The organism is Streptomyces sp. NPDC086777 (assembly GCF_040702065.1).
In the GTDB taxonomy this organism is placed as follows: Bacteria; Actinomycetota; Actinomycetes; order Streptomycetales; family Streptomycetaceae; genus Streptomyces.
Genome location: NZ_JBFBJI010000010.1, coordinates 57,672 through 112,731, shown reverse-complemented (window position 1 = coordinate 112,731; position 55,060 = coordinate 57,672). Strand labels below are relative to the sequence as shown.

Sequence of the window (55,060 nt, the reverse complement as noted above, 5' to 3'; positions counted from 1 at the left end):
CGTCGGCACGTCGAAGAACCTGGTGAGGATCGCGCCGAAGCCGAAGGTGATCGCGTTGTAGAGGAACGCCTGGCCGATGAAGAGGGAGAAGCCGAGGACGGCGCGGCGCCGGTAGTCGTGGAAGACCGTGCGGGCGATCTCGGCAAAGGTGACGCTCCCGCGCTGGTGGATCACCAGCTCGCTCTCCGGCGCCGGGAGCCGCTTCCCGGTCTCGTCCTCGACCCTCCGCTCGATCGAGGAGACGATCTCCTCGGCCTCCCGTTCCCTGCCGTGGATCAGCAGCCAGCGCGGGCTCTCCGGGACGTTGCGCCGTACCAGCAGGATGACCAGGCCGAGGACGACGCCCAGGGCGAAGGTCAGCCGCCAGCCGAGGTCCTTCGCCAGGAAGTCCGTGTTCAGCGCGAGGATCGAGAGCAGCGAGCCGCCCACCGCGCCCACCCAGAAGCTGCCGTTGATGATCAGGTCGACGCGGCCGCGGTGGTACGCCGGGATCAGCTCGTCGATCGCGGAGTTGATCGCCGCGTACTCGCCGCCGATGCCGAAGCCGGTCAGGAAGCGGAAGGTGAAGAACCACCAGGGGGCGAAGGAGATCGAGGTCAGGGCGGTGGCGGCCAGATAGACCGCCAGGGTGATCATGAAGAGCTTCTTGCGGCCGTGGCGGTCGGTCAGGCGGCCCCAGAACAGGGCGCCCGTGCAGGCGCCGGCCACGTAGAGGGCCGCGGCGGTGCCGGTGACCTGGGAGGAGGAGATCGCGAGGCCGCTGCCCGGTTCGGAGAGGCGGCTCGCGATGTTGCCGACGACGGTGACCTCCAGGCCGTCCAGGATCCAGACGGTGCCGAGGCCGATGACGATCGTCCAGTGCCAGCGGGACCAGGGGAGCCGGTCCAGGCGGGCCGGGATGCGGGTGGTGATCGTCCGGCCGCCGCCCGCGCCGCCACCGCCGTCGTCCGGCCCCGGCTCGATCCCGCCCGAGCCCACACCCGTAGCCGCCGTACCCATCGCGCCTCCTCGACCGGGACAAGTACCGAAACCCGCGGCCGAGTGCCCCGCTCCGGGCGCCTTACGCGCCCAGCGCCCGCGACACGGTGAAGATCAGGACGCCGGCCAGCGACCCCACCACCGTGCCATTGATCCGGATGAACTGCAGGTCGCGGCCGATGTGGGCCTCGATCTTCCGGGTGGTGTGCTCGGCGTCCCAGCCGGCCACCGTGTCGGTGATCAGGGAGGTGATCTCCTTGCGGTACGTCGACACGACGTGCACGGCGGCGCCCTCGACCCAGCTGTCGACCTTGTCCTGGACCTTGGGCTCCTCGGCCATCCGGGCGCCCAGGGAGATCAGGGAGGCGCGGACGCGCAACCGCAGTTCGCTGCGCTCGTCCTCGGCCGCCGCCACGATCATGGAGCGTACGGCCGTCCAGGCGGACGCGATCAGGTCCTGCACCTCGCCGCGGCCCAGGACCTCGCCCTTGAGCCGCTCGACGCGGGCGCGGGTGTCGGTGTCGGACTGGAGGTCGTTCGCGAAGTCCGTGAGGAAGCGGTCGAGGGCGCCGCGGGCCGGGTGGGAGGGCATGTCCCGCATCTCGGAGCAGAAGCGGAGCAGCTCCTTGTAGACGCGCTCGCCGACGCGCCGGTCGACGAAGCGGGGGGTCCAGCCGGGGGCGCCGCCCTGGACGGCGTCCATCACGGAGTCGCCGTGCAGCACCAGCCAGTCGTAGGCCCGGGTGACGACGAGGTCCACGACGCGTTTGTGGCCGCCGTCGGCGACGACCCGCTCCAGCATCTTGCCGATGCCGGGGGCGATCTCCTGGGCGTCGGCGCGGCGGGTGACGGCCTCGCCGACGACCGCCTGGACGTCGGAGTCCCGCAGCACGGTGAGCGCGCCGCGGAGCGCCGTGGCGAGCTCGGCGGTGACCCGGTCGGCGTTCTTCGGCTCGGCCAGCCAGGCGCCGAGGCGGCTGCCGATGCCGACGGCGCGCAGCCGTTGCCGTACGACGTCCCGGGAGAGGAAGTTCTCGCCGACGAACTCGCCGAGCGAGACGCCGAGCTGGTCCTTCTTCGTCGGGATGATCGCGGTGTGCGGGATGGGCAGGCCGAGGGGGTGCCGGAAGAGGGCGGTCACCGCGAACCAGTCGGCGAGCGCGCCGACCATGCCGGCCTCGGCGGCCGCGGCGACGTAGTCCGCCCAGGCGCCGGCGCCGGCGCCGGACGCCCACTTGGCCAGGGCGTACACGAGGGCGACGAGCAGCAGCAGGCCGGTGGCCGTGGTCTTCATCCGCCGTACGCCGCGCTGGCGCTCCTCGTCGGCGGGTGTGAAGGCGTTCATGGACTTGTACGACGGCTCGGCGGCCGCCCGGCCGTCAGCCCGGCCGTCCGTCGTCTCCGTAGGTTCCGCCATCTGCTCCACCCGTTCGCAGCCGGTCCACTCTCACGGTGATCCCGCACATATTGTCCCTTGCTGACCTACGCCCGGAACGGAACAAGAGTTCCCACCGTCTGTAATGTTCGCGGATCTCCGGCAAGCCCTGTACGTCAGAGGCCGCTCGAGGCGACCCTGATGCCGTTCCAGGGGCACGCCGGGTGGACCCGGCCAGGAAACGGGTCCGCCGGCAGATCAACGAACGGAACCCGTCGGGCCGGGTGTACGACGCGGTCACCGGCTTCGGCAAGGCACTCCGCGCCCCCTACGCCCCGAACCGCCTCCGCCCCCTCCTACGACTTCGGAGACCACCTCCACCCGAACGACACGGGCTTCGCGAAGATGGCCGAGGAGATCGCCTTGACCGACAGCCACGGCGACGATGTTCGGCGGTGCCGGGCCGGGCGGTGCGCACCTGCGGGCCGGTGGGGGCTGATCGCGCAGTTCCCCGAGCCCCGTGAGTTGGCCGGCCCGGCGTCCGTCGACAGCCACCGCGCCCCTTGGCCGGCTGCCCCGGCGTTGCTCAGTAGTTGCGGTGTCTGCGGTCGTGGCGGTTCTCTCGGCGGTTCTCTCGTTGTTCCCGGCGTTCCTGGCGCCACTCGTGGCGGGCCTCGTGGAGTTCGTGGCGGGCCTGGCGGCGTTCCTCTTTCAGGCGTCGGCGTTCCGCCTTCGTCACCTTGTGTTCCACCTCGACGCCGCCCCAGAACGCCAGGCCCGTCACGATCACCCTGGGGGCGCCCGGGTCCGGCAGCGTCTCCTCCTCGTAGTGGTCGAAGCCGCCCATGATGCCGATGCCGCGCATCACCACCTCGACGCCCGGCGGCACGATCACGCTCACCCCGCCCATCACCGCGACGCAGTTGATCTCCACCTCGCGGTCCGCGAAGTTCGCCTCGCGCAGGTCGATCTCGCCACCGCCCATGAACGCCAGGCAGCTGAAACGCCTCGGCACCGTCCAGCGGCCCTTGCGCTGGAAGCCGGACATGACGGCCACCGCCCAGGTGGAGGTGCCCTCACCGCCGACGAACCGCCCAGCCCAACTTCCGTCGTCCGCCGGGGGCTTGGTAAGCGACACCGTGGGGGAGCCGGCCGCCGGCAGATCCCTGGTGATCGGCGTCAGCTCACCGTACGTGCGGGCCTGGTACGTCGCCTCCAGCCGCTCCTCGAACTCCGCCATGTCGAGCCGCCCCTCCGCGAGGGCGTCCCTGAGGATCTCGGCGACTCGTTCACGATCGGCGTCGGAGGCGCGCAGCTCCGGGGCATCGTCGGTCATAGGAGCAGACTACGAGTTGACGGCGGCCGGGACTACGCGGTCGTACGCTCCGCATAAATCGTAGCGATCACCGTCTCGATGTCCGGCTCCCGGACGGACAGATCCACCAGCGGGTACTCCGCCGCGATCCTCGCCACCAGCGGCGCCGCCGACTGGGAGGCAGGGAACGCCAGCCACTGCCGCGGCCCCTCCACCCGCACCACCCGCGCCGACCCGCCCGCCTCGATCGGCGGGAGCTCCCGCTCCAGGTCGACCACCAGGGTCCGTTCGCTCTCGCCCACCTCGTGCAACCCGGCGAGCGGACCGTCGTACATCAGCCGCCCGTGGTCGATGACCATCACCCGGGAGCACAACTGCTCGATGTCCTGGAGGTCGTGGGTGGTGAGCAGGACCGTGGTGCCGCGCTCCGTGTTCAGCTCCCGCAGGAAGTCGCGGACCCTGGCCTTGGAGATGACGTCCAGGCCGATCGTCGGCTCGTCCAGGTAGAGGACGTCCGGGTCGTGCAGGAGCGCGGCCACGATGTCGCCGCGCATCCGCTGACCGAGGGAGAGTTGCCGTACCGGGACGTCCAGCAGCGTTTCCAGGGACAGGAGCTCGACCAGGCGATCCAGGTTCTCCTGGTAACGGGCGTCCGGGATGCGGTACATGCGGTGCATCAGCCGGTAGGAGTCGACGAGCGGGAGGTCCCACCACAGGGTGGTGCGCTGTCCGAAGACGACGCCGATGCGGTGGGCCAGCTTCGTGCGCTCGCGGGACGGGTCGATGCCGGCCACCCTCAGCCGCCCGGCGCTCGGGGTCAGGATGCCCGTCAGCATCTTGATCGTCGTCGACTTCCCGGCGCCGTTCGGGCCGATGTACCCCACCATCTCGCCCCGCGTCACCGTGAACGAGAGCGAGTCCACCGCACGTACCTGCCGGCGCTCCCGCTTCAGGAAACCCGCCTTCTTGCGGACCTCGAAGACCTTCTCGACCCCGTCGACCTCGATGAACATCGTCAACTCCCCGTACTCCGGTACGACCTGAGACCCGCCCGCCACGCCAGCCCCGCCAGCGCGCAGCACCCCGCCGCCACCAGCGGCGGCGACCACACCGTCCACTCCGGCAGCCGCAGCGGGTACGGCCGCCCCAGTACGTACGCCGCCGGCACCCAGTTGACGAAGGCCAGCGGCAGCATGAACGTCACCCCGCGCACGAAGTCCTTCCCGAACACCGTCGGCGGATACTGGAGCAGCGTCGTACCGCCGTAGGTGAACGCGTTCTGCACCTCGGCCGCGTCCTGCGCCAGGAACTGGAAGGCCGCGCCCGCCACGAACAGCGCGCAGAAGATCACCGCACCGCTGCCCAGCATCAGCGGCAGCAGGAACAGCTTCGCCGCCGTCCAGTGGACGTCCACCGCCACCGTCGCCCAGCCGAGGACCACCGCGCCCTGGGTGATCCGGCCGAGCCGGCGCAGCGCGAAGCGGTCCGCGCCCACCTGGGCGAGCACCGGGGCCGGCCGCACCAGCAGCGTGTCGAAGGAACCGTCCCTGATGCGGGAGCCCAGCACGTCCATCGAACCGAGCACCAGGTCGGCCACCCCGAACGCGGTCGCCGACAGGCCGTACAGGAAGGCGACCTCGGGCAGCGACCAGCCGCCCAGCGAGTCGACCCGGGTGAACATCAGCAGGATGGTCGCGAAGTCCAGGCCGGTCACCAGCAGGTTTCCGGCCACCGTGAGGAGGAAGGAGGTCCGGTAGATCATCGTCGAGCGGACCCACATCCCGGCGATCAGCCGGTACGTCCGCAGCCCCTCCAGGGCACGCTCACCCACCCTGCACCACCACCCGTCGGGTCGCCGCCGACTGCACCAGCCGGCCCGCCGCCAGCAGCACCAACGCCCACCCGGCCTGGAAGGCGAAAGCCTCCGGCGCGCCGGTCTCCCCCATCAGCACGTCGGCCGGCATCTGGATCAGCGCCGCCCACGGCAGGGCCCGCGCGATCTCGCCGAGCGCGCCCGGGAACACGTTCAGCGGCAGGGTCATCCCCGAGAAGAACACCCCCGTGATCATCATGACCTGGTTGGCACCCATGCCGTCCATCAGCCAGAACGCGCTCAGCGCGACCAGGTAGCGGATACCGAAGCTGACGACCATCGCGAGCAGCAGCGCGACCAGGAAGGCGGCCCAGGTGCCGGCGTCCGCGGGCAGCGCCATCGGGAAGAACACCGCGCCGACCAGGAAGGGGATCACCCCGCGACCCAGCAGCTGGAACAGCGAGCGGCCCAGGTCGGTCGCCAGCCACCACATCTGAAGATCGGCCGGTCGGTAGAGGTCGATCGCGATCGCACCGGTGCGGATACGCTCCATCAGGTCTTTTTCCACGCCCCCGCCCTGGATCGCGAGCGTCGCGTACAGGCACTGCCCGAGCCACACATAGGTCACCGCCTGTGCCTGGTCATAGCCTCCAAGGTGCGGTTTCTCGTCCCACAGCGCCACGTACGTGTAGACGAGGATGATCCCGAAGGCCGTATTGGTGAAGACCCCGGCGGCGGTGGCCGCCCGATACGTCGCGTACCGTCGGAAACCCCCCGCAGCGACGGCCGTGTACAAGCGTCCCGCGCCCACACCAACCGACCTCCCGGACCGCCCGACACCGAAGCGCAGGAGCCTACTGCGCCGGCGACGCCGCAGGCCACGCAATTTCCGTGACCGAAGCGTGCCGGAATCCGGGAACGGAACGCGCGGTGCGAGAGTCTTCACCAGGGGGCGCAGAAGCGTACGAGGTCGTACGGGAACGAATGTGCGACGCGAAACAGGAGTCCGTGCACGACATGAGCGACGAGCCGCAGCCGCAACAGCCGAACCAGGGCGGCGGAGGCCCGACGGAGCCGCCGGCTGCGGCCGAGGAGAAGAAGACCCCGGCGCAGCCGACGGCCGGGACGAAGCAGCCGGAGCCGCCCGCGGCGGCCGACGAGAGGACGCCGGAGGCACCCGGCACGGAACCGGGCGGCAAGAAGCCGTCCGGCACGGAGCCGCCGGGCGCGGAGCCGTCCGCGGCGGCCGGGCGGGCGAGAACGGAGCGGCGGCCGGCCGCCGAGGACACGCAGACCCGGCAGCTCGCCGCGGTCAGGGTGCCGAAGGCGCGACCGCCGGTGGCGGCCGAGGACGGACGGAACGCACAGACCACACAGGACAGGCAGAACGCACAGAACCGGCAGAACGCTCGGACCGCGCAGGACGCGCGGGACGGGCAGGACACGCAGACCCGGCAGCTCACCGCGGTCAGGCCGCCCAAGGCGGCGGCACCCACCGCTGCCGCCCCGGCCGGGGCGGCGCCGCCCGGCGCCGAGCCGCCCGCGGCCGGCGTGCAGACGACGGGGGGCGGGAAGAAGATGAAGCGGCCCAAGCGGACCGGATGGCGGCGGATCATCCCGACGTGGCGGATGCTGCTCGGCACCTTCGTCATCGGGGTGCTGCTGCTGATCGGCCTGTTCTTCCTCGGCTACTCGATGGTGAAGATCCCGGCGGCCAACACGTTCGCCACCAAGCAGTCCAACGTGTACCTGTACGCCGACGGCTCCCAGCTCGCCCGCGACGGCGACGTCAACCGGGAGAACGTGGACCTCTCCCAGGTGTCCAAGGACGCGCAGCACGCCGTGCTCGCCGCCGAGGACCGCGACTTCTACACCGAGTCAGCCGTCGACCCCAAGGCGATGCTGCGCGCCGCCTGGAACACCGCGACCGGCAAGGGCACCCAGTCCGGCTCCACGATCACCCAGCAGTACGTGAAGAACTACTACCTGGCCCAGGAGCAGACCGTCACCCGCAAGGTGAAGGAGTTCTTCATCTCGGTCAAGCTGGACCGCAGCGAGTCCAAGGACCAGATCCTCGAGGGCTACCTCAACACCAGCTACTTCGGCCGCAACGCCTACGGCATCCAGGCCGCCGCCCAGGCCTACTACGGCAAGGACGCCATCGACCTCGACCCGGCCCGCGCCGCCTACCTCGCCGCGCTCGTCAACGCGCCGAGCGAGTACGACGTCGTCGCCCACCCCGAGAACAAGGCGGCCGCGATCGCCCGCTGGAACTACGTCCTGGACGGCATGGTCAAGAAGGGCTGGCTCAGCGCGTCCGACAGGGCCGGCATGAAGTTCCCGATGCCCAGGCAGCAGACCGTCTCCACCGGCATGTCCGGGCAGCGCGGCTACATCGTCAACGCGGTCAACGACTACCTGATCAAGAACAAGATCGTCGACTCGGACGCCCTGGAGGCCGGCGGCTACCGCATCACCACGACCCTGCAGAAGAGCCGGCAGAACGCCTTCGTCAAGGCGGTCGACGACAAGCTGATGTCGAAGCTGAGCAAGAACAACAAGGTCGACAGCTACGTGCGGGCCGGCGGCGCCTCCGTCGACCCGAAGACCGGCAAGGTCGTCGCCATGTACGGCGGCATCGACTACGTGAAGCAGTACACCAACGGCGCGACCCGCGGTGACTTCCAGGTCGGCTCCACCTTCAAGCCGTTCGTCTTCGCCTCCGCCGTCGACAACGGCTCCACCACCCAGTCCGGGCAGACCATCACCCCGAACACCTACTACGACGGCACCAACAAGCGCACCGTCCAGGGCTGGCCCGGCGGCGCCTACGCACCGGAGAACGAGGACGAGAAGTCCTACGGACAGATCACCGTCCGCAAGGCCACCGACCTCTCCGTGAACTCGGTGTACGCACAGATGGCCGTCGACGTCGGCCCGTCCAAGGTCAAGCAGACCGCTGTCGGCCTGGGCATCCCCGCCGACACCAAGGACCTCCAGCCGTACCCGTCCATCGCCCTCGGCACCGCCACCGCCAGCGTCCTCGACATGGCGGAGGCGTACGCCACGCTCGCCAACCACGGCAGGCACGGCACGTACAGCATGGTCGACAAGATCACCAAGGACGGTACCGAGGAGGTCAGGCTGCCGGAGTCGACGACCAAGCAGACCGTCAGCCGGCAGGCCGCCGACACCACCACCTCGATCCTGCAGAGCGTGGTCGACAACGGCACCGCCACCGCCGCCCTGGCCGCGGGCCGCCCGGCCGCCGGCAAGACCGGCACGGCCGAGGAGGACACCGCCGCCTGGTTCGCGGGCTACACCCCCGACCTGTCCACCGTCGTCTCCGTGATGGGCCAGGACCCGGTCACGGCCGCCCACAAGTCGCTCTACGGCGCGCTCGGCCTGGAGCGCATCAACGGCGGCGGGGCCCCGACCGAGATCTGGGCGCAGTACACCAAGGCCGCCCTCAAGGGCACCACGGCCTCCGACTTCGACCTGGACCTCCAGGCCGGCGCCGACACCGTGGCCCCGCCCACCCAGAGCACGGCCACCCCGGGCACCGGCGGCCAGGACAACGGCGGCACCACCGACCAGGGCCAGGACAACGGCGGCACCACCGGCGCCGGCCAGGACAACGGCGGCACGACGGACGGTTCCACCACCGCCGGCACCACCGACGGCGGCACCACCGACGGCTCCTCGACCGCCGGCACCACCACCTCCGGTACGACGACCTCCGGCACCGACTCAGGTACGACCACCTCGGGCACCGACTCCGGCACCTCGACCGGGACCACGACCGACGGCACGAGTACCGGCACGACGGCGGGCACCGACGGCGGCACCAGTACCGGCACGACAGCGGGCGACGGAGGCGGGTTCGGGTTCGTCCAATGACGGCCGGCCCGTGACGGCCGGTCAGTGACCGCTGGTCGCCTTGAGCCCCACCACGGCGACCAGCAGCAGGCACACGAAGAAGATCCGGGCGGCGGTGGCCGGCTCCCCCAGCACCACCATCCCGAACACCGCCGCCCCCGCCGCCCCGATCCCCACCCACACGCCGTAGGCGGTACCGATGGGGAGCGTCTTCGCGGCGTACGACAGCAGCACCATGCTGGCGACGATCCCGCCGCCGGTGAGCAGACTGGGCACGAGCCGGGTGAACCCGTCGGTGTATTTCATCCCCACGGACCACCCGACTTCGAGCAGACCCGCGACGACCAGCAGAACCCAGGCCACGACGGCACCTCCGAGACGTATCGCTGACGCATCGCTGACAACGGCGGTGCGTCGTCTTTGCCTCACGGTCCCGGTACGGCGCGTCTCGTCGGGCTGGCTCCTTCGAAGGTAGCAAAGAGATGACAAAAGGGCCTGGTGACCACAGTCACCAGGCCCTTTGAGCCTATGAATCCGAGATTCATCCGAGATTCAGAGGTACAGGCCGGTCGAGTCCTCCGAGCCCTCGAACCGGTCGGCGGCCACCGCGTGCAGGTCTCGCTCCCGCATCAGCACGTACGCCACCCCCTGCACCTCCACCTCGGCACGGTCCTCCGGGTCGTACAGCACCCGGTCACCGGGCTCCACCGTCCGCACGTTCTGCCCGACCGCGACCACCTCGGCCCAGGCCAGCCGGCGCCCGACGGCCGCCGTGGCGGGGATCAGGATGCCCCCGCCCGACCGCCGCTCGCCCTCCCCGGTGTCCTGCTTGACCAGGACCCGGTCGTGCAGCATCCGGATGGGCAGCTTGTCGTGCTGGCTGCTCTGCTCGTCTCTCTTGGCGCTCACGCCTGTGAACCTACCTGCCTCTGATCAGCTCTTACGCCGCCGGGTACCGCTGAAGACCAGCAGCCCGACCACGCCGACGGCGACCAGCGCGACCGGCACCACCCGCTCCAGGCGCGGCGCGCCCTCTTCGTCCACGAACTGCGCCCGCACCTCACTCACGACCCGGTTGACCTGGACGTAGGCCCTCCCGAGCGTGTGATCGACGTTGGCCGCGACCTTGGCCTTCGCATCGCCGACGATGGTCTTCGGATGCACCCGCACCCCGATCTCGTCCAGCGTCTCGGCCAGCACCTCGCGGCGGCGCTTGATGTCCGCCTCGATCTGCGCCGGGGTTCTGGTGTCCGACGTCTCCGCCACCGTGGGCCCTCCGAAGTCTGCCGTACTGCCGTACTGCCTGTTCTGGACAGTCTGTCAGCTCTCGCCGCCGCCGCACGGCCAGGACCCCCCGTTACGCTAGACCGATGAGCGAGCGACTCCAGCCCGGGGACGTAGCCCCCGACTTCACCCTCCCCGACGCCGACGGCAACGAGGTGTCCCTCTCCGCCCACAAGGGCCGCAAGGTCATCGTCTACTTCTACCCCGCGGCCCTCACCCCAGGCTGCACGAAGCAGGCGTGCGACTTCACGGACAACCTCTCCCTCCTCGCCGACGCCGGCTACGACGTCCTCGGCATCTCCCCCGACGCCCCGGAGAAACTCGGCAAGTTCCGCGAGAAGGAGAACCTGAAGGTCACCCTCCTCGCCGACCCCGACAAGAAGGTCCTCGACGCGTACGGCGCCTTCGGCGAGAAGACGAACTACGGCAAGACCTACCTGGGCGTCATCCGCTCCACGATCATCGTGGACGAGCAGGGCAAGGTCGAGAAGGCCCTCTACAACGTCCGCGCCACCGGCCACGTCGCCAAGATCATCAAGGACCTGGGCATCTGAGCACCACCTGATCCACCGACACCGACGGCTCGCACCGGGACACCCCCGGCGCGAGCCGTCTCCCCTGTCCGGGCGTGACTGTCCGACAACCGGTTCGTCGCTCCGTACGGGCCGCGGAGCGACTGGAGGAGGCGGCCCTGAGGACGTCCTGGTCCGGCACGACCGCTCGCGCCGGACGAGGACCGTGCCGTCACGCCGGGCGCTTCGGGACATCGGCGTGCCGACGGTGTGCGCCGAACGCGGAGTGGGTTCCGAGCGGCTCGGCAGGCCCATGACCCTGGAGGTCGGTCACATCAACGGAGACCGGAGCGGCGACCGGCAGGAGAACCTGCAACTGCCGTGCCCGAACTGCCATGCGGTCACGAGCACCTGGTGCCGAGGAGGCTCACGAAGAAAGGCACAGCCCCGTACACTGGGCCAAGCAAAACGGCAGCTCCAAAGATGTCCGTTTTGGGGCGGTCGTGGCGAAATAGGCGATACGCGCGGGTTTTAGGTGCCCGTGGGAGAAATCCCGTGTGGGTTCGAGTCCCACCGACCGCACATACGAGGGGCCACCTTCGCGGGCGGCCCCTCTCCCGTTCTCAGCCCAGCAGCTCCCGCACCACCGGCACCAGCGCCCGGAACGCCTTCCCCCGGTGGCTGATCGCGTTCTTCTCGGCGGGGGTCAGCTCGGCGCAGGTCCGGGTTTCGCCGTCCGGCTGGAGGATCGGGTCGTAGCCGAAGCCGTTGGTGCCGGTGGGGGTGTGGCGCAGGACGCCCCGGAGCCGGCCCTCGACCACCCGCTCGCGCCCGTCGGGCAGCGCGAGGGCCGCCGCGCAGGCGAAGTGGGCGCCGCGGTGTTCCTCGGCGATGTCGGAGAGCTGGGCGAGGAGGAGGTCGAGGTTGGCCCTGTCGTCGCCGTGGCGGCCTGCCCAGCGCGCGGAGAAGATGCCGGGGGCGCCGTTCAGGACGTCGACGCAGAGGCCGGAGTCGTCGGCGACGGCGGGGAGGCCGGTGGCCCGGGCGAGGGCGTGGGCCTTCAGCAACGCGTTCTCGGCGAAGGTGACGCCTGTTTCCTTGACGTCGGGGATGTCGGGGTACGCGTCCGCGCCCACCAGTTCGTGGGGCAGTCCCGCCTCCGCGAGGATCGAGTGGAGCTCGGTGATCTTTCCGGCGTTGCGGGTGGCGAGGATCAGGCGGGTCGTCATGCGCAGCAGTATCGCAAGGGGCGGCGCGGTGGCTTACGGCGTGCAGACCTTGGTGAGTTCCCCGGCGGCGGCGGTGACCGGGGTGACGTCGGGGGTGGAATCGCCGTTCCTGACGGCGGTGCGGACGTTGTCCACGGCCTGCTGGAGGTGGTCGACGGCCTTGTTGACGTCGGCGTCGTCGGTCTTGTCGCCGATCTTCTTGAGGTTCTGCTGGATGGAGTCGAGGGCGGCGTCGGTGCGGGTGGGGTCGTTCGCGGCGTTCTCCACGGCCTGCTGGAGTGCGGTGACGCTGTCGGCGATGGAGTCGGCGGTGCGGACGCAGTCCAGTGCCGTGTCGACGGAGGCGCAGCCGGCGAGGAGGGCGGCGCCGAGTGCGGTGGCCGCGGCCACGGCGGCGATGGTGGTGCGGCGACGGCGCTCTCGGCGTCGGCTGGCGGCCATGGTGGTGTTCCCTCCCCGTGGTACGGCTGGCCGGGCGCACGGTTGTACGTGCCGTGCGCCCGTATGGATAGGGACGCGGGCTCGGCCCCCGGGGTTGCCGCGCCGCACCTAGGGTTTTTCCCTTCCCTTTACTTCGCCCGTTATTTCTCGAGTGCCTCTTCGAGTGCCGCCCGCTGGATCGTGGCCAGGTCGGTGCAGCCGGCGACGGCGAGGTCGAGGAGGGCGTTGAGTTCGTCGCGGGCGAAGGGTTCGGCCTCGGCGGTGCCCTGGACCTCGACGAAGCGGCCGTCGCCGGTGCAGACGACGTTCATGTCGGTCTCGGCCCGGACGTCTTCCTCGTAACAGAGGTCGAGCAGCGGGACTCCGCCGACGATGCCGACGGAGACGGCGGAGACGGTATCGGTGAGGGGCTGGCGGCCGGCCTTGACGAGCTTGCGTTCCCTGGCCCAGGTGACGGCGTCGGCGAGGGCGACGTAGGCGCCGGTGATGGCGGCGGTGCGGGTGCCGCCGTCGGCCTGGAGGACGTCGCAGTCGAGGACGATCGTGTTCTCGCCGAGGGCCTTGTAGTCGATGACGGCGCGCAGGGAGCGGCCGATCAGGCGGGAGATCTCGTGGGTGCGGCCGCCGATCTTGCCCTTGACGGACTCGCGGTCGCCGCGGGTGTTGGTGGCGCGGGGGAGCATGGCGTACTCCGCGGTGACCCAGCCCTCGCCGCTGCCCTTGCGCCAGCGGGGGACGCCTTCGGTGACGGAGGCGGTGCAGAAGACCTTGGTGTCGCCGAAGGAGACGAGGACGGAGCCCTCGGCGTGCTTGCTCCAGCCGCGTTCGATGGTGACCGGGCGGAGTTGTTCGGGGGTGCGGCCGTCGATTCGAGACATGGCGACGAGCCTATCCGGAGCGTGGGAAGGGGCTCTTCCCGCGGTGGGAAGAGCCCCTTCTCCGGTGAGCCGGTGGCTCACATCATGTCTTCGATCTCCGCGGCGATCGGGTCGGCGTCGGTGCCGATGACGACCTGGATGGCGGTGCCCATCTTGACGACGCCGTGGGCGCCGGCGGCCTTGAGGGCGGCATCGTCGACCAGCGAGGCGTCGTGGACCTCGGTGCGCAGCCGGGTGATGCAGCCTTCGATCTCGTCGATGTTCTCGATTCCGCCGAGGCCGGCGACGATCTTCTCAGCCTTGCTGGCCATGTTCCTTCTCCCTGATCCGAACCGCTTTGTCGCAGTAACCCACAGTTGGCCCATCTTTGCGAGCGGTCGTACCGCGTGTGCCGAATGATGGCGAGCAGCGCGGCGGAACCGTCTGCCGACTGGTCTACACCAGCTGGTGGGCGGTCGACAAACCCCGGAGGAGGCGCCCGTGAGTGCCGAGAGCGCCGGCAGTGCGGTCGGTCCCGGGCGGGAGCGGTGGCACGGCCTCTTCCAGGGGCTGCAGAAGATGGGCCGCAGTCTCCAGCTGCCGATCGCGGTGCTGCCGGCCGCGGGGATCCTGAACCGGCTGGGCCAGCCGGACGTGTTCGGCGAGCAGGGGCTGGGCTGGACGGCGGTCTCCCAGGTGATGAAGGGGGCGGGCGGGGCGCTGCTGGACGGTTCGGTCGGGCTGCCGTTGCTGTTCTGCGTCGGGGTCGCGATCGGGATGGCGAAGAAGGCGGACGGTTCGACGGCGCTGGCGGCGGTGGCGGGCTTTCTCGTCTACTACGGGGTGCTGCACCAGTTCCCGGAGGACTGTCCGGGCGGGTCGAGGACGCTGCCGGGGATCGGGTGCCAGGTGCGGGACGGGTCGGTGTCGGCGTTCACGTTCCAGAATCCGGGGGTGTTCGGCGGGATCGCGCTGGGGCTGCTGACCGCGTTCTTCTGGGTCCGGTACCACCGGACGAGGCTGGTGGACTGGCTGGGGTTCTTCAACGGCCGGCGGCTGGTGCCGATCATCATGTCGTTCGTGGCCATCGCGTTCGCCGCGCTGTGCCTGTGGGTGTGGCCGCCGGTCGGTGGCGGTCTGGAGAGCTTCGGTCACTGGCTGCGGGAGGCGGGGGTGTGGGGCGCGGGGGTGTTCGGGCTTGCGAACCGGGCGTTGCTGGTGGTGGGGCTGCACCAGTTCCTGAACGTGCCCATCTGGTTCCAGTTCGGCAGTTACACCACGCCCGAGGGCCGGACGGTGCACGGTGACATCAACATGTTCCTGGCGGGCGATCCCGACGCGGGCCAGTTCACGTCGGGGTTCTTCCCGATCATGATGTTCGCGCTGCCGGCCGCCGCGCTGGCCATCACGCACTGCGCGCGGCCGCACCGGCGCAAGGAGATCGGCGGTCTGATGCTGTCGGTGGCACTGACGTCGTTCGTGACGGGCATCACGGAGCCGCTGGAGTACTCGTTCATGTTCGTCGCGCCGTTGCTGTACGGGGTGCACGCGGTGCTGACGGGGGTGTCGATGGCGGTGACGTGGGGTCTCGGGGTGCACGACGGGTTCAGCTTCTCGGCGGGGCTCATCGACTACGTCATCAACTGGAAGCTGGCGACGCGGCCTTGGGCGATCGTTCCGATCGGGCTGTGCTTCGCGGCGGTCTACTACGTGGTCTTCCGGTTCGTGATCACGCGGTTCGATCTGAGGACCCCGGGCAGGGAGCCGGAGGAGGAGGTCCTGGACGTCACGGAGGCCTGAGCGGGCTGTGGCCGAATGACATACAGCGCGTAGTGCTCCGGTTGCGGAATTGACGGGTTCCTTATAACGCCCCCATCGTGTACAACAGGTCTACACCACTGAGTGGTGTAGACCACCACCGATGGAGGAAGTATGACAACCGCCACCGCGACGGCGGCCCCCACAAAGAAGTGGGGATCCGGTCTTTTCCAGGGCCTGCAGAAGATCGGCCGCAGCCTTCAGCTCCCCATCGCCGTGCTGCCGGCGGCCGGCCTGCTGCTCCGCTTCGGCCAGCAGGACATCCATGACAAGCTGCACCTGCCGGACAAGGTCACGGCGGTGTTCGCCACGGCGGGTGGCGCGATCTTCGACAACCTCCCGCTGCTGTTCTGCGTCGGTGTCGCGATCGGCTTCGCCAAGAAGGCGGACGGCTCCACCGCGCTGGCCGCGCTGGTCGGCTTCCTGGTCTACAAGAACGTCCTCACCGCGTTCCCCGTCACCGACGCGAAGGTCCAGGCGGGTGCGGACATCGCGGCGACCTACAACAACCCCGGTGTGCTCGGCGGCCTGGTGATGGGTCTGCTCGGCGCGGTGGTCTGGCAGCGCTTCCACCGGACCAGGCTGGTGGACTGGCTCGGCTTCTTCAACGGCCGCCGGCTCGTCCCGATCATCATGGCCTTCGTGGGCACGGTCATGGGTGTCTTCTTCGGCCTGGTCTGGAAGCCCATCGGTGACGGCATCTCCGACTTCGGCAAGTGGATCACCGGCCTCGGCGCCCTGGGTGCCGGTCTGTTCGGCCTGATCAACCGTGCGCTGATCCCCGTCGGCATGCACCAGTTCGTGAACACGGTCTCCTGGTTCCAGATCGGTGACTACAAGACCGCCTCCGGCACGATCGTCCACGGTGACCTCACCCGCTTCTTCGCCGGTGACCCGACGGCCGGTCAGTTCATGTCCGGCTTCTTCCCCATCATGATGTTCGGCCTCCCGGCCGCCGCCCTGGCCATCGCGCACACCGCCCGCCCGGAGCGCCGCGCCGCCGTGATGGGCATGATGATGTCGATGGCGCTGACCTCCTTCGTGACCGGTGTGACCGAGCCGATCGAGTTCACGTTCATGTTCATCGCGCCGCTGCTGTACGTGATCCACGCGGTGCTCACCGCCCTGTCCATGGCGATCACCTGGGCGCTCGGGGTGCACGCGGGCTTCACCTTCTCCGCGGGTGTCATCGACTACATACTCAACTGGAACCTGGCGACCAAGCCCTGGCTGATCATCCCGATCGGCCTGGTGTTCGGAGCGATCTACTACTTCGTCTTCCGCTTCGCCATCGTCCGCTTCAACCTCCCCACCCCGGGCCGCGAGCCCGAGGAGGAGATCGAGGACCTCACGAAGGCGTGAGTCCCCTCCGGCAGCACTCATGACGAAGGCCCCCGCCGCGGCGGGGGCCTTCTTCGTCGTACGGCCCTGAACGCCGTACGCGCGTCAGATCTCGTACACCGCCCGCGGTGCCGCGAGATCCACCGGGCCGTCGAAGACCTCGCGGGCGTGGGCGAGGTTGACGGCGGGGTCGGTCCACGGCGGGATGTGGGTGAGGACCAGGCGGTGGGCGCCGGCGCGGGCGGCGGCCTCGCCGGCCTCCCGGCCGTTGAGGTGCAGGTCCGGGATGCTCTCCTTGCCGTGCGTGAAGGCGGCCTCGCACAGGAAAAGGTCGGTGTCCCGGGCCAGGTCCTCCAGCGCCGGGGAGACGCCGGTGTCGCCGGAGTAGGTCAGGGACGTCCCGGCGTGCTCGACGCGGATGCCGTACGCCTCCACGGGGTGCCGGACCCGCTCGGTGTGGACCGTGAAGGGGCCGACGTCGAACGTGGACGGCTTGACCGTGTGGAAGTCGAAGACCTCGCTCATCGAGGAGGCGGTGGGGGTGTCGGCGTAGGCGGTGGTGAGACGGTGCTCGGTGCCCTCGGGGCCGTAGACCGGGATCGGGGGGCACGGGCCGCCGTCGTGGCGGTAGTAGCGCGCCACGAAGTAGGCGCACATGTCGATGCAGTGGTCGGCGTGCAGATGGCTCAGGAAGATCGCGTCGAGGTCGTAGAGACCGCAGTGGCGCTGCAGCTCGCCCAGGGCGCCGTTGCCCATGTCGAGGAGCAGCCGGAAGCCGTCGGCCTCTACGAGGTAGCTCGAGCAGGCCGATTCCGCGGACGGGAACGACCCCGAGCAGCCGACGACGGTGAGCTTCATGAAGCAGAAACCTCCGTTGGCGGAAACCCAGATGCGCTGGGGAACCGGAGTCGGGAAAAAGGGCATGACGGGGGTCGTGCGGTTTGTCGAGCGTAAGGCGCAAAAGAGCCGGTCGCTCCTCCGCCAGGGGCCGTTGTGGGCGAACTCACCTGTGGTGTCACCGGTTCGGCTGGACCGAGGGCGCATGAGGATCGCGCAAGGGCGCGCATTGATTATCTCGCGCCGGTAACGTCGTCGTATGGACACGTCATGGTGGCTCGCGCTCGCGGCAGTCGTCCTGCTGGCGCTGGTCGCCACGCTCGTCGACGGCTGGGGCAGGGGCCACCGCCCACGCGGGCACCGCACCCGTCCCCCGGGGCACCCGCGCGCCACGCGCACGCAGACCGGACGGCCCCACCCCGGGGACATCTGGTGGGCCAACGTGCCCTACGAGGACGGTCCCGGCGCCAAGGACCGGCCCTGCCTGGTGCTGGCCGTGCACGGCAACCGGGCGACGGTCGCGAAGATCACCAGCAAGTACCACGACGAGCGTGCCGGGGTGATCCCGCTGCCGCCGGGCTCGGTCGGCGACGCCCAGGGCCGGCCGAGCTTCCTGGAGACGGACGAGCTGCGCGAGATCGCGGTGTGGGAGTTCCGGCGCCGGGTGGGTGTGGTCGACCCGGTGCTGTGGGACCAGGTGCGCCACCTCGCGTAGCGCGGGCTCAGTTCACCCTTACGGTGACCCGCCACTCCTGGATGGCCTTGCAGGAGACCCCGCCGGGCGCGGTGGGCTGGGCGCACACGGGGCGGGTGGAGGAGAGGGTGACGGTGCCGGGGGCTACCGCCTCGTAGGCGGCGGAGGCATCGCCCGGCTGGAGCACGATCCCGGCGTTGGCGGCGCGCAGCGCCGAACCACTGGCGGTGACCGCCTTCCAGGGGCGCTGCCGGGTGCCGTCGAGGTTGAGCCGGAGCCGGCCGCCGACCGCCATGCAGTAGGTGCTGCCGTTGTCCTGGGCGGTGAGATCGCCGACGCTGACGCAGCGGGTGGCGTCGCTCGGCGAGGCGGCGCTCGGCGAGGTGGACACCGTGCCGCTGCCGCTGCCCGCGTGGTTGTCGTTGCTGTCGTTCCCGCTCTGCGAGCCGCAGGCCGCCAGCAGGAGCAGGCTCGCCGCGGCGAGCGACGTGCGGTGGAACGTCGTACGGCGCATGAGGTGTCCGCCTTTCCGTCGGGGAACGGACCCTGGGTGCCGATATGACGTATCCGCCCCTCGTGCGGATCCCGCACCCGGACGGCTTCCGGGTGCGGGATCCGGTCAGTTCACGGACGGGGTCAGCCGGTCGTGACGGCGGTGTCGTCGACGACGAAGCTGGTCTGGAGCGAGGAGTCCTCGACACCGCTGAACTTCAGGGTGACGGTCGAGCCCGCGTACGACCCGAGGCTGAAGGACTTCTGCACGTACCCGGAGGCCTTGTTGAGGTTGGAGTACGTGGCCAGGGTGGTCGAACCGGCGGTGACCGTCAGCTTGTCGTACTGGGTGCTGGTGGTGGTCTCGGCCGTGTCGATGTGCAGGTAGAAGGTGAAGGTGGTGTTGGTGCAGGCGGCCGGGATCGTCACCGACTGGGACACTGTGTCGGTGTGCGCGGAGCCGTAACCGTCGAGCCACGCCTTGTACGAGCCCGCGTGGGCGGCCTCGCCGCTGTCGTTGGTGATGACACCGCTGGACGCGGTCCAGGTGGTGTTGCCCGACTCGAAGCCCGGGTTGCCCAGCAGCTGGGTCGAGGTGCAGGTGCCCCCGCCGCCGGTGCTGACGGTCCAGGTGAAGGAGGCCGAGCCGGAGGCGCCGGTGGAGTCGGTCGCGGTGACGGTGGTGCTGTAGGTGCCCGCGGTGGACGCCGTGCCGGAGATCAGGCCGGTCGAGCTGGAGATGGACAGGCCGGTGGGCAGGCCGGAGGCGCTGTAGGTGAGGGTCGCGCCCGCGCTGTCGGAGGCCGAGATCTGGAGGCTGACCGAGGAGCCGGTGGCGGTGGACTGACTGCCGGGGTTGGTGACGGTCACCGTGTTGCCGGTGCTGGTGCCGGAGGTGAAGGCGGCGGTGCCGTTCGGGGTGCCCCAGCCGGTCGGACCGTCGTAGCCGGTGCCGGCGGTGCAGAAGTACGAGGTGGAGCAGGAGCCGTTGTTCCCGCTGGTGACGTCGTACAGGTTGCCGGTGTGGCTGTACGGGTACTTCGCCGGGTAGTCGCCGGAGCCCGGGGTGCCCGCGAGGGCGTAGACGCCGGCGATGATCGGCGAGGAGGCGCTGGTGCCGCCGTAGACCGCCCAGCCGGAGCCGCCGTAGGTGTCGTAGACGGCCACGCCGGTGGCCGGGTCGGCGACCGCGGAGACGTCGGACTCCATGCGCTTGGTGCAGCCGGTGTCGGTCTGCCAGCTCGGCTTGGCGTCGTAGGCGGAGCAGCCGGAGCCGGTGCCCTCGGTGGAGCTGGTCTTCCACACGGACTCGGTCCAGCCGCGGGAGTTGGACGAGGTGGACAGGGCGGTGCCGCCGACGGCGGTCACGTACTGGGAGGTCGCCGGGTACTCGGCGCCGTAGTCCTCGTCACCGGCGGAGACGGTGATCGCCACGCCCGGGTGCTTGAAGTAGGAGGTGTCCTCGCTGGTCTGGGAGGAGGACTCGGAGCCGCCCCAGCTGTTGGAGACGAACTTGGCGCCGAGCGCGACGGCCTCGTTCTCGGCGGCGCCGAGGTCGGCGTCGGTCGCGGAGTTGGCCTCCACCAGGATGATGTTGCAGTTGGGGCAGACGGCGCTGACCATGTCGATGTCGAGCGCTTCCTCGCCGGCCCAGCCGGAGTCGTTCGTGGGCAGCGAGGTCGTCGAACCGGTCTGGCTGACCTGCTTGAAGCAGCCGTTGGCGACGGTGCACGCCGACAGCCCGTACTGCGAGCGGTAGGTGGCGAGGTCCGAGGCCGCGTTCGGGTCGTTGTACGCGTCGACCACGGCGACGGTCAGGCCGGAGCCGCCCGTCGAGGGCAGGTTGTAGGCGCTGTGCAGGTTGGACGGGCTCAGGCCGGAGGGGGCGGCGGCGAGCGCGGAGGCCAGCTGCTGCTTGATGTCGGTACGGCGCTGCGCGAAGCAGTTGGCCTCACCGGGCTTGGCGGCGGTGGCGCACAGGTGCTGGGTGGGCACCTTCTGCCCGGCCTTGCCGGTGCTGTGCACGGCCCGCCGGGCGGGGTCGGTCAGGGCCTTGGCGTTCTGGGCGGCCCGGGAGGTCTGGGCGGTGGCCCGGGGGGCGGTGGTGTGTGCCTGTGCCTGTGCGGCCGGCGCCGCGACGAATCCGGAGACGGCGAGGGCGAGGGCGGGGAACGCGAAGGCCAGAAGTCTTCGCAGGCTCCGTCGTGATTCACGCATGGGGGTACTGCCTCCATCGGTGGGGTTACAAGGCAGGCCCGTGACGCGCGTAGCGGCGGCAGAGTGCGGCGTCATGAGCATGACACTTCGAACACCCTGGGATGCCGATGAGCGTGGCATGACAGGACGGAGAGGAACCTAGCGGGGTTCGCCGGGGACCGGTTCCCTCCGGCGAAGATCTTTGCTCCGCCATAGGCAGCGCTTAGCCCCCTCATAGAGGGGGTTGGCGCGTACATGATGAGCGCTATGCCCAGAGCTGACCCTGGAGGGTCTCGATGGCTTCCTCGGTCGTGGCGGCGGTGTACACGCCGGTCGACAGGTACTTCCAGCCGCCGTCGGCGACGACGAACACGATGTCCGCGCTCTCGCCGGCCTGTACGGCCTTCTTCCCGACCCCGATCGCGGCGTGCAGCGCGGCGCCGGTGGAGATGCCCGCGAAGATGCCCTCCTGCTGGAGGAGGTCCCGGGTCCGGGTCACGGCGTCCGCGGAGCCGACGGAATACCGGGTGGTGAGCACCGAGGCGTCGTACAGCTCGGGTACGAAGCCCTCGTCGAGGTTCCTGAGCCCGTAGACGAGGTCGTCGTACCGCGGTTCGGCGGCGACGATCCGCACGTCGGGCTTGTGCTCCCGCAGGTACCGGCCGACGCCCATCAGCGTGCCGGTCGTCCCGAGCCCCGCGACGAAGTGCGTCACGGACGGCAGGTCGGCGAGGATCTCCGGACCGGTCGTCGCGTAGTGCGCACCCGCGTTGTCCGGGTTGCCGTACTGGTAGAGCATCACCCAGTCGGGATGCTCGGCGGACAGTTCCTTCGCCACCCGTACGGCGGTGTTGGAGCCGCCCGCGGCCGGGCTGGGGATGATCTCCGCGCCCCACATGCCCAGCAGGTCTCGCCGCTCCTGCGAGGTGTTCTCGGGCATCACGCAGACCATGCGGTAGCCCTTGAGCTTGGCGGCCATCGCCAGCGAGATGCCGGTGTTGCCGGACGTCGGCTCCAGGATGGTGCAGCCGGGGGTGAGCCGGCCGTCCTTCTCCGCCTGCTCGATCATGTGCAGGGCGGGGCGGTCCTTGACCGAGCCGGTCGGGTTGCGGTCCTCCAGCTTGGCCCAGAGCCGGACCTCGGGGGACGGCGAGAGCCGCGGCAGGCACACCAGGGGGGTGTTGCCGACCGCGGCCAACGGGGAGTCGTAGCGCATGCCGATCTCAGGCCATGCCGCCGGCGACCGCCGGCAGGATGGTCACGGTGTCGCCGTCGGCGAGCTTGGTGTTGATGCCGTCGACGAAGCGGACGTCCTCGTCGTTCAGGTACACGTTCACGAAGCGGCGCAGCTTGCCGTCGTCGACGATGCGGGCGTGGATGCCCGCGTGCCGGGTCTCGAGGTCGTTGAAGAGGTCGGCGAGGGTGTCACCGCTGCCCTCCACCGCCTTCTGACCGTCGGTGTACTGGCGGAGGATGGTCGGGATGCGGACCTCGATGGCCATGGCTCAGGGCTCCTGTCGGAAAGTCTGGGTGGGTGGGCGCGCAGCGGCACGCCGCGGCTCACGGCCGTACGGCGGCAGGGAACGTCAACAGATGGCGCTGTTCAGCCTGCACAGGTCGACGTGCAGCCGCGCCACGAGCAGCATGCCCGGCGCCTTGTCGCTCACGTCGTTCAGAACCATGCGGTCATCGTATCGATTCCCGCCCCCGGTTCCGGAGTGTGATTCCACATCCCGGACACTTTCCGGCCGAAGCGTGAGACGCCCCACCGAGCGACGGATCACCAGTCACACGGGAACCCGCGCGCCCAGCCCGCACCGCCCGGTCCGGCACGCGGAAGAGAGAACGAACCGACGCCGGACGCAGCACCCCACCCAGGGGCGCTGGGGGTACCCCGGCCGAAGGCTGGGGGAGGAACTGCGCGACCGGCCCCCACCGGCCCGCAGACACCCACCGGCCGGTCCGGCACCGCCGGGATCCGGCGTCGCGGCTGGGCGCGGCTGCGGCGGAGAAGGTGCGGGGTGAGCGGTGGTGGTAGGGCGGTGGGGGTCAGTAGGTCTCGACGATGGTCACCTCTTCCTCCGTGACCTCGCCCTCGATGATGCGGTAGGAGCGGAACTGGAAGTCGCCGAGGCCGTCGGTGTCGGCGGTGGAGACGAGGACGTAGTGGGCGCCGGGCTCGTTGGCGTAGCTGATGTCGGTGCGGGAGGGGTACGCCTCCGTCGCCGTGTGGGAGTGGTAGACGACCACCGGCTCCTCGTCGCGGTCGTCCATCTCGCGGTAGAGCCTCAGAAGGTCACCGGAGTCGAACTCGTAGAACGTCGGGGACATCGCCGCGTTCAGCATGGGGATGAAGCGTTCGGGGCGGTCGGAGCCGGCCGGCCCGGCGACGACACCGCACGCCTCGTCCGGGTGGTCCTTGCGCGCGTGGGCGACGATCTGGTCGACGAGGGCCTGGGTGATGGTCAGCATGGTCGCCAGGATAAGCAAGGGGCCGCCCCGTACCGAAGGCTGGTACGGGACGGCCCGGATGCCGGACGCCCTGAGCGGCTGCCGCAGGGGGCGCCACGAGTGCTCCCCGCGGCGGGCGTCCCGGAGGGGTTGGTCTTGGGTCAGTTCACCTTCTCCAGCGGTGCCGGCTCGCGGCGCTCGGCGACCTCGGGGTTGCGGCTCTTCAGCACCAGCCAGCCGACGCCGAGCGCGGCGGCCCAGCCGGCCATCACGTACAGGCAGACGCGGGAGTCGCCGTCGTACGCGATCAGGCAGGTGACGAAGAGGAGGAAGGCGATGGCGATCCAGCTGCACTTCGCGCCGCCGGGGGCCGGGAAGGCGGAGGCCGGCAGGCGGCCCGCGTCGACCGCTCGGCGGTAGAGGACGTGGCTGATCAGGATCATCAGCCAGGTCCAGATGCCGGCCGCGGTGGCGACGGAGGTGACGTAGCCGAACGCCTTCTCCGGCACGACGTAGTTGAGGACCACGCCGATGCCCATGAAGAGGACCGAGACGGTGATGCCGAACGCCGGGGTCCTCGACGCGGACAGCTTGCGGAACGCGGCCGGGGCCTCGCCGCTGTCGGCCAGGTTCCGCAGCATCCGGCCCGTCGAGTACATCCCGGAGTTGCAGGAGGACAGCGCGGCGGTGAGGACGACGAAGTTGACGATGCCGGCGCCGGCCGGGATGCCGATCTTCGCGAAGGCGGCCACGAACGGGGAGACGCCCGGGGCGAACTCCGTCCACTTCACGACGCAGAGGATGACGGTGAGCGCGCCGACGTAGAAGAGGGCGATGCGCCAGGGGAGGGTGTTGATCGCCTTGGGGAGGGTCTTCTCCGGGTTCTCGGACTCGCCGGCGGTGACGCCGACCAGCTCGACCGCGAGGTAGGCGAACATGACACCCTGAAGGGTCATCAGGGAGGAGCCGACGCCCTTGGGGAAGAAGCCGTCGAACTGGTAGAGGTTCGCGACCGACGCGGTGTCACCGGCGGAGCTGAAGCCGAAGGTGAGGACGCCGAGGCCGATCACGATCATGCCGATCAGGGCGGTGACCTTGACCATGGAGAACCAGAACTCCAGCTCTCCGAAGACCTTCACGGAGATCAGGTTGACCCCGAAGAGGACCACCAGGAAGACCAGGGCCGTCACCCACTGCGGGACCTGTGGGAACCAGTAGTTCACGTAGATCGCGGCGGCCGTCAGCTCGGCCATGCCGGTGACGACCCACATCAGCCAGTAGGTCCAGCCGGTGAAGTAGCCGAAGAACGGGCCGAGGAACTCCCGGGAGTACTCGGCGAAGGAGCCGGAGACCGGGCGGTAGAGCAGGAGTTCGCCGAGGGCCCGCATGATGAAGAAGATGATGCCGCCGGCGAGGGCGTACATCAGGATGAGGCTGGGGCCCGCCTTGGCGATGTTCGCCCCGGCGCCCAGGAAGAGCCCGACGCCGATGGCGCCGCCGATGGCGATCATCTGGACCTGGCGGCTGCCGAGCCCGCGCTCGTACCCCTCTTCGGAGCCTTCGGTGGAATGCGCGGCATTCCCCGACGTGTCGACCTGAGCGGAGGTCATGTGTGGTGTGCGCCTTTCTCCATGCCGACCCGGGCCTCTCGTCGGCCTCGGATCGGGTTTCGATCCCCCCCGGATTGCTGGAGCGGTGCCTGACCGGTGGTGCCGGTTCGGTGGCGCACCCGGCGTACACGTGGGTGGTGTTCGCCGGGCGGTCGTGAAGATCTATCACGGCCGCAACGCTGATCACCGGGTTCCGTCGAGAGGGATTGTGGCGCACACCACTGGAAGAAGTGGACAAAACGCGACCGAAACGGCCTTAACCGGCCGCAACGGTGACGGGATCGTTATCCGGATTTGAGCGTCCCCTGAGCGAACGCGAAGCCGTGGAGCAATCGGGACGGACTACGGCATAAGGGTCGCGACCAGGGTCTCCTGGAGGCCGCCGAGCCACAGGTACGCCATCACCATCGGCTTGCGCGGGTCCTCGTCCGGCAGCCGGTAGAGGAGGTCGGTGTCGTCCTCGTCGGTGATGTCGAGGCGGCAGCCGATCGCGAGGCGCAGGTCGGTGAGGGCGCCGAGCCACTGCCGGGACTCCCCTGGCGCCAGCTTGAGGAGCGCGTCGCCCTTCTCGCCCGGAGCGAGGGCGTCGAGGCAGCGGATCACCGCGAGGGCGTTCTCCCGCTTGCCGGCCCTGAGGTCGTTCTCGGTGTAGCGGCGGAACTCGGCGGAGTGCGCCTGCTGCTCCTCGGCCTCCCGCGGGGACTGCGGGACCCGCTCAGGGTCCCCGTAGGCGTCCGGGAAGAGCCGGCGCAGCACCGGGTCGGCGGGCGCCTCGCTCGGACCCTCGGCGAACAGCTCGGCGAGCGGGTCGTCGGGGGCGTCCTCGGCCGGGCCGGGGCCGATGAGCTCCAGGAGCTGGACGGCCAGCGACCGGATGATGGAGATCTCGACGTCGTCGAGGGCGACGGCCGCGCCGCCGCCGGGGAGCGGTTCGAAGATTCCTGGCATGGAGGGGATTCGCTGCTTCCGGAGCTGATCGGGGCCGGTCGGGTGGGTGACTACTTCCGGTCCTGCTGGAGGGTGGCCCACAGGCCGTAGCCGTGCATCGCCTGCACGTCGCGTTCCATCTCCTCGCGGGTGCCGCTGGAGACGACCGCCCGGCCCTTGTGGTGGACGTCGAGCATGAGCTTGGTGGCCTTGTCCTTGGGATAGCCGAAGTACGTCTGGAAGACATACGTCACGTAGCTCATGAGGTTGACGGGATCGTTGTGCACGAGCGTGATCCACGGGACGTCGGGCTCGGGGACGGCGAAGGTCTCCTCCGCCGACTCGGTGCGTTCGATCTCTACGGGAGCGGGTGACGTCACAAGGCCCATGCTGCCACGGGCCCCACAAATCGTCACACTGACGCGAAGGGGTGTAGCATCTGTCGCCATGAACACTGCGGACCTTGGGCTGCCGGTGGACGTCCCGTCGACGGCGCTCTTCACGGACCAGTACGAGCTGACGATGCTGCAGGCCGCCCTGAAGGCGGGTACCGCCGAGCGGCGCAGCGTCTTCGAGGTCTTCACCCGGCGGCTGCCGGAGGGGCGCCGCTACGGCGTCGTGGCGGGCACCGGGCGTGTCCTGGACGCGGTCGAGAACTTCCGTTTCGACACGGACGTCCTCGACTTCCTGGCGGAGCGGAACATCGTCGACGGGCCGACCCTGGAGTGGCTCGCCGGCTACCGGTTCAGCGGCGACATCTGGGGCTACCCCGAGGGCGAGGTCTACTTCCCGGGCTCGCCGATCATGCGGGTCGAGGGCTCGTTCGCCGAGTGCGTGCTCCTGGAGACCGTGATCCTCTCCATCCTGAACCACGACTCCGCGATCGCGGCCGCCGCCTCCCGGATGTCCTCGGCCGCCGGGGACCGCCCGCTGATCGAGATGGGCGCCCGCCGCACCCACGAGCTGGCCGCCGTCGCCGCCTCCCGCGCCGCCTACGTCGGCGGCTTCACCACCACCTCCGACCTGGCCGCCGGCTTCCGCTACGGCATCCCGACGGTGGGGACGAGCGCCCACGCCTTCACCCTGCTCCACGACCACGAGCGGGACGCCTTCCGGGCCCAGGTCGACTCGCTGGGCCGGGGCACCACCCTGCTGGTCGACACCTACGACGTCGCCGAGGCGGTCCGTACGGCCGTGGAGGTGGCCGGGCCCGAGCTGGGCGCCGTCCGCATCGACTCCGGCGACCTGCTGCTGGTCGCCCACCGGGTGCGCCACCAGCTGGACGAGCTGGGCGCGACGCGCACCAGGATCACCGTGACCTCGGACCTCGACGAGTACGCCATCGCCTCGCTCGCCGCCGCGCCCGTGGACGCGTACGGGGTCGGCACCCAGCTGGTCACCGGTTCCGGGCACCCCACCTGCTCCATGGTCTACAAGCTGGTCGCCCGCGCCGAGTCCGCCGATCCGCAGGAGCCGCTGGTGCCGGTGGCGAAGAAGTCGACCGGCGGCAAGACGTCCGTGGGCGGGCGCAAGTGGGCGGCGCGGCGGCTGGACGCCGACGGGGTGGCGGAGGCCGAGGTGGTCGGCACCGGGGAGGTTCCGGCGGACCTGGTCGACCGGCAGCTCCTGGTCGAACTGGTGAAGTCCGGCGAGGTCGTCGCCCGCGAGCCCCTGGACGCGGCCCGCACCCGGCACCAGGAGGCGATGGCGAACCTGCCGCTCTCCGCGACCCAGCTGTCGCGCGGGGAACCGGTCATTCCGACGGAGTACGTACGGGGGCGCTCGGGTAGCTAGAGCGGGTGCCCGCGTACGCGCCCTGCCAGGCCCCCTCCCCTACGCCCCCGTAAGTCTCTACGCTCGGAGGTTCAGGCCGGGCCCGCACCCCTTCCCTCCGCGTCTCCCCCGTCGACGGACCCGCCATCGAAAGCGAAGGACACCTACCATGCGCCGCGCCTTGATCGTCGTCGATGTGCAGAACGACTTCTGCGAGGGGGGCAGCCTCGCGGTGTCAGGGGGTGCCGATGTGGCCGCCGCGATCACGGAGCTGATCGGGCAGGCACCGGCCGGCTACCGCCACGTGGTGGCGACCCGCGACCACCACATCGCGCCGGGCGGCCACTTCGCCGACAACCCCGACTACGTGCACAGCTGGCCGGCGCACTGCGTCGCCGGCACGGAGGGCGTGGGCTTCCATCCGAACTTCGCGCCCGCGGTCGCCTCGGGGGCGGTGGACGCCGTGTTCAGCAAGGGGGCGTACTCCGCGGCCTACAGCGGGTTCGAGGGCGTCGACGAGAACGGGGTCAAGCTGGCGGAGTGGCTGCGGGCCCGCAGGATCGACGAGGTCGACGTGGTCGGGATCGCCACCGACCACTGTGTGCGGGCTACCGCCCTCGACGCCGCGAAGGAGGGGTTCCGCACGCAGGTCCTCCTCGACCTCACGGCAGGCGTCGCCGAGGCGACGACGGAACGCGCCCTGGAAGACCTCCGCAAGGCAGGCGTGGAGCTGACCGGGAAGCCCGTCGTCTGAGTCCCTTCACTGCGGGAGTCTCGAACGGGCTTCCCAGGAGTGCACCGGTGCGGTACCGGGTCAGCCTCGGATGCCGCCGAGGTTGATCTCGTCGCAGCTGCGCTCGATGAACTCGCCGACCCGGACGCTGGCCTGCCGGGATCTGTCCCGCTCCGCCTCGTCCGGATGCTCGTACCACGCGATCAGCCGGTCGAACTCCGCCGCGATGTCGTCGGGGGCCAGCTTCCGGAGGTCCTCGACGACATGGGCCCGACGGTGCGCCGACAATTGCGTGGAACGCGAGAAGTCGAGCGGCTCGGCCTCCTTGCAGAACTCCGGACGCTTCTGGGAACTCCGGAATTCCGAGACATCGGGGCCGCTTTTCTCCGAGCGCAGCACGAACACGGCGAGAAAAGCCGCGATGGCGGCCACCGTCACCCCGGAAATCGTCCAGAATTTCGCCATCACGTGCCCGCCTTGATCGCGTTCAGGTCGTGCTGGTCGTAGTACTGGGGCCAGATCTCCGATCGCATGCAGGAATTGTTGTCCGTGTCATTGCTTTTGCTACGGTGACCGAGGTCGGCGGTGTGCCCGAATTCATGGCAGCCGAGGCTGCGCCACTGGTTGGCGGACTTGTACTGGTAGGTGTTGAGCCGCACCCGGATGATGTCGCAGGACGTCCACAACACGTTCCAGTCGGTGCAGTCGGTCCGTCCGTGCCAGCCGTTGTCGCCGTAGTCCTTGTCGTAGACCTCGATGTCACCGCCGCCCCAGGACGTGGTGATGACGCTGCGTTCCAGCTCGCTCTTGCCGTGGTTCATCGCCTTCGTGCCGTTGGCCGTCAGGTCGAAGCCCTTGACGGCCTGGTTGCGGTTGTCGGGGTCGGTGCCGTTGTCGTCGTGACCGGCGAACGCGGTGAACGGCGCACTCAGCACCAGGGCCGCGGATGCCGCGAGCACGGTCATGAACCTGCGGGAGGTCTGCACGATGTTCTCCTCTTCCTTCGGGAAGCCGGCCGGGCTCAGGTGGACGACGGGTACGGGGTCGGTTCGGAGCCGTCGTTCGTCGAGCCGTCCGGCACCGGCTCCGTGGGGCCGCTGTCGGGAACGTCGTTCTGCTGCTCGCCGTTGGCCGGCACGGGCTGCGGCAGGACCGTGAGCTGGTTCGCGTTGGCCGGGTCGAGCAGGCGCTTGAGCTCGGCGTAGAAGTCGGTGTTGGTCCGTCCGTCGATGAGGGGGAACAGCGGACCCTCGGGGTCGGCCGAGGACCTGACGATCCCGTCCTTGTTCAGCACCCGGCCCTGGGTGCTGGCATAGCGCCAGTTCAGGGTGATGGCGTCCCTCTTCAGGAAGTAGTAGCCGGTTTCGCCCACCTGGCTCCAGGTCAGGTTCTCCATCTGGTAGCCATTGCCGGAGCCGTCCCAGCCCCACTCCTCCAGCGTGAGCGTGTCGGGGATGGTGGCCCCGCCGCTCTTCATGACGGCATTGACCCGGAGCGTCACGTTGCGCGCCTGATCGGTGCCGCCCTCCTCGGCGGAGCCGACCGTCCGGCCCGGGGCGACGCTCTGCACCGTGCCCCGGATGATCACCGGAGAAGTGCCCACCAGGGCGTTGACGGTGGTGAAATCGAAATCCTCGCGACCGTGCACAATGCGTTCCGGACGCGGGTCCCGGTGCGTCGGCGCGCCTTGCGCCGATCCCGAAGACGTGGCGATTATTCCGGCCATGGCACCGGCAGCCGCCGCGACGGCGGCCGCGCGCACGAAAGAGCCTATTTTCACTTGCCAAGCCCCCCAAAGACTCAGGGGAGAACACAAGTTCCCCCGCGATCTTGGCCAGCCTAACAGGCAAAACACAGGCAAGGAAGAAGCAATGAAAGAGGAAAGCAAGGGAGGGTGGGAAAGGGAGGTCGACGGGGAGTAGAACCGGTGAGAAACGTCAGGAACGTCCCGGGCAGGCGGGCGCATCCGGCCGGCCGGCTTCCGCAGCCATCCATTCCTCGGCGGGGGCGATCTCACTGCCGGTGAAAAGCAACGGCACCTCGTCGTCGAACCGCGAGACACCCACCAGGACACGGGCGCCGGTGCGGTAGGCGGTGGCGTCCTCGCGCGGCACCTCGAACCTGACCTCGCCGGGCCCCTTGCCGGGCTTCACGTACCGCTCGACGTCCAGCCGGACGGCGACCTTGCCGCCCCCGGCGGAGTCGGTGCCGGCCACCGTGCCCTCGACGATGAGCTTCGCGCAGGCCACGAGGCCCGACTGGTCGGGCTTCGCGTCCGAGTCCGAGTCCGCGGACCAGGGCGCCCAGACCGCGGTGAGGACCGCCGCGGCCGCCACCGCCGCCGCAAGGCCGAGGCTCCCCGCGAGCACCTTCCGGTGCCGACGCCTCCGCGCCGGGGCCCGCTCCCCCTCCACCGGGGACGACCCGTCGGTCATCACCCCGGGCACCTCACCCTTCACCGCCCCCTCGACCCACCTCGCGCCCGGCGCCTCCGCCACGCCCCCGGCCTCCTTGCCCCGCACAGACTCCGACCCGCCCTCGGCCTCTCCCGCTCGCACGGCGCCCGCCGTCTCCTCCACGATCGCCAGGTCGGCCCCGTTCGCCGTGTCCTCCGCCAGGAGTGCGCCGATGAACTTCAGGCGGTCCGCCACCAGGTCACCGGTGTCCTCGTCGCCCCACGCACCGTCGTTCATCACGCCTCCACCGCCGCATCGCTCTCCAGACGTGCCTTCATCGCCCGGCCGGCCGCATGCAGGCGGCTCTTGACCGTGCCGACCGGTATCGCCAGGACCTCGGCCATCTGCGGCACGGTCAGGTCGGCGTAGTACCGCAGAACCAGCGCCTGCCGCTGGAGCGCCGGCAGCGCGTCCAGGACCTCGGCGACGGCCAGGGTGAGCAGTTCCGTCTCCGGGCCCGGCACGGTCCGGCGCCAATCGCCCATGGTTCGCAACCGCTCGCTGACCAGCTCCTGCCGGTTGCGGCTGCGGTGCCAGTCCACCGCATGGTGGGAGGCGACCACGACCGCCCAGGCGCCCAGGTCCCGGGGAGCCTCCGCACCACGCGCCAGCCGCTCGATCAGCCGGAGCCGCACCTGCTGGACCCCGTCGGCGCGGTCCTCGCGCGGCACGCCGCCCAGCGCCAGGACCGCCGTCACCCGGCGCACCTGTGCAGGACTGAGCAGGTCCTCGTCCTCCGTCGACACGGTCCCCCCAAACCCTCTCCCCGACGACACCATCGCCACTTAGACGCTGGAGGGACCCGAAACGTTCGGTACTCGTTGGGAATTTCTTGGGCCACCCTTGGGTCGCTCTATACCCGAAGGGAGGGGGAGTCAGGCCTGTGCGGCCGGCCGGCGCAGCAAGGCCCTGATCGGATGCCACAGCTCCGTCACCGTGACGCCGTTGGCGGGGGCCGTTCGCCACAGGAGGCCGTCGGGATGATGAAGGACGGCCGTGACCTCGTCCGGGGTCGGCGGGGCGGCGTTGCCCTGCAGGTAGACGGCCCGCATGCCCAGGTTGCGGAGCCTGGTCAGGGCGCGGGCGCGGTTCTGGGCGAGGACCAGCACCCGCACCCCGGAGGCGCCCCCGGCGGGGGTGGGGCTGGGCAGGTTCAGCGCCACCACCACGCTGCCGTTCGGCAGCTTGCAGAACCCTCCTGCGGCCATGCGGTCATTCCCCCGTACGAGTAGATGTCAATAAGAAAGCCACAGGACGCACCTAAACACGATCGGCGGCGACCCGCCAAGGGGTTGCCGCCGATACGCGTCTGACCTGCGTAAATAAGAACTACTTCACCGCGGGACCGACCTGGAGCGAGATCGTGGAGCCGTCTCGCGCCTCCTTGACGATCTTGATCTTGGTGTTGGTGTCAGTGATCTTGACACCGGCGGTCGGGTTCGACGAGTCGTAGTACGTGTTGGCATGGTCGTCGAAGACCGACACCCCGCGCGACCCCTTGATCCTCGTCGCGACGTCCGCCTTGTGCAGCGTGATGCCGTCGGTCGAGTAGAGGCTGAACGGCGAGTCGTAGGCCTGGATGCGGTTGCGCATCAGCGTGCCGTCCGACCACTTCAGCGGCGCCGGGTGGGAGTCGACCGGGAGGATCAGACCGGTGCCCGGGTGACCGCCGTCGCCCTCGTGCGTGTTGTTGTCCGCCTGGGACGTGTCCCACTTCCAGATCAACAGGCCGTTTTGGTACGGGTAGTGCTCCACCCAGTCCGGACGGGTCGTCGAGAAGCCGAAGTTGTACGGGCCGACCTCGAGGGTCTTGTCGTACGACACGTACTGGCGGTTCTCCGCGATGTAGTACTGCGCGTAGTCCTTGGTGAAGGACGCGCCGATCCGCGAGAAGCCGGACGCGGTCCACGCGGGGTCCGCCGCCTCGGCGTTGTCGGAGAAGAGGGCCGCACCGTCCGCGGTCACCGTGATCTCGTCGGCCGCGAAGCCGTTCAACGCCACTCCGCCGTCGGTCTGGTAGCGGAAGCGCAGCTGGATCTTCTGGCCCGCGTAGGCGTCCAGCGGGTACGACAGCTTGGCGTACGAGGAGATCGAGCCGGTGAGCGCCGGCTTGTCGCTGCCGTCGCGCGGGATGGCCGTGCCGTTGACCGTGCCGTCCAGGGCGGTCCAGTTGGCGCCGCCGTCGGTGGAGACCTCGGTGTAGAGGTAGTCGTAGTTGGCCTCGATCTGGTACCAGCCGTCCAGCGAGAGCGTCGCGGACGACTTGCCGGTGAGGTCGACGTCGCGGGTCAGCGTGTTCTTCAGGTCGTTGCCGCTGCCGCTCCACCACTGGGACGAGCCCTGGGCGGGGGTGACGACCGTCGTCGTGACCGCCTTGTCGGGCAGCGAGACCACCAGGGCCTGCTTGTTCTTCGTATTGAACTCGGCGACGCCCAGCTTGTGGCGGGACTTCGTACCGGCCTTGGCCACGTCGTAGTTGAGCCAGCCCAGCTGGAGCTTGTCCCAGGCGTTCATGTCGCCCGGCAGGTCGCCGATGGCCTCCTTGCCGGTGCCCAGCCAGGAGCCGGAGGACATCAGGGTCCAGAAACCGGTGGAGTTCTCGCCGCCGTCGGTGTCGTACTCGTCCGGCAGGCCGAGGTCGTGGCCGTACTCGTGGGCGTAGACGCCGAGGCCGCCGTTCTCCGGCTGCATGGTGTAGTCGCCGACCCAGATGCCGGTGTCGCCGACCTGGGTGCCGCCGAGCTTGTTGTCGGCCGGGCCGGTGGCGCCGGCGTCGGTGCCGAAGGCGTACCAGCGGTGCGCCCAGATCGCGTCGGTGCCCTGGGCACCGCCGCCCGCGGACTCGTCCTCGCCGGCGTGCACGATCTGGAAGTGGTCGACGTAGCCGTCGGGCTCGTTGAAGTTGCCGTCGCCGTCGTAGTCGTAGCGGTCCCACTGGTCGTACTGGGCGAGGTCGGCCTTGATCGCGGCGTCGGACTCACCGGCCGCCTTCTGGTCGGCGACCCAGGCGTTCAGGCCGTCGCGCACCAGGTTCCAGACGCTGGAGCAGGTGGTCGAGCCGCAGGCGTTGTTGCCGTAACGGGCCTCGTTGTAGGGGACCTTGACCCAGTCCGTGACCTCACCGTCGACCGAGTAGCGGCCCGAGGACTGCTTCTCGTAGTACTTCTTCAGCGACTCGGTGGTCTTGCCGGTGCCGAAGTAGAGGTCCTGGAAGTGGGCCTGGTTGTAGTCCGCCTGCCACGCCGTGGAGTTGTCCTTGGTGCGGTCGGGCTGGGCTATCTGGTTGTGCAGCGGGCCCGCCGTGCCGTTGTACCGGGGGTCCGTCTGGTCACCGAACTCCACCAGGATCGTGAAGATCTTGTCCGTCTTCTCACGGCCGAGCTCGACGTACTTGCTGTCGCCCTTCTTGCCCTTGAGCTGGACGACCTTCGAACCGTCGCGGTCCTTGACCTGGGCCTTGCCGGATATGACCTGGTCGAGCGCCTCCTGGCGCTGGGCCTCCTGGGTCTTGCTCAGGGGGCCGTCGAGGTCGTGCTCCTCCTGCTTCGTCGACGGGTCGTGCCGGTCGACGGTGCCGGCGGTCGCCGCCGGGGCCGCGGACTGCGCGACCGCGAAGGTGGTGAAACCTACGGATGCGGTCGCGAGCGTCACGCCGACGGCGAGTGCTCTGAACGTCCAGGGTCTGCTGGTCACTTGAGTTCCTCCCCCGCGCCGCGCGCACGGCAGGAAGGACCGGGTGATGGTTGGGGGTCCGTGCGCGCACGTTCAACGCGTCGATTCAAGTGACGACATTTGACTACTGGTTTACGAGAAAAGACAGACCTTGACTCGGACCGTTCAACTGCACTATGCGGAGCAGAAGTTCGCTTTACGGACGCCGGGCACGGCGCTACCCCCGAACCGCCCCGCCCAACCGGCGCGCATATGCCTCCGGTTGCCGTATGCCATGCGACCGTGCGCCCCCTGTGCACCGGTACCGTGGGTTAGGTCACGCTTACCGGACGTTCCTCTCGGGCATGCACGCGAATAGAGTCGAACGGTGGAACGTCCGGAAGCCGGTGGAAACCAAGGCCGGTTCCCCGTCTCACCCCCAAATCTTCCGAGGACACGATTGCCATGCCTCGTCCGACCCCGGCACAGCTCGTCTACGGTTCGGCCACCGTGATCTGCTCGACGCTCGCCATGCTGCTGCTGTCACAGACGAGTTCGGGCATCGGGATCGCGGTCATCGCGCTCGCGGCGCTCGGTCTGGGACTGCTGGTGGCCATGACGGTCCCGCTCCCCCCGCCGCGCACGGTCGCATCGTCCCTGTCCGCCCCGACCGCACCGCCCGAGGTGCGGGTCCCCGTGCACCGGGAGACCGTGGCCGCCGCCACGGCCGAGCCCGTGCGGGAACCCACCGCACCCTGACGCACGCACACCAGTGAAGTCGGCGGGTCCGTGAGACTGACGGACCCGCCGACTGCTTGTGCGCCCCCTGGGGCGGCCCCGGTGCTACGTGCCCGTACTGACCACGACCGTCTTCGCCGCCTTGTCGTGCAGCCCCTGTTTGTACGGCTTGTCGAAGAAACTCCAGCCGCCGCAGATCACCGTCCAGATGCAGGCGCAGCAGAAGGCGAACGGCACCCACAGCACGAGGGCCCGCAGCAGCGAGGTCTGGGTGGAGGGCGTGGCGCCGTCGGACAGGTTGGCGACCCGCATGCGGAGCCACTTCATGCCGAGGGTCTGCCCCGACCTGGCGATCAGCAGGGTGTCGTAGGCGACGAACAGGACGGCGGCCACGAGCGACTGGGCCGCGGACCGGCCGGCCGAGATCCTGTCCCCGTCCATCTGGTACTCGCTCACCCCGAACGCCAGGGTGAGCAGGACGACCACGATGCCCACCAGGATCATGTCGATGATCCGCGCGAGGGTGCGCTTGCCGCTGTCGGCGAGGGGCGGCATCCCGGCGAGCGGGTCGGCGGGGTAGCCACCGGAGCCACCGCCGCCTCCGTAGGGGCCACCGCCACCCCCGTACGGGCCGCCGCCGCCCGTGTCATAGGGGCCGCCGCCCGTGTCATAGGGGCCGCCACCCGCGCCGTGGGGGCCGCCGCCGTAGGAGGGCGGCGGGGGCTGCTTCCTGAACGGATCGTTCTCCGGCGGCTCTCCTGAGCCCGGGGGCGGGGGCGGTTCGGTGCTCATGGCCCGAGTGCACCCCGAACCGCCCGGACCCGCACCCGGCGAGCAGCCGTACGGGGGACGGCCGCCCCGAAGAGACCGGGGGGCAGCGCAGACGAACGACGCCCCGTCCCGGCGCCGTCCCCGACGCGCTCAGCCGGCGACGAAGGTGTGCGCCGCCTTGTCGTGCCAGCACTGGTGCCAGGGACGGTCGAACAGGCACCAGGCGACGCCGACGATCCCGATGCCGAGCAGTCCGGGCACGGTGTACACCAGCCAGCGGCGCAGCGCGGCGCCGAAGGTGGGGGGCTCGTGGCCCTCGATGTCCCGTACCTCCAGGCCGAACAGCTTCTTGCCGAGCGTGCGGCCCCAGCGGGCGGTGGGCAGCACCTCGTAGAGGACGCCGGCGACGAGCAGGACCGCGAGCACGATGCCGAGGTACAGACCGGTCGTGCCGTCCAGCAGCCAGACCGTCTCGGTGCGGCCGGACAGCTTGGCCACGTCGATCTTGTCCTGCACGTGGTCGGCGGCCTTGGTCCCGAACGGTACGGCGGCGGCCGCGGTCACCACGCCGACGACCAGGGTGTCGACGAGCCGGGCGGCGAACCGCTTGCCTAGACCGGCCGGCCGGGCCGCCGCCTGCCGTCGGGCGGCCGCCTGGAAGAGGTCCTCCACCGGCGGCTTCCAGGGGGCGACCTGCGGGTCACCGGCGAGTTGGTGGACCTGCTGGGCCCAGGAGGACTGCCCGCCGCCGGCGCCGGAGGCCATGGGGGCGACGGACTGCTGCGGGGGGACGGCGGGGGCGGCCGCCTGGGGCGCGGCGGGCCGGGGCTGTGGGGCCGCGGCGGCTGCCGGGGGCTGGGCGGAGGGGGCCTGGCCGGAGGGGGCCTGGGCCGCGGCGGCGCGGGCCGCGGCCGCCTTTCCGGCGCCGAAGCCGGGGCGTGCGGGACCGGAGGCACCGGAACCCGAGGCGCCGACCGGTCCCTGGGCGCCGAGCCCGGCCGCACCGGCCCCCGGGTTCGGCGGGGCCTCGCCCCGGACCGGCCGGAAGGTCAGCGTGCCGTCGTCCATGGGCGGCCGGGCGGCCGGCGGGGTGCCCGCCGGTCCGACCGTCGGCCTGCGGAAGATGAACGTGCCACCCGAGTCGAGGTCCCCCTGGTCCGCCTGGTCCCCCTGGTCCGCGGGCGGGATCGAGGCCGTGCCGTCGGTACGGGACGACCGGCCGTCCGGCTGGGCCGGGGAGCCCGCCGCCCGGGGGTCGCTGCCCCAGGCGCTGCCCTGCGCCGTCCAGGCGGAGGCGCCGCCCGGCCGCGGGTCCTCGTCGAAGAAGTGCGGGCCGGTCTCCTCGACCGCCGCCGGGCCCGCGGGAGCCGCGGGGTGCGAACCCGGCGGCGGGACGAGCGGCTCGCCGTCGGACGGGGCCGGGCGGCTGGTGCCCGGCACCCACGCGGCCCCGTTCCAGTAACGGACGTAGCCGGGGATGGACGGGTCCGGGTAGTAGCCCTCGCGGGGCCGTTCGTCACCGGGTGCCGGGGTTGGGGCGGTCATGTCCGTCATCCCGTATCTGCTCGGGGGTCATGTGGGAGGCTCCACATCTATCAGACCCGGGTGCCCGCCACCGCCAGTCCCGCAGGACCCGCCCCTTTCCGGGCAGCCCTGTGCACCCCCTTCACCGCGCCGGGGAAAAATTTCCCGGAACCCGCGTAATGCCCGCGGCCCCCGCCCCTCTCCACTCGTACGGGCCCACCCGAAGGCGCCCGTACGACAGTCCGAGAGAGGAACCCGACGTCATGCAGCACACCGTGGTGGAGCGCGATCTGGAGCTGCGGCTCGTCCTGTCCCCGGAGCGGAGCATCCCGGTCCCGGCCCGGCTGCGCTACCGCTCCGACGACCCGTACGCCGTCCACGTCAGCTTCCACGTCAACTCCGAGCAGCCCGTCAACTGGACCTTCGCCCGCGACCTGCTCGTGGAGGGGGTGTTCCGGCCCTGCGGGCAGGGGGACGTAAGGGTGTGGCCGACGAAGGTGGAGGGCCGCAGCGTGGTGCTGATGGCACTGAGTTCACCCGACGGTGACGCGCTGCTCGAAGCACCGGTCCCCCAGGTGTCCGCCTGGCTGGAGCGGACGCTGCGGGTGGTGCCCCCGGGGAGCGAGGGCGGGCAGCTCGGCATCGACGCGGCGCTCGACCAGCTGCTCGCCCGGTGAGGGCCCCACCGGGCGGGAGTCGCGCGGGAGCCGTACGGGACGCGTACGGAAGTGGTACGGATCAGAACAGCTTGCCGGGGTTGAGGATGCCCAGCGGGTCGAAGACGTGCTTCACGGCCCGCTGCATCTCCACGCCCACCGGCCCGATCTCCCGGGCCAGCCACTCCTTCTTCAGGACGCCGACGCCGTGTTCGCCGGTGATGGTGCCGCCGAGCTGCAGGCCGAGGCCCATGATCTCGTCGAAGGACTCGCGGGCGCGGCGGCACTCGTCGTCGTCCTGCGCGTCGAAGCAGACCGTGGGGTGGGTGTTGCCGTCGCCGGCGTGCGCGACGACCCCGATGGTCAGCCGGTGCTTCGCCGCGATGCGCTCGACGCCCTCGATCATGTCGCCGAGCCGGGAGCGGGGCACGCACACGTCGTCGATCATCGACGTGCCCTTGACGGCCTCCAGGGCGACGAGCGAGGAACGGCGGGCCTGCAGGAGGAGTTCGGACTCGGCGGCGTCGTCGGCCGGGACCACCTGGGTGGCGCCCGCGGCCTCGCAGAGCTTGCCGACGGCGTCGAGGTCGGCGGCCGGGTCCGGGGTGTCGAAGGCGGCGAGCAGCAGCGCCTCGGTGGACTCCGGCAGACCCATGTGGGTGAGTTCGTTGACCGCCTTGACGGTCGTACGGTCCATCAGTTCGAGCAGGGACGGCACATGGCCGCCCTCCATGATCCGGCACACCGCCTCGCAGGCCGAGGCCGCGGAGCCGAACTCGGCGGCCAGCACCAGCTGCTGCGGCGGCTTGGGCTTCAGCGCCAGCACGGCCCGTACGACGATGCCGAGCGAGCCCTCGGAGCCGACGAAGAGGCGGGTGAGGTCGTACCCCGCGACGCCCTTCGCCGTACGGCGGCCGGTGGACATCAGCCGCCCGTCGGCGAGGACGACGTCCAGACCGAGCACGTACTCGGCCGTGACCCCGTACTTCACGCAGCACAGGCCGCCCGACGCCGTCCCGATGTTGCCGCCGATGGTGCACATCTCCCAGCTGGAGGGGTCCGGCGGGTAGGAGAGGCCGTGCTCCTCGACCGCGCGGGAGAGGGTGGCGTTGACGACGCCGGGCTCGACGACCGCGATGCGGTCCACCGGCGAGATCTCCAGGACGCGGTTCATCCGGGTCAGGGACAGCGCGATGCAGCCGTCGGTGGCGTTGGCGCCGCCGGACAGGCCGGTGCGGGCGCCCTGCGGGACGACCGGGACGCGCAGTTCGGTGGCGACGCGCATGACGTGCTGGACCTGCTCGACCGTGCGCGGCAGCACGACGACGGCCGGGGTGCCGGCCGGGCAGAAGCTCGCCATGTCGTTGGCGTAGGAGGCGGTCACGTCGGGGTCGACGAGGACCGCGTCGGCCGGCAGACCCGCGAGGAGCCGGTCGGTGAGGTTGCTGGTGGCCTCGTCCCGAGGCGCTTCGATACGGCTCATGATCACAGCGTCGCACCCGGGGCCATCGGTGTGAACCCCACAGGTGCCCTCCTTGGGCCGCCCGGATGCAGTGGTCGTAGTGACGCACAGTGTCCGTCATGTGCGCGCTGGACAACCGCCCCTCCCCACCTGCCACCTCGCTGCTCCCGGAACCGGCGCCACCGCGCCGCCGCGGCCGGGTGCTGCGCCGGCTGCTGGTCGTCGCGCTGGTGGCCGGCGTGGCGGCCGGCGGCACGCTGATGCTGTGGCCGCGCGAGCCGCACCGCGCCGCTCCGGCCCCGGCCGCCGGGCCGCGCGCCCAGGCCGCCGCCCGGGCGGCGGCCGCCGCGGCGGCGCAGACGGCCGTCCTGAACGGCCTGCCCGCCGCGCTGCCGGACCTGACCGCGCTGATCGGCGCCCGCGAGGCGCTGGTCCGGGCGCGGCCGAAGGACGCGCCGGCCTGGGCGGTGCTCGGGACCGCGTACGTGGAGCGGGCGCGCCGGACCGCCGACGCCGCCGACTATCCGCGGGCCGAGCGCGCGCTGCAGACCTCCCTCAAGGTGGCCGCCCGGAACAACACCGCGGCGCTGAACGGGCTGACGGAGCTGGCCGTCGCGCGCCGGGACTTCCCGGGGGCCAGGCGGTACGGCGAGGAGGCGCTGAAGGCGGCGCCGAAGCGGTGGTCGGCGTACCCGGTGCTGATCGACGTGTACAACGGGCTCGGCGACTACAAGGCGGCCCGGTCCGCGCTGGACAAGCTGATGGCGCTGAAGGTGGGGGCCGACGTGAAGCCGGCGGTGATGGCGCGGGCCTCCGCGGTCTACCGGGACCGGGGCTGGCGCGAGGACGCGGGGGCCCAGGTGACCGACGCGGCGGCGGCCGCCCGGACGCCCGCCGAGCAGGCCGCGTACCTGTGCCAGGCCGGGCAGCTGGCCTGGGAGCGGGGCGACCGGGAGGACGCGCTGCGGCACTTCACCGCCGCCGTGCGCCTGGACCCCGAGCAGTCGGCGGCGCGGGCCGGGCAGGGGCGGGCGCTCGCCGCGCTGGGCCGTACGCAGGATGCGCTGACCGCCTACCAGGGGGCGCTCGCGCACCGGCCGACTCCGCAGGTCGCCCTGGAGTTCGGCGAGTTGTACGAGTCGCTGGGGATGGGGCAGCAGGCGGAGGCGCAGTACGAGCTGATGCGGACCCAGGTACGGCGGGAGCTGGAGGCCGGGGTCGACGACGACCTGGTGATCGGGCAGTACGAGGCGGACCACGGGGACGTCCAGGAGGCGGTGGAGCGGCTGACGGCGGAGTGGGAGCGCCAGCCCGGCATCGAGGTCGCGGACGCCCTCGGCTGGGCCCTGCACCGGGCCGGCGACGACAAGGAGGCGCTGCGCTACGCCTCGATCGCGACCGACTCGACGAAGGGCGGCGGGGTGCGCAGCGCGCTGTACGCCTTCCACCGGGGCATGGTCGAGCGCGACCTGGACCTGGAGGCACCGGCCCGCCGCCACCTCCAGGACGCCCTCCGCACCAATCCCTACTTCTCCCCCCTGCAGACCCCGGCCGCCCACGCCGCCCTCACGGCTCTCGGCAACCAGCCCCCGAACGAGGAACTGCCCCAGTAGCCCGACGGCGACGAGGTCACAGGTTGCCGCGGCGGTCCTGTTCGCGTTCGATGGCTTCGAAGAGGGCCTTGAAGTTGCCCTTGCCGAAGCCCATGGAGCCGTGGCGTTCGATGATCTCGAAGAAGACGGTCGGGCGGTCCTGGACCGGCTTGGTGAAGATCTGCAGGAGGTAGCCGTCCTCGTCGCGGTCGGCGAGGATCTTCAGCTCGCGCAGGGTGTCGATCGGGACGCGGGTGTCGCCGACCCACTCGCCGAGGGTGTCGTAGTACGAGCCGGGGGTGTCCAGGAACTCGACGCCGGCCGCGCGCATGGTCCGTACCGTCTCGACGATGTCGTTGGTGTTGAGCGCGATGTGCTGGACGCCCGCCCCGCCGTAGAACTCCAGGTACTCGTCGATCTGCGACTTCTTCTTCGCGATCGCCGGTTCGTTGATCGGGAACTTGACCTTGAGGGTGCCGTCGGCGACCACCTTCGACATCAGCGCGCTGTACTCGGTGGCGATGTCGTCGCCCACGAACTCCTTCATGTTCGTGAAGCCCATGACCTTGTTGTAGAAGCCGACCCATTCGTTCATCCGGCCGAGTTCGACGTTGCCGACGCAGTGGTCGACGGCCTGGAAGGTGCGGCGGGCGGGGGGTTCGACGATCGGGGACGCGACGGCGAAGCCCGGCAGGTACGGGCCGTCGTACCCGGTCCGCTCGACGAGGGTGTGGCGGGTCTCGCCGTACGTGGCGATCGCGGCGAGGACGACGGTGCCGTGCTCGTCCTTGAGTTCGTACGGCTCGGCCACCGACCGCGCGCCGTGCTCCACCGCGTAGGCGTACGCGGCGCGGGCGTCAGGGACCTCGATGGCGAGGTCGACGACCCCGTCGCCGTGCTCGGCCACGTGGCGGGAGAGGAAGTGGCCCCACTCGGTGTCCGGCCTGATGACGGAGGTGAGGACGAACCGGGCCGAGCCGTTCTCCAGGACGTAGCTCGCGGTCTCGCGGCTGCCGGTCTCCGGGCCGGAGTACGCGACCAGCCGCATGCCGAAGGCGGTGGAGTAGTAGTGGGCCGCCTGCTTGGCGTTGCCCACGGCGAAGACGACGGCGTCCATTCCCTTGACCGGGAAGGGGTCATTCTGCCGGGCGGTCGTGGCGGGAGTGTGCTGTGTGGTCTGCGTCATGTCCGAAGGGTGAACCCGCCCCGCAAGGTGCGCAATAGATGGCGTTTCTACTGGGCAATATGCTCAGCAGTACGGCCGTATCGGCGGACTTTCTGTACAGGGTGACCATGTGGAGGCGGGTCATGGCGATCGATCATCTGGACGGGCGGATCCTGGTGCTGCTGGCCCAGGAGCCGCGCATCGGGGTCCTGGAGATGTCCCGGAGGCTGGGCGTGGCACGCGGGACCGTGCAGGCGCGCCTGGACCGGCTGCAGTCGACCGGCGTGATCCAGGGGTTCGGCCCGCAGGTGGACCCCGCGGCCCTCGGCTACCCGGTCACCGCGTTCGCCACCCTGCAGATCCGGCAGGGCCAGGGCGCGGACGTACGAGCGCACCTGGCGACCGTGCCGGAGGTGCTGGAACTCCACACCACCACCGGCACCGGCGACATGCAGTGCCGGCTGGTGGCCCGCTCCAACGCCGATCTCCAGCGGGTGATCGACCGGGTCGTCGGTTTCGAGGGCATCGTGCGGGCCTCCACGGCGATCGTCATGGAGAACCCCGTACCGCTGCGGATCATCCCCCTGGTGGAACAGGCTGCGGCGGACAGCGAGGGCTCCTGAGGACGCAGGGCTCAGCAGCTGGGGACCTTCTCCCCCTTCTCCAACGCGACCAGGTCGGACACGGCCCCCTTCAGCGTCGTCACCGGCACCAACCGCAGCCCCTTCGGCAGCTCCGCCTTCGCGTCGGCGCACTCGTCCTTCGGCACGAGGAACACCGTCGCCCCGTCCCGCCGCGCGGCCTGCGTCTTCAGGGCGACCCCGCCCACGGCCCCCACCGCGCCGTCCGCGCTGATGGTCCCGGTGCCGGCGATGTTCCTGCCCCCGGTGAGGTCGCCCCCGCTGCCGTTCCCGTCCAGCTTGTCGATGATCCCGAGGGAGAACAGCAACCCGGCGCTCGGCCCGCCCACATCCGCAAGCTTCAGGGTCACCCTGACCTTGCCCGCGCTCAGGTCGAGGTACTTCAGCGCGGCCTGGGCCGCGGCGTCCTGCGACTGCTCCATCTGCTCGGTGTTGTGCTGCTCGATCTCCTGGACGTTGTTGCCGCTCGGGTAGACCGAGTCGCGCGGCATCACGGCCCGGTCCGTCCGGAACCAGTTGCCGATCACGTCGCCGAGCGAGACCCGCGCGTCCGGCCCGGTCGCCTCGATCGTCGTCATCCGCAACTGCCCGCTGGTGGTGCGGGTGGGCGCCCCGGAGACGGTGATCACCGGAGTGCCCCGGTTGGCGCCGAGCACGTTCGCCGTCATCCCGGGCTGGGCCACCGAGAACGGCAACGGCGCGAAGACCGCCGTACCGATCAGAGCCACGACGGGAACCGCGCAGACGGCGACGGCCTGGAGACGCGTGAGACGTGAGAGCACGGAGTCAATCTAACGTGGCGACCTGTTCCGGCCACCGCCCGGCCGCCGCCCGGTCAGCGCGTGAGCGGCTCGCGGCGCGCGCGGGTGTGCGACCGCGGGCCGGTGGGGGCTGATCGTGCGGGCCGGTGGGGGCTGATCGCGCAGCTCCACCCCCAGCCTTCGGCCGGGGATGCCCCCAGCGCCCCTTGCGGGGCACTGCCCGGCCGCGGCCTGCAAATCCGCGGCGGCTGCTGCTCAGCTGCGGGCAGGCGTGCCGCAGGGCGGCACGGGTGGGCGCTGGGGGTCCCCCCGGCCGAAGGCCGGGAGAGGCACCCTGCCGGCGCCGGTAAGCGATCCCGCCCCAGCCCCCACCGGCCCGCGCCCTACCGCAGCGCCTCCGCGACCTCGCGTGCCGCGTCCATGACGCGCGCGCCGACCCGTTCCGGCACGGCGTCGGCCAGCATCACGACCCCCACGCTGCCCTCGACGCCGGTGACCCCGATCAGCGGCGCCGCGGCCCCACTGGCCCCGGCCTCCAGCTCACCGTGGGTCAGCGTGTACCCGGGGTCGTCGCGCGCCGAGTGCCGGGCGGCCAGGATCGCCTTGCCGGCGGCGCCGCGGTCCAGCGGGTGCCGGAACCCGGCCCGGTAGGCCACGTGGTAGTCGGTCCAGGTCGGCTCGACGACCGCGACGGCGAGCGCCTCGGTCCCGTCGACCAGGGTCAGGTGCGCGGTCGCCCCTATGTCCTCGGCGAGCGATCGCAGCGCCGGCAGGGCCGCTTCCCGTACCAGCGGATGCACCTGCCGGCCAAGACGCAGCACCCCCAGCCCGACCCGGGCTCGCCCGCCCAGGTCGCGCCGTACCAGCGCATGCTGCTCAAGCGTGGCGAGCAACCGGTACACCACAGTCCGGTTCACGCCCAGTTTGTTGGAAAGCTCGGTGACGGTCAGCCCGTGGTCCGTGTCGGCCAGCAGCTTGAGGACCCTGAGGCCCCGGTCGAGCGTCTGAGAGGTCTCCGCGGTCACGACGCCCACTCCTTAAGTGGTGAGGCCGGCAACCTCCGACGCGGCGGATGCGTCGCCGAGTCCCGTCAGCGACGCGCTTCAGAGGCCGCCGATCGGCATGGCGGCCCGGCGGCTCCGGGCCCAGTCGCTTCACGGCTGCGCTCCGCGGCGGCGCTGCCACGGGGCGTGTGCGTAGCGGGACAGTAGCGGTGCGGGTTCGCTGAGCGGAAGCCTCCGTCCAGAATCCGGTCACACAGCGGTACGGACTACTTCGGTATGTGTCGGTATGCGTCCACCGGCGGCGCCCCGGAGGGGCGCGGCGAACCGCGCGACCGGCCACCACCCACCCGCGGCCGACGAACTACCGCATCCGGGTGGCCCACTCCTGCACCTTGGCGATCCGCTGCCGCAACTGACCCGCCGTCGCCTCCGCACTCGGCGGCCCCCCGCACACCCGGCGCAGCTCCGTGTGGATCACCCCGTGCGGCTTCCCGCTCTGATGCACATAGGCGCTGACCATCGTGTTCAGCTGCTTGCGCAGCTCCATCATCTCCTTGTGGGAGACGACGGGCCGCCGTTCCGCGGGCAGTTCCAGCAGGTCGGCCTCGGTGTCCGGCTTCTTGCGGCTGTGCGCGATCTGCCGGGCCTGCCGCTTCTGCAGCAGCAACTGCACCTGGTCGGGTTCGAGGAGCCCGGGAATGCCGAGGTAGTCCTGCTCCTCCTCGCTCCCCGGGTGGGCCTGCATGCCGAACTCGGCGCCGTCGTAGAGCACCCGGTCGAAGACGGCCTCGGACTCCAGCGCCTCGAAGGCGAACTGCTCCTGCTCACCGGTGTCCTCGTCCTGCTCCTTGTTCGCCTCCTCCATCTCCTTCTCGGACTCGGCGTACGGGTCCTCCTCGCCGTCCTTCTTCGGCTTGTCGAGGGCGTGGTCGCGCTCGACCTCCATCTCGTTGGCGAAGGTCAGGAGGTCGGGGACGGTCGGCAGGAAGACGGAGGCGGTCTCGCCGCGCCGCCTGGACCGCACGAAACGGCCGACGGCCTGGGCGAAGAAGAGCGGAGTGGAGATGGTCGTCGCGTAGACGCCCACCGCCAGCCGGGGCACGTCGACGCCCTCGGACACCATCCGCACCGCGACCATCCACCGGTCGTCGCTCGCGCTGAAGTCGTCGATCCGCTTGGACGCGCCGGTGTCGTCGGACAGGACCAGGGTCGCCTTCGTCCCGGTGATCTCGCGGATCAGCTTGGCGTAGGCGCGGGCCGAGTCCTGGTCGGAGGCGATGACGAGGGCGCCCGCGTCGGGGATGCCCTTGCGCACCTCGGTCAGCCGCTGGTCGGCGGCGCGCAGCACGGCCGGCATCCACTCACCGCGCGGATCGAGCGCCGTACGCCAGGCCTGGCTGACCGCGTCCTTGGTCATCGGCTCGCCGAGCCGGGCGGCGATCTCGTCACCGGCCTTCGTCCGCCAGCGCATGTTGCCGCTGTAGGAGAGGAAGATGACCGGCCGCACCACATGGTCGGCGAGCGCGTTGCCGTACCCGTAGGTGTAGTCGGCGGCGGACCGCCGGATCCCGTCCTGCCCCTCCTCGTACGTCACGAAGGGGATCGGGTTGGTGTCCGACCGGAACGGCGTACCGGTCAGGGCCAGCCGCCGGGTCGCCGGCTCGAACGCCTCCAGACAGGCCTCGCCCCAGGACTTGGAGTCACCGGCGTGGTGGATCTCGTCGAGGATGACGAGGGTCTTGCGCTGCTCGGACCGGTTGCGGTGCAGCATCGGCCGCACACCGACACCGGCGTACGTCACGGCGACCCCGTCGTACTCCCGGCTGAGCGGTCCGGCGCTGTACTCGGGGTCGAGCTTGATCCCTATCCTCGCCGCGGCCTCCGCCCACTGTTTCTTCAGGTGCTCGGTGGGGGCGACGACGGTGACCTGCTGCACGACGTGGTGGTGCAGCAGCCACGAGGCGAGCGTCAGCGCGAACGTCGTCTTGCCGGCGCCGGGCGTGGCCACGGCCAGGAAGTCGCGCGGCTGCTCCTGGACGTACTTCTCCATGGCCCCCTGCTGCCAGGCACGCAGCTTGCTGGCGGTACCCCAGGGCGCCCGGCCCGGGAAGGCCGGCGAAAGGTGGTGGGAGGAGGAAGCGGAGGAAGCGGACATGGGTGTGGGCCCGTAGGGCCCTCCGTTGAGGGTGGTGGCGGGTGACGGGCGGGTGGTAGTCACGGTCTCCGTAGTAAGGGGGTCGGGCGGCTGCTACGTATGACAACCGGGCCACCCTACCGGCGCCCCCCGGCGGTCAACGCGCGGACAAGGCCGCCTCACCCCCGGGTGGGACTCACGTCACAGATCACGGAGCCGGGTCGTCACCCAGGCGCCGGCGAGGGCCACCGCCGCCATCGGCAGGAACACCGCGGCGAAGGCCGCCGGATGGGAACCGGAGCCCGCCGCCCCCGTCATGCTGCCGCCACCGAGGGCGGCGAAGGCCGCACCGGCCACGGCGAGCAGGACGACGTTGGAGAGGGCGTCGGAGATCTGCAGGGCGGCGGAGTTGGCGCCGGCCTCGGCCGGGGCGGAGAGCCGGAGCATCAGCACGCTGGCCGAGGCGATCACCAGGCCCATCCCGAAGCAGCCGAACCCCCAGGCGACGGCCACCGTCCACACCGGCACACCGGACACGAGCACCGCGGGCGCCGCGGCGACCGCCGCCGCCACCAGCACCATCCCGAGCGTCATCAGCCGCTCCCGGTAGGGCTCCATCCGCGGCCGCGCCTGCACCCACGAGCCCACCGCCCAGGTCACCCCGCCGCCCGCCAGCGAGAACCCGGCCAGGGTGGGCGACAGGCCCCGCTGGGTGACGAGCATCAACGGCACGAAGGACTCGGCGGACACGAAGGCACCGGCCGCGACCCCGCGCAGCAGGACGACGGAGGGCAGGCCCCGCGCCGCCCGGTACGTGCCGCGGGGCAGCAGCGCGAGCACGGCGGGCACCAGCAGCGCACCACCGAGCAGTCCGGGTACCACCGACACCCACCGCAGATCCTGAGCCGCGTACTGCAGCAGCCCCGCACCGAGCGAGATACCGAAGGCCAGCCGGATCCGCCGCCGGTCGAACGCCCTCCGCGCCCCTTCCGCCGCCACCGGCCCGCCCGCCCGGCGCCTTATCCGCGGCAGGGCCAGCGCCACCGGGAAGACCACGAGCACCGGGATCCCGAGGAACACCCACCGCCACCCGAGCTGCTCGGTCACCGCGCCCGCGGCCAGCGGTCCGACGATGGACGGCACCACCCAGCCCGCGGCGAACGCGGCCATGATCGCGGGCCGCAACCGCTCCGGATAGGCCCGCCCCACCACGACGTACAGCGCGACGATGACCAGCCCGCCGCCGAACCCCTGCACGGCCCGCCCGGTGATGAACACCCACATGCTCTGCGCGGTCCCGGCCACCACCAGCCCGGCGGCGAAGCCCCCGATCCCGGCCGTCAGCGCCCCGAGCGGTCCCCTCCGGTCCGACCACTGCCCGGCCAGCACCATCCCGAACAGGCTGGTCGTGAAGTACCCGGAGAAGGCGAACGCGTACCGCGACACCCCGTCCAGCTCCCGGGCCGCGACCGGCATCGCGGTACCCACCGCGGTCGCCTCGAAGGCGATGAGCAGCACGACGGAGACGATCCCGATGCTCAACGCCCGGTACGACCGCCCCAGCACACCCCCCGCGTCGGCTCTGTCGGGGGTCTCGTCCGCGACAACGGCGTCGCTCGGTCCAAGGGCGGTCATGCTCACCACGGTAAGGCCCAATCCCCACTCTGACCCCTGTCGCAAGCCCCACCCCACCTCCGACCTTGGTCGTACACCCCCAGGTCCCCGGTTCATGAACGCCGTATGGCAGTCCCGTTGCAGCCCCACCGATCCCCTTGAGCCCGTCCCCCGCGCCCTCGTACCTTCAACTCACGCACACGGCCGTGTGCCCGAGTGGTTCAGGGACTCGCCTGCAAAGCGAGTTACGTGGGTTCGATTCCCGCCACGGCCTCTGGATGCCTGACCAGGCAGAACGGAAGGGCGGCACCCCCTCGGGGGCGCCGCCCTCCTGGTCGTCGGTGGGGTTCCGCCCGAGCGCGGACCTCGACGAGCAGCGCGTTCTCGCCGCACGAAAACGCAGCCCGCAGACGGTCTCGGCCGCTCCCGGCCAATCCTCCCCGCCTCCGGCCGAATCCCCCGCACCGGCGCCGCCGAACCCGGGACCAAGGCGCTGACGCGACGACCGCCCTGACTCACGTCTGCTCCGGACATCGGCCGACCAGCCCGAGCCACCCCGCCCACCCCCCGAAGACTGCGAACACACCAGCGCTGACCGGCCCCACCCATGCCGTGGCCCTGCGCACCACGGCCACCGCCTTCGACGCCCACCGCGGCAAAGCCTGGTGAAGAGCACGTGTCCGAAGGCGCCGCACTCCCCACCAAATGGCGATCAGCACCGTTGTCGACCGGGCATACGGGCAGGATCGCGCACTATGCGGTCACAACGCCCAGGAAGCGCAGCACCGCCAGGACGCGACGGTGGTCGGCGTCGGCCTTGGGCAGGTCGAGCTTGGTGAAGATGCTGTTGATGTGCTTGGCGACCGCACTCTCGCTCACCACCAGCTCGGCGGCGATGCCGGAGTTGGACCGGCCGCCCGCCATCAGCTCCAGCACCTCCCGCTCGCGCGGCGTCAGCCGGTCGAGCGGATCACTGTGCCTGCGCACCAGCAACTGCGCGACGACCTGCGGGTCGAGCGCGGTGCCGCCGGCCGCCACCCGGCGTACCGCCTCGGCGAACTCCTCGACGTCGGCGACCCGCTGCTTGAGCAGATAGCCGACGCCCGAGGTGTTGGCGGCGAGCAGATCGGCCGCGTACCGCTCCTCCACGTACTGCGACAGCAGGAGCACGGCGGTACGCGGGTACTGGCGGCGGATCACCAGCGCGGCGCGCACTCCCTCGTCGGTGAAGCCGGGCGGCATGCGCACGTCGACCACGGCGATGTCGGGCCGGTGCTCCTCGACGGCCGCCAGCAGCCCTTCCGCGTCGGCGACTTGCGCGCACATCTCGAAGTCGGCCGCCTCCAGCACCTTGACCACACCGATGCGCAACAGGAGGGAATCCTCGGCGATCACGGCGCGCACGGCAGCTCCACGGTGATGACGGTCGGCCCCCCGGCGGGGCTGCGGCAGGAGAACGTGCCGTCGACGGACGCGACGCGCTTGGCGAGCCCGGCGAGCCCGGTGCCGCCGGCCGCCGCGAGATCCGCGCCGCCCGCTCCGTCGTCCGCGACGACCACCAGCAGTGTCTCCCCGATCCGGTCCACGGTCACGTCCGCCCGGGTCGCCTGGGTGTGTTTGACCACGTTCGTCAGGGCTTCGGAGACCACGAAGTACGCGACGGCCTCGACCGTGGGTGAGGGGCGCTGCGGCAGGTCCACCGCGACGCGCACCGGGATCGGGAGGCGGGCGGCGACCCCGGACAGCGCGGCGTCGAGGCCGCGGTCCTCAAGGACGGCCGGATGCAGACCGCGCACCAGGTTGTTCAGCTCGGCGATCGCCTCCTTCGCCTCGCGGTGCGCCTCGTCGATCACCTTGCGGGCGTCCTCCGGCAGGTTGCCGAGGGTGGACCTGGCCAGGCCCAGGTTGACGGCGAGTGAGACGAGGCGCTGCTGCGCGCCGTCGTGCAGGTCGCGCTCGATCCGTCGCCGCTCGGCGTCGGCGGCGTCGAGCACGCCGGCCCGGCTCTCGGCGAGGTCGGCGACCCGGCGGGCCAGCTTCTCCGTGCGGCTGGGGCCGAGCAGGACCTCGGCCGCCCGGGTCTCCAGCCGCACCAGAGCCCCGGTCAGCCGGGGCCCGAGGAACAGCAGGGCAAGACCGCCGGCGGTGATGTACGCGGCCTGCGTGGTGTACCCGACGTCGGTGACCCGCCACTGCGGGGGCAGCGCCCAGATCCACACGTAGAGGGAGGCGGCCACGAGAGCGACGGCCCAGACGGCGAGGACGGCGAGGTCCAGGACGGCGAGCAGCGGACCCGCCACGGCGTGGTAGCAGACCTGCCGCCACAAGGCCCGCGTGGTCAGCCGGCGCACCGCCGACTTCGAGTTGCGTCCCGGCCCGGGTACGGCGGGGCGCGGGAGGTCCTTGCCGACGAGCGCCCGGTAGCGCCGCCGCTGCCCGACGGTCAGCAGGGGTGTCATCACGAGCGTGAGCAGCACGGGCAGCGGAGCCACGGCCACCGCGCCGGGCGCGCGCACCGACGCCGCCATCGTGCCGAGCAGCCAGAGCCACAGTGGCACCACGGCGAGGTGGAGCGGCAGGCCGGCGGCGACGAGCGCGGTCCGGTGTCCCGCCCTGCGGAACCGCCGGCCCAGCACCAGCTGCAGCCACATCGTGAGTTGCATGCGTCAAACGGTAAAGCCGCAGGCCATCCCCGTGCCATGACGCTCCCGCCCGGTTCGGGGGTGCACTTGTCTCCACCCCGGGTCGGAACCCTGCGTGACTGACGGCGCCCTGGTGTGCGGCGCAGGGTGGAGCACGTGAAGGGGAGAGCCGGCGGGGAGCGGGGGAAGACGATGCGTCAACTGCATTTGTGCGACGAGGAAGTGGCCGGCGCCGAGCGTTTCGAGCGCGCCGAGGTCATCCCGCTCCACGAAGAGGCGGAGGAACCGCGCCCGGCGCGGCGCATGCGGCGGGCCGGGGGGCTGCTGGTCGCCTGCGGGCTCGCCCTGCTGCCGTGGCTGTACGTGCTGGCCACCGGCCTGCCGGCCACCGCGACCGCGGCGCACTGGCCGGTCGCCTGGGTCGGGCTCGACGCGTTGGAGGCGCTCGGCCTGATCGCCACCGGTCTCCTCGCCGCCCGCGGCGACCGGCGGCACGCCCTGGCAGCCGCCGCGACCGCGACGCTGCTTGCGGTGGACGCCTGGTTCGACACCACGACCGCGGCCCCGGGCGGCGACTTCGCCACCGCGGTCGCCATGGCGCTCGGCGCCGAGCTGCCGCTCGCCACGCTGTGCGGCCGGCTGGCGCTGCGGGCGCTGAGCCGGCCCGCGTGACGCCGACCGCCCGACTACATACCACGGACCGAATCGATCCACCGGAGAACACCATGCACCGCATCACCACCGCCCCCGTCGCCCCGATCCCGGCCCGGACCCGCTGGGCGGTCGCCGTCGGCGCGGGCGCCGCGTTGGCCGCCGCCTGGTGGCTGGGCGACACGGCGCCCTATCCGTACGCCCAACGCGGCCTGCTCGACGTGCCGTTGCCGTTCCTGACCGCCGACCGGATGGACGCCGTACTGCGGCCGCGGCCGGGGGAGCGGATCCTGGAGATCGGCCCGGGGACCGGACTGCAGTCGCTGCACGTCGCCCCGCAGCTCGGGTCGGAGGGACGGCTCGACGTGCTCGACATCCAGCAGGAGATGCTCGACCACGTGATGTGCCGCGCAGAGCGCGACGGCCTGGCGACGATCACGCCCACCCGCTCGGACGCACGTGAACTGCCCTACGCCGACGGGACATTCGACGCCATATACGCCGTGACCGCGCTCGGCGAGATCCCCGAGCCGGATCGGGTACTGCGCGAGGCGGCACGGGTGCTGGCACCAGGCGGGCGACTGGTGATAGGCGAGTTCTTCGACCGGCACTGGATCCCCTTCGGCCGGCTGCACCGGCTCGCCGACGCTGCCGGCCTCCACCTGACCGAGCGCCGGGGCCCAAGCCCGGCATACCTCGCCCGCTTCCGACCCTGCGGAGACCACGCGCCCGTTCGCCAGGGCGACCACCTCGCCGACGGCGACCGGGAAAGCGTGAACACCACACGCGGGGACCGCGACCACCGAGCCGAACAACCTGGTGCGCGGTAGGCCGCTCCAAGAGGCGAGCGGGCTCCGCCCCGACCGCGGCCGGCCACGAAATCCGCGGCGCCCCCCCCCACGAGATGAGGGAAGTCCTGTGGCTTCTGCTCCGTGAATCCGGTCATCGATTGCGCTGGGCTCCTCTCCGGGAGCAAGCCCGGGCGGCGGCCATGACGCGAATGCGTCCGGCAGCCTCGCGGAGTTCCGCGAGTGGGCCTGTGGTGGTGCAGTGCCGACCGGCCCGTTCCGCGCGGTTCTCGGCGGTGGTACCCAGCCACAGGTGATCACGAGCTACGGCTGGAGTACCAGAGGCCGTTCCCGCCATGAGCGAGTCTCGCCGCAGCTCCGCGTCTCGGTTTCCGTCTCGTTCGAAGCCGCACGCGGTCGTTCAGGACCGTCCGGTCGGCCCTGTCGGCCTCGCCGTCCGCACGGGATTGAACGCCTCTGAACGCCTCCGGATCACTCCCTGCCCCACACGGACAAACCTGGTAAGCGAGTTACGCGGGTTCGATTCCCGCCACGGCCTCTTGACGCCCGACCGGGCGGATCGACAGGGCGGCGCCCCGGCAGAGGCGCCGCCCCTCGGGTTGTGCAGGTCGCTACGGCTGCCGGGAGCTGGGGGCGGGTTCGGTTTCGGGGGCGGGCGGTGGAGGGTCGCCGGCGCTTCGGTGGGAAGGGCGTGCGGCGGCGAGGGGGTTGGTGGGGTGCCGGGTGTCCAGGCGGCGGCGGACGTGGGTGTGCAGCCGGGTCAGGAGGCGGAGGGCCTGGGCGGCAGGGGGCGGGTCGGTCAGGTCGCCGGTCAGGGCGACCTCGACGCCGCCGCTGAAACGGGCCGTGTAGTTGTACATGAAGCCGCACAGACAGGCCAGAACGGTGCCCAGGAGGATCTCCAGGGCGACGACCCCGGTCGCGACGATCAGCGTCTCCCACGGCGTCGGCCACTCGCCGGGGACCACGACGGCCAGCAGCACCGACGTGGCGAGGGCGGCGCCGAGGACGCACACCCCCAGGCCGGTCAGGAAGAAGAAGCTCATCACCGTGACCGACCACGGGTTGGTGCCGGCTATGCGCATGCGGGTGGGGCGGCGCGGTGGGCCGTGCGGGAAGGCGTGGTCGCGGGGTGGTGCCGGCTGCGGCGACCCGCGTTCGGGTGCCGTCGGACTGGGCGCCGTCGGTGACGTCACCATGCGGGACGAGATCCTGGGGCCCGGCTTGCGGGCCGTGCTGCGGGTCCTGCTGCGCTTGGTTCGGCTCATGTCCGCTCCCTCGCTGGTCCTCACCTGCGACGTTAGGTGGAGGCGTGTGGCCGCGCATTTCCGGCGATGACGGTGAGTGAGCAGGCGCGGGCCGTCCCGGGCGGTGGCGGGCGTTCGGGTCGTCCCCCGTGCGAGCTACCGGCAGGTGTCCACTCAGCGGTGACGATCGCGGGGCGCCGGATCCGTAGCGTTCGGGCCAGTCGCGGCGCCCGGCCGCGGATCCTGTGAGGGAGTCATCATGAGGCTGGTCTGGCAGCTCCTGGCGGTCGCGGCGGTCGCCTTCGTCGGGGGGCAGGGTGTCGCCGCGGTGCAGGGGAACTGGTTCCTCACCCTGCTCCTCGGTCTGCTCACCGCGGTGGTCGCGGTGCTCGTCTACGGGTGGGTGGTACGGCGGACCGAGCACCGGCCGAGTGCCGAGGTGGGGCGGGAGGGTGCCCGGGTGGCGTTCGGACGGGGGGCGCTCATAGGTGTGGCGACGTTCGCGTGTGTCATCGGGAACATCGCCCTCCTCGGGGACTACACGGTCCGTGGCGTGGGCTCGTTGACGGGTGCGGTCGGGGTGGTCGGATACATGGCCGCCGCCGCGGTGACCGAGGAACTGCTGTTCCGGGGCGTGCTGTTCAGGATCGTCGAGGAGCGCACCGGGACCTGGATCGCGCTGGTGTCGACGGGGGCGCTGTTCGGGATGATGCACCTGCTCAACAAGGACGCGACCGTGTGGGGCGCTCTGGCCATCGCGATCGAGGCCGGCGGCATGCTCGGGGCCGCGTACGCCGCCACCCGCACCCTCTGGCTGCCGATCGGCCTGCACTTCGGCTGGAACTTCGCCGAGTCCGGCATCTTCGGCACCGAGGTCTCCGGCAGCGGCGGAGCGCACAAGGGGCTGCTGGAAGCCGCCACCTCGGGCTCGCGGCTGGTCACGGGCGGGCAGTTCGGGCCGGAGGCGAGTGTGTACTCGGTGCTGCT

55 protein-coding genes, 2 tRNA genes, 1 pseudogene and 1 riboswitch (2 of these 59 only partly in view) are annotated in these 55,060 nt (G+C 70.9%); of the genes and pseudogenes, 17 read left to right on the top strand and 41 right to left on the bottom strand.

From position 1 onward, the window contains the following. The 6 genes from AB0472_RS16560 to AB0472_RS16535 form a co-directional block, all read right to left on the bottom strand. Positions 1-999, bottom strand: the 5' portion of a protein-coding gene (locus tag AB0472_RS16560) for an MFS transporter (RefSeq protein ID WP_366357149.1). 543 nt of this gene lie to the left of the window's left edge; the window shows 999 of its 1,542 coding nt (coding positions 1-999); the start codon lies at positions 997-999; its stop codon lies off the left edge, out of view. A 61-nt stretch (positions 1,000-1,060) separates the two neighbouring features. Further along, positions 1,061-2,395 (bottom strand): DUF445 domain-containing protein, encoded by a 1,335-nt coding sequence (locus AB0472_RS16555; protein ID WP_366357147.1) that lies wholly within the window; start codon positions 2,393-2,395, stop codon positions 1,061-1,063. Positions 2,396-2,939: 544 nt separating this feature from the next. Continuing rightward, complete coding sequence (locus AB0472_RS16550; RefSeq protein WP_366357145.1) at positions 2,940-3,689, bottom strand: DUF1707 domain-containing protein; 750 nt, start codon at positions 3,687-3,689, stop codon at positions 2,940-2,942. Positions 3,690-3,721: 32 nt separating this feature from the next. Next, positions 3,722-4,681 (bottom strand): ABC transporter ATP-binding protein, encoded by a 960-nt coding sequence (locus tag AB0472_RS16545; protein ID WP_366357143.1) that lies wholly within the window; start codon positions 4,679-4,681, stop codon positions 3,722-3,724. A gap of 2 nt (positions 4,682-4,683) precedes the next feature. After that, complete coding sequence (locus AB0472_RS16540) at positions 4,684-5,448, bottom strand: ABC transporter permease (protein ID WP_366357282.1); 765 nt, start codon at positions 5,446-5,448, stop codon at positions 4,684-4,686. 43 nt (positions 5,449-5,491) lie between these two features. Further along, positions 5,492-6,277 (bottom strand): ABC-2 family transporter protein, encoded by a 786-nt coding sequence (locus AB0472_RS16535; protein WP_366357141.1) that lies wholly within the window; start codon positions 6,275-6,277, stop codon positions 5,492-5,494. Positions 6,278-7,059: 782 nt separating this feature from the next. On the opposite strand from AB0472_RS16535, the gene AB0472_RS16530 reads away from it, so the two are divergent. Then, entirely contained in the window at positions 7,060-9,381 is a 2,322-nt protein-coding gene (locus AB0472_RS16530; protein WP_366357281.1) for a transglycosylase domain-containing protein, read from the top strand. Between the two features lie 21 nt (positions 9,382-9,402). Here AB0472_RS16530 and sugE read toward each other — a convergent pair whose 3' ends face one another. From sugE to AB0472_RS16515, 3 genes are all read right to left on the bottom strand, one after another. Continuing rightward, on the bottom strand, positions 9,403-9,723 hold the full coding sequence (sugE, locus tag AB0472_RS16525) for a quaternary ammonium compound efflux SMR transporter SugE (protein ID WP_366357139.1): 321 nt from the start codon (positions 9,721-9,723) through the stop codon (positions 9,403-9,405). Between the two features lie 45 nt (positions 9,724-9,768). Beyond that, positions 9,769-9,841, bottom strand: a riboswitch (guanidine-III (ykkC-III) riboswitch). Positions 9,842-9,912: 71 nt separating this feature from the next. Beyond that, positions 9,913-10,269 carry a co-chaperone GroES gene (locus AB0472_RS16520; protein ID WP_366357138.1) on the bottom strand — a complete coding sequence of 119 codons (357 nt, stop codon included), beginning with the start codon at positions 10,267-10,269 and terminating at the stop codon, positions 9,913-9,915. Between the two features lie 24 nt (positions 10,270-10,293). Next, positions 10,294-10,626 carry a DUF3618 domain-containing protein gene (locus AB0472_RS16515; RefSeq protein ID WP_089106679.1) on the bottom strand — a complete coding sequence of 111 codons (333 nt, stop codon included), beginning with the start codon at positions 10,624-10,626 and terminating at the stop codon, positions 10,294-10,296. Between the two features lie 104 nt (positions 10,627-10,730). Between AB0472_RS16515 and bcp the strand changes: the two genes are divergently transcribed. The 3 genes and pseudogenes from bcp (at position 10,731) to AB0472_RS16500 (ending at position 11,738) form a co-directional block, all read left to right on the top strand. Then, positions 10,731-11,198 carry a thioredoxin-dependent thiol peroxidase gene (bcp, locus tag AB0472_RS16510; RefSeq protein ID WP_366357136.1) on the top strand — a complete coding sequence of 156 codons (468 nt, stop codon included), beginning with the start codon at positions 10,731-10,733 and terminating at the stop codon, positions 11,196-11,198. Positions 11,199-11,334: 136 nt separating this feature from the next. Next, positions 11,335-11,691 (top strand): annotated as a pseudogene (locus AB0472_RS16505) (hypothetical protein); the annotation flags it as partial. Beyond that, positions 11,654-11,738 (top strand) — tRNA-Leu (locus AB0472_RS16500). The pseudogene AB0472_RS16505 and the gene AB0472_RS16500, both read left to right, overlap by 38 nt. A gap of 41 nt (positions 11,739-11,779) precedes the next feature. Here the strand turns inward: AB0472_RS16500 and rdgB are convergent. The 4 genes from rdgB to AB0472_RS16480 form a co-directional block, all read right to left on the bottom strand. Next, positions 11,780-12,385, bottom strand: a complete 606-nt coding sequence (gene rdgB, locus AB0472_RS16495; protein ID WP_366357134.1) for an RdgB/HAM1 family non-canonical purine NTP pyrophosphatase — start codon at positions 12,383-12,385, stop codon at positions 11,780-11,782. A 33-nt stretch (positions 12,386-12,418) separates the two neighbouring features. Continuing rightward, positions 12,419-12,826 (bottom strand): hypothetical protein, encoded by a 408-nt coding sequence (locus AB0472_RS16490; protein ID WP_366357132.1) that lies wholly within the window; start codon positions 12,824-12,826, stop codon positions 12,419-12,421. Positions 12,827-12,966: 140 nt separating this feature from the next. Beyond that, entirely contained in the window at positions 12,967-13,704 is a 738-nt protein-coding gene (rph, locus tag AB0472_RS16485; protein ID WP_366357130.1) for a ribonuclease PH, read from the bottom strand. 77 nt (positions 13,705-13,781) lie between these two features. Next, complete coding sequence (locus AB0472_RS16480) at positions 13,782-14,015, bottom strand: glucose PTS transporter subunit EIIB (protein WP_089106674.1); 234 nt, start codon at positions 14,013-14,015, stop codon at positions 13,782-13,784. A 169-nt stretch (positions 14,016-14,184) separates the two neighbouring features. On the opposite strand from AB0472_RS16480, the gene AB0472_RS16475 reads away from it, so the two are divergent. Together AB0472_RS16475 and AB0472_RS16470 are read left to right on the top strand one after the other, a co-directional pair. Next, entirely contained in the window at positions 14,185-15,483 is a 1,299-nt protein-coding gene (locus AB0472_RS16475) for a PTS transporter subunit EIIC (RefSeq protein ID WP_366357128.1), read from the top strand. A 132-nt stretch (positions 15,484-15,615) separates the two neighbouring features. Further along, positions 15,616-16,863 carry a PTS transporter subunit EIIC gene (locus AB0472_RS16470; RefSeq protein WP_366357126.1) on the top strand — a complete coding sequence of 416 codons (1,248 nt, stop codon included), beginning with the start codon at positions 15,616-15,618 and terminating at the stop codon, positions 16,861-16,863. Positions 16,864-16,947: 84 nt separating this feature from the next. On the opposite strand, the gene AB0472_RS16465 is transcribed toward AB0472_RS16470, so the two are convergent. Beyond that, complete coding sequence (locus AB0472_RS16465) at positions 16,948-17,700, bottom strand: MBL fold metallo-hydrolase (RefSeq protein ID WP_366357124.1); 753 nt, start codon at positions 17,698-17,700, stop codon at positions 16,948-16,950. Positions 17,701-17,938: 238 nt separating this feature from the next. Between AB0472_RS16465 and AB0472_RS16460 the strand changes: the two genes are divergently transcribed. Further along, the gene (locus tag AB0472_RS16460; protein WP_366357122.1) at positions 17,939-18,394 is read left to right on the top strand and encodes a type II toxin-antitoxin system PemK/MazF family toxin; all 456 of its coding nucleotides are present in this window, start codon (positions 17,939-17,941) and stop codon (positions 18,392-18,394) included. Between the two features lie 7 nt (positions 18,395-18,401). On the opposite strand, the gene AB0472_RS16455 is transcribed toward AB0472_RS16460, so the two are convergent. From AB0472_RS16455 to clpS, 9 genes are all read right to left on the bottom strand, one after another. Beyond that, positions 18,402-18,887 (bottom strand): hypothetical protein, encoded by a 486-nt coding sequence (locus AB0472_RS16455; protein WP_366357120.1) that lies wholly within the window; start codon positions 18,885-18,887, stop codon positions 18,402-18,404. 122 nt (positions 18,888-19,009) lie between these two features. Further along, a complete protein-coding gene (locus AB0472_RS16450; protein ID WP_366357118.1) occupies positions 19,010-21,082 on the bottom strand; it encodes a putative Ig domain-containing protein in 2,073 nt (690 codons plus the stop codon). Positions 21,083-21,326: 244 nt separating this feature from the next. Then, positions 21,327-22,277 carry a cysteine synthase gene (locus AB0472_RS16445; RefSeq protein ID WP_366357116.1) on the bottom strand — a complete coding sequence of 317 codons (951 nt, stop codon included), beginning with the start codon at positions 22,275-22,277 and terminating at the stop codon, positions 21,327-21,329. Between the two features lie 7 nt (positions 22,278-22,284). Then, the gene (locus tag AB0472_RS16440) at positions 22,285-22,563 is read right to left on the bottom strand and encodes a MoaD/ThiS family protein (RefSeq protein ID WP_366357115.1); all 279 of its coding nucleotides are present in this window, start codon (positions 22,561-22,563) and stop codon (positions 22,285-22,287) included. 84 nt (positions 22,564-22,647) lie between these two features. After that, positions 22,648-22,743 (bottom strand): putative leader peptide, encoded by a 96-nt coding sequence (locus AB0472_RS16435; protein WP_345053128.1) that lies wholly within the window; start codon positions 22,741-22,743, stop codon positions 22,648-22,650. A 367-nt stretch (positions 22,744-23,110) separates the two neighbouring features. Next, entirely contained in the window at positions 23,111-23,533 is a 423-nt protein-coding gene (locus AB0472_RS16430) for a M67 family metallopeptidase (RefSeq protein WP_366357113.1), read from the bottom strand. A gap of 140 nt (positions 23,534-23,673) precedes the next feature. Beyond that, positions 23,674-25,122, bottom strand: coding sequence for an amino acid permease (locus tag AB0472_RS16425; RefSeq protein WP_366357111.1), 1,449 nt, complete (start codon positions 25,120-25,122; stop codon positions 23,674-23,676). 342 nt (positions 25,123-25,464) lie between these two features. Further along, the gene (locus AB0472_RS16420; protein WP_366357109.1) at positions 25,465-26,070 is read right to left on the bottom strand and encodes a DUF2017 domain-containing protein; all 606 of its coding nucleotides are present in this window, start codon (positions 26,068-26,070) and stop codon (positions 25,465-25,467) included. A gap of 50 nt (positions 26,071-26,120) precedes the next feature. Beyond that, complete coding sequence (gene clpS, locus AB0472_RS16415) at positions 26,121-26,438, bottom strand: ATP-dependent Clp protease adapter ClpS (RefSeq protein ID WP_351958189.1); 318 nt, start codon at positions 26,436-26,438, stop codon at positions 26,121-26,123. A gap of 58 nt (positions 26,439-26,496) precedes the next feature. Here clpS and AB0472_RS16410 point away from each other — a divergent pair, with 58 nt between their 5' ends. Then, on the top strand, positions 26,497-27,843 hold the full coding sequence (locus tag AB0472_RS16410; protein ID WP_366357107.1) for a nicotinate phosphoribosyltransferase: 1,347 nt from the start codon (positions 26,497-26,499) through the stop codon (positions 27,841-27,843). Positions 27,844-27,991: 148 nt separating this feature from the next. Then, positions 27,992-28,576, top strand: a complete 585-nt coding sequence (locus AB0472_RS16405) for a nicotinamidase (RefSeq protein ID WP_366357105.1) — start codon at positions 27,992-27,994, stop codon at positions 28,574-28,576. Positions 28,577-28,636: 60 nt separating this feature from the next. Here AB0472_RS16405 and AB0472_RS16400 read toward each other — a convergent pair whose 3' ends face one another. The 7 genes from AB0472_RS16400 to AB0472_RS16370 form a co-directional block, all read right to left on the bottom strand. Next, entirely contained in the window at positions 28,637-29,020 is a 384-nt protein-coding gene (locus AB0472_RS16400; RefSeq protein ID WP_366357103.1) for a hypothetical protein, read from the bottom strand. Next, positions 29,020-29,541 (bottom strand): hypothetical protein, encoded by a 522-nt coding sequence (locus AB0472_RS16395; RefSeq protein ID WP_366357101.1) that lies wholly within the window; start codon positions 29,539-29,541, stop codon positions 29,020-29,022. Before AB0472_RS16395 ends, AB0472_RS16400 begins: the two co-directional genes overlap by 1 nt. 35 nt (positions 29,542-29,576) lie before the next feature. Then, a complete protein-coding gene (locus AB0472_RS16390) occupies positions 29,577-30,317 on the bottom strand; it encodes a hypothetical protein (RefSeq protein ID WP_366357099.1) in 741 nt (246 codons plus the stop codon). A 175-nt stretch (positions 30,318-30,492) separates the two neighbouring features. Next, positions 30,493-31,248, bottom strand: coding sequence for a hypothetical protein (locus AB0472_RS16385; RefSeq protein ID WP_366357097.1), 756 nt, complete (start codon positions 31,246-31,248; stop codon positions 30,493-30,495). Continuing rightward, positions 31,248-31,790, bottom strand: a complete 543-nt coding sequence (locus AB0472_RS16380; protein ID WP_366357280.1) for a sigma-70 family RNA polymerase sigma factor — start codon at positions 31,788-31,790, stop codon at positions 31,248-31,250. The genes AB0472_RS16385 and AB0472_RS16380 overlap by 1 nt, the downstream gene beginning before the upstream one ends. A 96-nt stretch (positions 31,791-31,886) precedes the next feature. Then, positions 31,887-32,219, bottom strand: a complete 333-nt coding sequence (locus tag AB0472_RS16375; protein ID WP_366357096.1) for a hypothetical protein — start codon at positions 32,217-32,219, stop codon at positions 31,887-31,889. Positions 32,220-32,340: 121 nt separating this feature from the next. Continuing rightward, on the bottom strand, positions 32,341-34,704 hold the full coding sequence (locus tag AB0472_RS16370; protein ID WP_366357094.1) for an immune inhibitor A domain-containing protein: 2,364 nt from the start codon (positions 34,702-34,704) through the stop codon (positions 32,341-32,343). A 423-nt stretch (positions 34,705-35,127) separates the two neighbouring features. Between AB0472_RS16370 and AB0472_RS16365 the strand changes: the two genes are divergently transcribed. Continuing rightward, positions 35,128-35,421 (top strand): hypothetical protein, encoded by a 294-nt coding sequence (locus AB0472_RS16365; protein WP_366357092.1) that lies wholly within the window; start codon positions 35,128-35,130, stop codon positions 35,419-35,421. A gap of 84 nt (positions 35,422-35,505) precedes the next feature. Here AB0472_RS16365 and AB0472_RS16360 read toward each other — a convergent pair whose 3' ends face one another. Both AB0472_RS16360 and AB0472_RS16355 read right to left on the bottom strand, forming a co-directional pair. Continuing rightward, a complete protein-coding gene (locus AB0472_RS16360; RefSeq protein ID WP_366357090.1) occupies positions 35,506-36,192 on the bottom strand; it encodes an RDD family protein in 687 nt (228 codons plus the stop codon). A 129-nt stretch (positions 36,193-36,321) separates the two neighbouring features. Beyond that, positions 36,322-37,716, bottom strand: a complete 1,395-nt coding sequence (locus tag AB0472_RS16355) for an RDD family protein (RefSeq protein ID WP_366357088.1) — start codon at positions 37,714-37,716, stop codon at positions 36,322-36,324. A 242-nt stretch (positions 37,717-37,958) separates the two neighbouring features. Here AB0472_RS16355 and AB0472_RS16350 point away from each other — a divergent pair, with 242 nt between their 5' ends. Beyond that, positions 37,959-38,372 (top strand): SsgA family sporulation/cell division regulator, encoded by a 414-nt coding sequence (locus tag AB0472_RS16350; RefSeq protein WP_366357086.1) that lies wholly within the window; start codon positions 37,959-37,961, stop codon positions 38,370-38,372. A gap of 61 nt (positions 38,373-38,433) precedes the next feature. Here AB0472_RS16350 and AB0472_RS16345 read toward each other — a convergent pair whose 3' ends face one another. Further along, the gene (locus AB0472_RS16345) at positions 38,434-39,840 is read right to left on the bottom strand and encodes an FAD-linked oxidase C-terminal domain-containing protein (protein WP_366357084.1); all 1,407 of its coding nucleotides are present in this window, start codon (positions 39,838-39,840) and stop codon (positions 38,434-38,436) included. Positions 39,841-39,932: 92 nt separating this feature from the next. Between AB0472_RS16345 and AB0472_RS16340 the strand changes: the two genes are divergently transcribed. Beyond that, the gene (locus AB0472_RS16340; RefSeq protein WP_366357082.1) at positions 39,933-41,426 is read left to right on the top strand and encodes a tetratricopeptide repeat protein; all 1,494 of its coding nucleotides are present in this window, start codon (positions 39,933-39,935) and stop codon (positions 41,424-41,426) included. 16 nt (positions 41,427-41,442) lie between these two features. Here AB0472_RS16340 and hppD read toward each other — a convergent pair whose 3' ends face one another. Continuing rightward, on the bottom strand, positions 41,443-42,591 hold the full coding sequence (hppD, locus tag AB0472_RS16335) for a 4-hydroxyphenylpyruvate dioxygenase (RefSeq protein WP_366357080.1): 1,149 nt from the start codon (positions 42,589-42,591) through the stop codon (positions 41,443-41,445). A 122-nt stretch (positions 42,592-42,713) separates the two neighbouring features. Here hppD and AB0472_RS16330 point away from each other — a divergent pair, with 122 nt between their 5' ends. Beyond that, complete coding sequence (locus AB0472_RS16330; protein ID WP_366357079.1) at positions 42,714-43,193, top strand: Lrp/AsnC family transcriptional regulator; 480 nt, start codon at positions 42,714-42,716, stop codon at positions 43,191-43,193. 11 nt (positions 43,194-43,204) lie between these two features. On the opposite strand, the gene AB0472_RS16325 is transcribed toward AB0472_RS16330, so the two are convergent. From AB0472_RS16325 to AB0472_RS16310, 4 genes are all read right to left on the bottom strand, one after another. Beyond that, positions 43,205-43,993, bottom strand: coding sequence for a S16 family serine protease (locus AB0472_RS16325; protein WP_366357077.1), 789 nt, complete (start codon positions 43,991-43,993; stop codon positions 43,205-43,207). A 362-nt stretch (positions 43,994-44,355) separates the two neighbouring features. Then, entirely contained in the window at positions 44,356-44,997 is a 642-nt protein-coding gene (locus tag AB0472_RS16320) for a helix-turn-helix domain-containing protein (RefSeq protein WP_351958203.1), read from the bottom strand. Positions 44,998-45,337: 340 nt separating this feature from the next. Next, entirely contained in the window at positions 45,338-47,131 is a 1,794-nt protein-coding gene (locus AB0472_RS16315) for a DEAD/DEAH box helicase (RefSeq protein WP_366357075.1), read from the bottom strand. 180 nt (positions 47,132-47,311) lie between these two features. Further along, entirely contained in the window at positions 47,312-48,745 is a 1,434-nt protein-coding gene (locus tag AB0472_RS16310) for an MFS transporter (protein WP_366357073.1), read from the bottom strand. Between the two features lie 181 nt (positions 48,746-48,926). On the opposite strand from AB0472_RS16310, the gene AB0472_RS16305 reads away from it, so the two are divergent. Next, positions 48,927-48,998, top strand: a tRNA-Cys gene (locus tag AB0472_RS16305). 479 nt (positions 48,999-49,477) lie between these two features. On the opposite strand, the gene AB0472_RS16300 is transcribed toward AB0472_RS16305, so the two are convergent. Both AB0472_RS16300 and AB0472_RS16295 read right to left on the bottom strand, forming a co-directional pair. After that, the gene (locus AB0472_RS16300) at positions 49,478-50,128 is read right to left on the bottom strand and encodes a response regulator transcription factor (protein ID WP_366357071.1); all 651 of its coding nucleotides are present in this window, start codon (positions 50,126-50,128) and stop codon (positions 49,478-49,480) included. After that, on the bottom strand, positions 50,116-51,387 hold the full coding sequence (locus AB0472_RS16295; RefSeq protein WP_366357069.1) for a histidine kinase: 1,272 nt from the start codon (positions 51,385-51,387) through the stop codon (positions 50,116-50,118). Before AB0472_RS16295 ends, AB0472_RS16300 begins: the two co-directional genes overlap by 13 nt. 171 nt (positions 51,388-51,558) lie before the next feature. Between AB0472_RS16295 and AB0472_RS16290 the strand changes: the two genes are divergently transcribed. Beyond that, entirely contained in the window at positions 51,559-52,038 is a 480-nt protein-coding gene (locus AB0472_RS16290) for a hypothetical protein (protein ID WP_366357068.1), read from the top strand. A gap of 53 nt (positions 52,039-52,091) precedes the next feature. Continuing rightward, positions 52,092-52,847 carry a methyltransferase domain-containing protein gene (locus AB0472_RS16285; RefSeq protein WP_366357066.1) on the top strand — a complete coding sequence of 252 codons (756 nt, stop codon included), beginning with the start codon at positions 52,092-52,094 and terminating at the stop codon, positions 52,845-52,847. 590 nt (positions 52,848-53,437) lie between these two features. Here the strand turns inward: AB0472_RS16285 and AB0472_RS16280 are convergent. Beyond that, positions 53,438-54,094: a DUF3566 domain-containing protein gene (locus tag AB0472_RS16280; RefSeq protein WP_366357064.1), complete on the bottom strand. Its 657-nt coding sequence runs from the start codon at positions 54,092-54,094 to the stop codon at positions 53,438-53,440. Positions 54,095-54,332: 238 nt separating this feature from the next. Between AB0472_RS16280 and AB0472_RS16275 the strand changes: the two genes are divergently transcribed. Further along, positions 54,333-55,060, top strand: partial view of a CPBP family intramembrane glutamic endopeptidase gene (locus AB0472_RS16275; protein ID WP_366357063.1) — the 5' portion only. Its footprint extends 112 nt past the window's final position; the window shows 728 of its 840 coding nt (coding positions 1-728); its start codon is at positions 54,333-54,335; its stop codon lies beyond the right edge, outside the window.

Excerpts from the sequence above, each read along its gene's own strand:
- AB0472_RS16555 (WP_366357147.1), bottom strand. The coding sequence starts at position 2,395 with ATGGCGGAACCTACGGAGACGACGGACGGCCGGGCTGACGGCCGGGCG.
- AB0472_RS16550 (WP_366357145.1), bottom strand. The coding sequence starts at position 3,689 with ATGACCGACGATGCCCCGGAGCTGCGCGCCTCCGACGCCGATCGTGAA.
- AB0472_RS16545 (WP_366357143.1), bottom strand. The coding sequence starts at position 4,681 with ATGTTCATCGAGGTCGACGGGGTCGAGAAGGTCTTCGAGGTCCGCAAG.
- AB0472_RS16540 (WP_366357282.1), bottom strand. The coding sequence starts at position 5,448 with ATGTGGGTCCGCTCGACGATGATCTACCGGACCTCCTTCCTCCTCACG.
- AB0472_RS16530 (WP_366357281.1), top strand. The coding sequence starts at position 7,060 with ATGAAGCGGCCCAAGCGGACCGGATGGCGGCGGATCATCCCGACGTGG.
- bcp (WP_366357136.1), top strand. The coding sequence starts at position 10,731 with ATGAGCGAGCGACTCCAGCCCGGGGACGTAGCCCCCGACTTCACCCTC.
- rdgB (WP_366357134.1), bottom strand. The coding sequence starts at position 12,385 with ATGACGACCCGCCTGATCCTCGCCACCCGCAACGCCGGAAAGATCACC.
- AB0472_RS16490 (WP_366357132.1), bottom strand. The coding sequence starts at position 12,826 with ATGGCCGCCAGCCGACGCCGAGAGCGCCGTCGCCGCACCACCATCGCC.
- rph (WP_366357130.1), bottom strand. The coding sequence starts at position 13,704 with ATGTCTCGAATCGACGGCCGCACCCCCGAACAACTCCGCCCGGTCACC.
- AB0472_RS16480 (WP_089106674.1), bottom strand. The coding sequence starts at position 14,015 with ATGGCCAGCAAGGCTGAGAAGATCGTCGCCGGCCTCGGCGGAATCGAG.
- AB0472_RS16470 (WP_366357126.1), top strand. The coding sequence starts at position 15,616 with ATGACAACCGCCACCGCGACGGCGGCCCCCACAAAGAAGTGGGGATCC.
- AB0472_RS16465 (WP_366357124.1), bottom strand. The coding sequence starts at position 17,700 with ATGAAGCTCACCGTCGTCGGCTGCTCGGGGTCGTTCCCGTCCGCGGAA.
- AB0472_RS16460 (WP_366357122.1), top strand. The coding sequence starts at position 17,939 with ATGGACACGTCATGGTGGCTCGCGCTCGCGGCAGTCGTCCTGCTGGCG.
- AB0472_RS16455 (WP_366357120.1), bottom strand. The coding sequence starts at position 18,887 with ATGCGCCGTACGACGTTCCACCGCACGTCGCTCGCCGCGGCGAGCCTG.
- AB0472_RS16450 (WP_366357118.1), bottom strand. The coding sequence starts at position 21,082 with ATGCGTGAATCACGACGGAGCCTGCGAAGACTTCTGGCCTTCGCGTTC.
- AB0472_RS16445 (WP_366357116.1), bottom strand. The coding sequence starts at position 22,277 with ATGCGCTACGACTCCCCGTTGGCCGCGGTCGGCAACACCCCCCTGGTG.
- AB0472_RS16440 (WP_366357115.1), bottom strand. The coding sequence starts at position 22,563 with ATGGCCATCGAGGTCCGCATCCCGACCATCCTCCGCCAGTACACCGAC.
- AB0472_RS16435 (WP_345053128.1), bottom strand. The coding sequence starts at position 22,743 with ATGGTTCTGAACGACGTGAGCGACAAGGCGCCGGGCATGCTGCTCGTG.
- AB0472_RS16430 (WP_366357113.1), bottom strand. The coding sequence starts at position 23,533 with ATGCTGACCATCACCCAGGCCCTCGTCGACCAGATCGTCGCCCACGCG.
- AB0472_RS16425 (WP_366357111.1), bottom strand. The coding sequence starts at position 25,122 with ATGACCTCCGCTCAGGTCGACACGTCGGGGAATGCCGCGCATTCCACC.
- AB0472_RS16420 (WP_366357109.1), bottom strand. The coding sequence starts at position 26,070 with ATGCCAGGAATCTTCGAACCGCTCCCCGGCGGCGGCGCGGCCGTCGCC.
- clpS (WP_351958189.1), bottom strand. The coding sequence starts at position 26,438 with ATGGGCCTTGTGACGTCACCCGCTCCCGTAGAGATCGAACGCACCGAG.
- AB0472_RS16410 (WP_366357107.1), top strand. The coding sequence starts at position 26,497 with ATGAACACTGCGGACCTTGGGCTGCCGGTGGACGTCCCGTCGACGGCG.
- AB0472_RS16405 (WP_366357105.1), top strand. The coding sequence starts at position 27,992 with ATGCGCCGCGCCTTGATCGTCGTCGATGTGCAGAACGACTTCTGCGAG.
- AB0472_RS16400 (WP_366357103.1), bottom strand. The coding sequence starts at position 29,020 with ATGGCGAAATTCTGGACGATTTCCGGGGTGACGGTGGCCGCCATCGCG.
- AB0472_RS16385 (WP_366357097.1), bottom strand. The coding sequence starts at position 31,248 with ATGAACGACGGTGCGTGGGGCGACGAGGACACCGGTGACCTGGTGGCG.
- AB0472_RS16380 (WP_366357280.1), bottom strand. The coding sequence starts at position 31,790 with ATGGTGTCGTCGGGGAGAGGGTTTGGGGGGACCGTGTCGACGGAGGAC.
- AB0472_RS16375 (WP_366357096.1), bottom strand. The coding sequence starts at position 32,219 with ATGGCCGCAGGAGGGTTCTGCAAGCTGCCGAACGGCAGCGTGGTGGTG.
- AB0472_RS16365 (WP_366357092.1), top strand. The coding sequence starts at position 35,128 with ATGCCTCGTCCGACCCCGGCACAGCTCGTCTACGGTTCGGCCACCGTG.
- AB0472_RS16360 (WP_366357090.1), bottom strand. The coding sequence starts at position 36,192 with ATGAGCACCGAACCGCCCCCGCCCCCGGGCTCAGGAGAGCCGCCGGAG.
- AB0472_RS16355 (WP_366357088.1), bottom strand. The coding sequence starts at position 37,716 with ATGACCGCCCCAACCCCGGCACCCGGTGACGAACGGCCCCGCGAGGGC.
- AB0472_RS16350 (WP_366357086.1), top strand. The coding sequence starts at position 37,959 with ATGCAGCACACCGTGGTGGAGCGCGATCTGGAGCTGCGGCTCGTCCTG.
- AB0472_RS16340 (WP_366357082.1), top strand. The coding sequence starts at position 39,933 with ATGTGCGCGCTGGACAACCGCCCCTCCCCACCTGCCACCTCGCTGCTC.
- hppD (WP_366357080.1), bottom strand. The coding sequence starts at position 42,591 with ATGACGCAGACCACACAGCACACTCCCGCCACGACCGCCCGGCAGAAT.
- AB0472_RS16330 (WP_366357079.1), top strand. The coding sequence starts at position 42,714 with ATGGCGATCGATCATCTGGACGGGCGGATCCTGGTGCTGCTGGCCCAG.
- AB0472_RS16315 (WP_366357075.1), bottom strand. The coding sequence starts at position 47,131 with ATGTCCGCTTCCTCCGCTTCCTCCTCCCACCACCTTTCGCCGGCCTTC.
- AB0472_RS16310 (WP_366357073.1), bottom strand. The coding sequence starts at position 48,745 with ATGACCGCCCTTGGACCGAGCGACGCCGTTGTCGCGGACGAGACCCCC.
- AB0472_RS16295 (WP_366357069.1), bottom strand. The coding sequence starts at position 51,387 with ATGCAACTCACGATGTGGCTGCAGCTGGTGCTGGGCCGGCGGTTCCGC.
- AB0472_RS16290 (WP_366357068.1), top strand. The coding sequence starts at position 51,559 with ATGCGTCAACTGCATTTGTGCGACGAGGAAGTGGCCGGCGCCGAGCGT.
- AB0472_RS16285 (WP_366357066.1), top strand. The coding sequence starts at position 52,092 with ATGCACCGCATCACCACCGCCCCCGTCGCCCCGATCCCGGCCCGGACC.
- AB0472_RS16280 (WP_366357064.1), bottom strand. The coding sequence starts at position 54,094 with ATGAGCCGAACCAAGCGCAGCAGGACCCGCAGCACGGCCCGCAAGCCG.